Annotated in this window: 50 protein-coding genes and 1 pseudogene (1 of these 51 running past the window's edge); 29 read left to right on the top strand and 22 right to left on the bottom strand. The window is 68.2% G+C overall.

The features are described from left to right. Together ACWEWT_RS24750 and ACWEWT_RS24745 are read right to left on the bottom strand one after the other, a co-directional pair. Nucleotides 1-343, bottom strand: the 5' portion of a protein-coding gene (locus tag ACWEWT_RS24750; RefSeq protein WP_452562358.1) for a transglycosylase family protein. The gene continues 317 nt to the left of window position 1, outside the view; only the first 343 of its 660 coding nucleotides appear in the window; its start codon is at nt 341-343; the stop codon falls past the left edge of the window. Nucleotides 344-722: 379 nt separating this feature from the next. Continuing rightward, nucleotides 723-968 carry a hypothetical protein gene (locus tag ACWEWT_RS24745; protein ID WP_452562356.1) on the bottom strand — a complete coding sequence of 82 codons (246 nt, stop codon included), beginning with the start codon at nt 966-968 and terminating at the stop codon, nt 723-725. Between the two features lie 187 nt (nt 969-1,155). Here ACWEWT_RS24745 and ACWEWT_RS24740 point away from each other — a divergent pair, with 187 nt between their 5' ends. Then, entirely contained in the window at nt 1,156-1,575 is a 420-nt protein-coding gene (locus tag ACWEWT_RS24740; protein ID WP_452562413.1) for a cold-shock protein, read from the top strand. A gap of 58 nt (nt 1,576-1,633) precedes the next feature. On the opposite strand, the gene ACWEWT_RS24735 is transcribed toward ACWEWT_RS24740, so the two are convergent. The 3 genes from ACWEWT_RS24735 to ACWEWT_RS24725 all read right to left on the bottom strand — a co-directional run bounded on the left by ACWEWT_RS24735 (nt 1,634) and on the right by ACWEWT_RS24725 (nt 5,337). Continuing rightward, a complete protein-coding gene (locus ACWEWT_RS24735; protein ID WP_452562354.1) occupies nt 1,634-2,140 on the bottom strand; it encodes a DUF2771 domain-containing protein in 507 nt (168 codons plus the stop codon). Then, nucleotides 2,137-3,870: an MFS transporter gene (locus tag ACWEWT_RS24730; RefSeq protein WP_452562352.1), complete on the bottom strand. Its 1,734-nt coding sequence runs from the start codon at nt 3,868-3,870 to the stop codon at nt 2,137-2,139. Before ACWEWT_RS24730 ends, ACWEWT_RS24735 begins: the two co-directional genes overlap by 4 nt. A 693-nt stretch (nt 3,871-4,563) precedes the next feature. Further along, a complete protein-coding gene (locus ACWEWT_RS24725; RefSeq protein ID WP_452562350.1) occupies nt 4,564-5,337 on the bottom strand; it encodes a glutaminyl-peptide cyclotransferase in 774 nt (257 codons plus the stop codon). Between the two features lie 17 nt (nt 5,338-5,354). On the opposite strand from ACWEWT_RS24725, the gene ACWEWT_RS24720 reads away from it, so the two are divergent. Next, the gene (locus ACWEWT_RS24720; RefSeq protein WP_452562348.1) at nt 5,355-6,647 is read left to right on the top strand and encodes a DUF3027 domain-containing protein; all 1,293 of its coding nucleotides are present in this window, start codon (nt 5,355-5,357) and stop codon (nt 6,645-6,647) included. Nucleotides 6,648-7,003: 356 nt separating this feature from the next. Continuing rightward, nucleotides 7,004-9,892 (top strand): sacsin N-terminal ATP-binding-like domain-containing protein, encoded by a 2,889-nt coding sequence (locus ACWEWT_RS24715; protein WP_452562347.1) that lies wholly within the window; start codon nt 7,004-7,006, stop codon nt 9,890-9,892. On the opposite strand, the gene ACWEWT_RS24710 is transcribed toward ACWEWT_RS24715, so the two are convergent. Together ACWEWT_RS24710 and ACWEWT_RS24705 are read right to left on the bottom strand one after the other, a co-directional pair. Further along, nucleotides 9,889-10,515, bottom strand: a complete 627-nt coding sequence (locus ACWEWT_RS24710; RefSeq protein ID WP_452562345.1) for a TetR/AcrR family transcriptional regulator — start codon at nt 10,513-10,515, stop codon at nt 9,889-9,891. The two genes, ACWEWT_RS24715 and ACWEWT_RS24710, sit on opposite strands and share 4 nt — an antisense overlap. A 137-nt stretch (nt 10,516-10,652) precedes the next feature. Beyond that, complete coding sequence (locus ACWEWT_RS24705; RefSeq protein WP_452562344.1) at nt 10,653-10,892, bottom strand: DUF2530 domain-containing protein; 240 nt, start codon at nt 10,890-10,892, stop codon at nt 10,653-10,655. 48 nt (nt 10,893-10,940) lie between these two features. On the opposite strand from ACWEWT_RS24705, the gene ACWEWT_RS24700 reads away from it, so the two are divergent. Then, entirely contained in the window at nt 10,941-11,390 is a 450-nt protein-coding gene (locus tag ACWEWT_RS24700; protein WP_452562342.1) for a MarR family winged helix-turn-helix transcriptional regulator, read from the top strand. A gap of 31 nt (nt 11,391-11,421) precedes the next feature. On the opposite strand, the gene ACWEWT_RS24695 is transcribed toward ACWEWT_RS24700, so the two are convergent. Beyond that, nucleotides 11,422-11,823, bottom strand: a complete 402-nt coding sequence (locus ACWEWT_RS24695) for a YccF domain-containing protein (protein ID WP_452562340.1) — start codon at nt 11,821-11,823, stop codon at nt 11,422-11,424. Between the two features lie 77 nt (nt 11,824-11,900). On the opposite strand from ACWEWT_RS24695, the gene ACWEWT_RS24690 reads away from it, so the two are divergent. Both ACWEWT_RS24690 and ACWEWT_RS24685 read left to right on the top strand, forming a co-directional pair. Continuing rightward, nucleotides 11,901-12,704, top strand: a complete 804-nt coding sequence (locus ACWEWT_RS24690; RefSeq protein ID WP_452562338.1) for a TrmH family RNA methyltransferase — start codon at nt 11,901-11,903, stop codon at nt 12,702-12,704. After that, the gene (locus ACWEWT_RS24685) at nt 12,701-13,009 is read left to right on the top strand and encodes a DUF2537 domain-containing protein (RefSeq protein WP_452562336.1); all 309 of its coding nucleotides are present in this window, start codon (nt 12,701-12,703) and stop codon (nt 13,007-13,009) included. The genes ACWEWT_RS24690 and ACWEWT_RS24685 overlap by 4 nt, the downstream gene beginning before the upstream one ends. Before the next feature lie 39 nt (nt 13,010-13,048). Here ACWEWT_RS24685 and ACWEWT_RS24680 read toward each other — a convergent pair whose 3' ends face one another. From ACWEWT_RS24680 to serC, 3 genes and pseudogenes are all read right to left on the bottom strand, one after another. Further along, nucleotides 13,049-13,831, bottom strand: a complete 783-nt coding sequence (locus tag ACWEWT_RS24680) for a DUF6928 family protein (RefSeq protein WP_452562334.1) — start codon at nt 13,829-13,831, stop codon at nt 13,049-13,051. A 749-nt stretch (nt 13,832-14,580) separates the two neighbouring features. Then, a pseudogene (sepH, locus tag ACWEWT_RS24675) lies at nt 14,581-15,507 on the bottom strand (septation protein SepH); the annotation flags it as partial. A gap of 223 nt (nt 15,508-15,730) precedes the next feature. Further along, complete coding sequence (serC, locus tag ACWEWT_RS24670; protein WP_452562333.1) at nt 15,731-16,855, bottom strand: phosphoserine transaminase; 1,125 nt, start codon at nt 16,853-16,855, stop codon at nt 15,731-15,733. 63 nt (nt 16,856-16,918) lie between these two features. On the opposite strand from serC, the gene ACWEWT_RS24665 reads away from it, so the two are divergent. After that, a complete protein-coding gene (locus ACWEWT_RS24665) occupies nt 16,919-17,632 on the top strand; it encodes a hypothetical protein (RefSeq protein ID WP_452562331.1) in 714 nt (237 codons plus the stop codon). 345 nt (nt 17,633-17,977) lie between these two features. On the opposite strand, the gene ACWEWT_RS24660 is transcribed toward ACWEWT_RS24665, so the two are convergent. Further along, a complete protein-coding gene (locus ACWEWT_RS24660) occupies nt 17,978-19,123 on the bottom strand; it encodes a citrate synthase 2 (protein ID WP_452562329.1) in 1,146 nt (381 codons plus the stop codon). A gap of 60 nt (nt 19,124-19,183) precedes the next feature. On the opposite strand from ACWEWT_RS24660, the gene pdxH reads away from it, so the two are divergent. The 3 genes from pdxH (at nt 19,184) to ACWEWT_RS24645 (ending at nt 21,961) form a co-directional block, all read left to right on the top strand. Further along, nucleotides 19,184-19,903, top strand: a complete 720-nt coding sequence (gene pdxH, locus ACWEWT_RS24655; protein ID WP_452562328.1) for a pyridoxamine 5'-phosphate oxidase — start codon at nt 19,184-19,186, stop codon at nt 19,901-19,903. Nucleotides 19,904-20,273: 370 nt separating this feature from the next. Continuing rightward, the gene (locus ACWEWT_RS24650) at nt 20,274-21,572 is read left to right on the top strand and encodes a citrate synthase (RefSeq protein WP_452562327.1); all 1,299 of its coding nucleotides are present in this window, start codon (nt 20,274-20,276) and stop codon (nt 21,570-21,572) included. A 29-nt stretch (nt 21,573-21,601) separates the two neighbouring features. Then, the gene (locus ACWEWT_RS24645; RefSeq protein ID WP_058853839.1) at nt 21,602-21,961 is read left to right on the top strand and encodes an FKBP-type peptidyl-prolyl cis-trans isomerase; all 360 of its coding nucleotides are present in this window, start codon (nt 21,602-21,604) and stop codon (nt 21,959-21,961) included. A 123-nt stretch (nt 21,962-22,084) separates the two neighbouring features. Here the strand turns inward: ACWEWT_RS24645 and ACWEWT_RS24640 are convergent, their stop codons facing one another. From ACWEWT_RS24640 to ACWEWT_RS24625, 4 genes are all read right to left on the bottom strand, one after another. Next, nucleotides 22,085-23,482: a sensor histidine kinase gene (locus ACWEWT_RS24640; RefSeq protein WP_452562324.1), complete on the bottom strand. Its 1,398-nt coding sequence runs from the start codon at nt 23,480-23,482 to the stop codon at nt 22,085-22,087. Beyond that, nucleotides 23,479-24,195 carry a response regulator transcription factor gene (locus ACWEWT_RS24635; RefSeq protein ID WP_452562411.1) on the bottom strand — a complete coding sequence of 239 codons (717 nt, stop codon included), beginning with the start codon at nt 24,193-24,195 and terminating at the stop codon, nt 23,479-23,481. The genes ACWEWT_RS24640 and ACWEWT_RS24635 overlap by 4 nt, the downstream gene beginning before the upstream one ends. 474 nt (nt 24,196-24,669) lie before the next feature. Further along, nucleotides 24,670-25,068, bottom strand: a complete 399-nt coding sequence (locus ACWEWT_RS24630; protein WP_452562322.1) for a hemophore-related protein — start codon at nt 25,066-25,068, stop codon at nt 24,670-24,672. Nucleotides 25,069-25,163: 95 nt separating this feature from the next. Next, complete coding sequence (locus ACWEWT_RS24625) at nt 25,164-27,104, bottom strand: AMP-binding protein (RefSeq protein ID WP_452562321.1); 1,941 nt, start codon at nt 27,102-27,104, stop codon at nt 25,164-25,166. A 389-nt stretch (nt 27,105-27,493) separates the two neighbouring features. Between ACWEWT_RS24625 and ACWEWT_RS24620 the strand changes: the two genes are divergently transcribed. From ACWEWT_RS24620 to ACWEWT_RS24600, 5 genes are all read left to right on the top strand, one after another. After that, nucleotides 27,494-31,207: an ATP-binding protein gene (locus tag ACWEWT_RS24620; RefSeq protein ID WP_452562320.1), complete on the top strand. Its 3,714-nt coding sequence runs from the start codon at nt 27,494-27,496 to the stop codon at nt 31,205-31,207. After that, on the top strand, nt 31,204-31,617 hold the full coding sequence (locus ACWEWT_RS24615) for a roadblock/LC7 domain-containing protein (protein WP_030522784.1): 414 nt from the start codon (nt 31,204-31,206) through the stop codon (nt 31,615-31,617). Before ACWEWT_RS24620 ends, ACWEWT_RS24615 begins: the two co-directional genes overlap by 4 nt. A gap of 7 nt (nt 31,618-31,624) precedes the next feature. Beyond that, the gene (locus ACWEWT_RS24610) at nt 31,625-31,999 is read left to right on the top strand and encodes a DUF742 domain-containing protein (protein ID WP_030522783.1); all 375 of its coding nucleotides are present in this window, start codon (nt 31,625-31,627) and stop codon (nt 31,997-31,999) included. Beyond that, a complete protein-coding gene (locus tag ACWEWT_RS24605; protein WP_449904965.1) occupies nt 31,980-32,582 on the top strand; it encodes a GTP-binding protein in 603 nt (200 codons plus the stop codon). Before ACWEWT_RS24610 ends, ACWEWT_RS24605 begins: the two co-directional genes overlap by 20 nt. Before the next feature lie 73 nt (nt 32,583-32,655). Continuing rightward, nucleotides 32,656-34,197 (top strand): carboxyl transferase domain-containing protein, encoded by a 1,542-nt coding sequence (locus tag ACWEWT_RS24600; RefSeq protein WP_452562318.1) that lies wholly within the window; start codon nt 32,656-32,658, stop codon nt 34,195-34,197. Between the two features lie 34 nt (nt 34,198-34,231). Here the strand turns inward: ACWEWT_RS24600 and ACWEWT_RS24595 are convergent, their stop codons facing one another. Then, a complete protein-coding gene (locus tag ACWEWT_RS24595; RefSeq protein ID WP_452562316.1) occupies nt 34,232-34,780 on the bottom strand; it encodes a hypothetical protein in 549 nt (182 codons plus the stop codon). Beyond that, on the bottom strand, nt 34,777-35,055 hold the full coding sequence (locus ACWEWT_RS24590; protein WP_452562314.1) for a helix-turn-helix transcriptional regulator: 279 nt from the start codon (nt 35,053-35,055) through the stop codon (nt 34,777-34,779). Before ACWEWT_RS24590 ends, ACWEWT_RS24595 begins: the two co-directional genes overlap by 4 nt. A 117-nt stretch (nt 35,056-35,172) precedes the next feature. Here ACWEWT_RS24590 and ACWEWT_RS24585 point away from each other — a divergent pair, with 117 nt between their 5' ends. From ACWEWT_RS24585 to ACWEWT_RS24560, 6 genes are all read left to right on the top strand, one after another. After that, complete coding sequence (locus tag ACWEWT_RS24585) at nt 35,173-36,030, top strand: aldo/keto reductase (RefSeq protein WP_452562312.1); 858 nt, start codon at nt 35,173-35,175, stop codon at nt 36,028-36,030. Nucleotides 36,031-36,764: 734 nt separating this feature from the next. After that, a complete protein-coding gene (locus ACWEWT_RS24580) occupies nt 36,765-37,490 on the top strand; it encodes an enoyl-CoA hydratase (RefSeq protein ID WP_452562310.1) in 726 nt (241 codons plus the stop codon). After that, the gene (locus ACWEWT_RS24575) at nt 37,490-38,635 is read left to right on the top strand and encodes an MBL fold metallo-hydrolase (protein ID WP_452562410.1); all 1,146 of its coding nucleotides are present in this window, start codon (nt 37,490-37,492) and stop codon (nt 38,633-38,635) included. Before ACWEWT_RS24580 ends, ACWEWT_RS24575 begins: the two co-directional genes overlap by 1 nt. A 34-nt stretch (nt 38,636-38,669) precedes the next feature. Next, on the top strand, nt 38,670-38,909 hold the full coding sequence (locus tag ACWEWT_RS24570; RefSeq protein WP_452562309.1) for an antitoxin: 240 nt from the start codon (nt 38,670-38,672) through the stop codon (nt 38,907-38,909). 47 nt (nt 38,910-38,956) lie between these two features. Further along, nucleotides 38,957-41,179: an ATP-dependent DNA ligase gene (locus ACWEWT_RS24565; RefSeq protein ID WP_452562308.1), complete on the top strand. Its 2,223-nt coding sequence runs from the start codon at nt 38,957-38,959 to the stop codon at nt 41,177-41,179. 86 nt (nt 41,180-41,265) lie between these two features. Continuing rightward, nucleotides 41,266-41,448: an antitoxin gene (locus tag ACWEWT_RS24560; RefSeq protein WP_058853851.1), complete on the top strand. Its 183-nt coding sequence runs from the start codon at nt 41,266-41,268 to the stop codon at nt 41,446-41,448. A gap of 103 nt (nt 41,449-41,551) precedes the next feature. Here ACWEWT_RS24560 and ACWEWT_RS24555 read toward each other — a convergent pair whose 3' ends face one another. Next, nucleotides 41,552-42,286, bottom strand: coding sequence for a CbiQ family ECF transporter T component (locus tag ACWEWT_RS24555; protein WP_452562306.1), 735 nt, complete (start codon nt 42,284-42,286; stop codon nt 41,552-41,554). Further along, nucleotides 42,283-44,397: an ATP-binding cassette domain-containing protein gene (locus tag ACWEWT_RS24550; RefSeq protein ID WP_452562408.1), complete on the bottom strand. Its 2,115-nt coding sequence runs from the start codon at nt 44,395-44,397 to the stop codon at nt 42,283-42,285. The genes ACWEWT_RS24555 and ACWEWT_RS24550 overlap by 4 nt, the downstream gene beginning before the upstream one ends. A gap of 254 nt (nt 44,398-44,651) precedes the next feature. On the opposite strand from ACWEWT_RS24550, the gene ACWEWT_RS24545 reads away from it, so the two are divergent. Together ACWEWT_RS24545 and ACWEWT_RS24540 are read left to right on the top strand one after the other, a co-directional pair. Continuing rightward, nucleotides 44,652-45,566, top strand: coding sequence for a cation diffusion facilitator family transporter (locus ACWEWT_RS24545; protein ID WP_452562304.1), 915 nt, complete (start codon nt 44,652-44,654; stop codon nt 45,564-45,566). A 41-nt stretch (nt 45,567-45,607) separates the two neighbouring features. Next, nucleotides 45,608-46,660 carry an AraC family transcriptional regulator gene (locus tag ACWEWT_RS24540; protein ID WP_452562303.1) on the top strand — a complete coding sequence of 351 codons (1,053 nt, stop codon included), beginning with the start codon at nt 45,608-45,610 and terminating at the stop codon, nt 46,658-46,660. 6 nt (nt 46,661-46,666) lie between these two features. Here ACWEWT_RS24540 and ACWEWT_RS24535 read toward each other — a convergent pair whose 3' ends face one another. Next, complete coding sequence (locus ACWEWT_RS24535; protein ID WP_452562302.1) at nt 46,667-47,443, bottom strand: metallophosphoesterase; 777 nt, start codon at nt 47,441-47,443, stop codon at nt 46,667-46,669. Between the two features lie 287 nt (nt 47,444-47,730). Next, the gene (locus tag ACWEWT_RS24530; protein WP_452562300.1) at nt 47,731-48,471 is read right to left on the bottom strand and encodes an RluA family pseudouridine synthase; all 741 of its coding nucleotides are present in this window, start codon (nt 48,469-48,471) and stop codon (nt 47,731-47,733) included. A gap of 301 nt (nt 48,472-48,772) precedes the next feature. On the opposite strand from ACWEWT_RS24530, the gene ACWEWT_RS24525 reads away from it, so the two are divergent. The 6 genes from ACWEWT_RS24525 to narJ form a co-directional block, all read left to right on the top strand. Further along, nucleotides 48,773-49,795, top strand: a complete 1,023-nt coding sequence (locus ACWEWT_RS24525) for an MFS transporter (protein ID WP_452562299.1) — start codon at nt 48,773-48,775, stop codon at nt 49,793-49,795. A 68-nt stretch (nt 49,796-49,863) separates the two neighbouring features. Beyond that, complete coding sequence (locus ACWEWT_RS24520; RefSeq protein ID WP_452562297.1) at nt 49,864-50,007, top strand: hypothetical protein; 144 nt, start codon at nt 49,864-49,866, stop codon at nt 50,005-50,007. Between the two features lie 126 nt (nt 50,008-50,133). Then, the gene (locus tag ACWEWT_RS24515; protein WP_452562295.1) at nt 50,134-53,829 is read left to right on the top strand and encodes a nitrate reductase subunit alpha; all 3,696 of its coding nucleotides are present in this window, start codon (nt 50,134-50,136) and stop codon (nt 53,827-53,829) included. A gap of 143 nt (nt 53,830-53,972) precedes the next feature. Continuing rightward, nucleotides 53,973-55,121: an RNA-guided endonuclease InsQ/TnpB family protein gene (locus ACWEWT_RS24510; RefSeq protein ID WP_452562293.1), complete on the top strand. Its 1,149-nt coding sequence runs from the start codon at nt 53,973-53,975 to the stop codon at nt 55,119-55,121. A 102-nt stretch (nt 55,122-55,223) separates the two neighbouring features. Then, nucleotides 55,224-56,903, top strand: a complete 1,680-nt coding sequence (narH, locus tag ACWEWT_RS24505) for a nitrate reductase subunit beta (protein WP_452562407.1) — start codon at nt 55,224-55,226, stop codon at nt 56,901-56,903. Next, nucleotides 56,900-57,671, top strand: a 772-nt coding sequence (gene narJ / locus ACWEWT_RS24500) for a nitrate reductase molybdenum cofactor assembly chaperone (protein WP_452562291.1), incomplete at its 3' end; no start/stop codon positions are given. The genes narH and narJ, both read left to right, overlap by 4 nt.

The raw sequence follows: 57,671 nt of genomic DNA, 5'->3' as shown, positions 1-57,671 counted from the left end.
AGCAGGAAGGCCAGGCGCCCCAGCCCTGCGAGGCGAGTACATTTTCGGCGACCGCGATCTGCTGTTCGCGGCTGGCCTGGTTCGCGGTCGGCGCGTAGTCTCCGCCGCCGTTGGCCTGCCAGGTGCTCTGCGAGAACTGCAGTCCGCCGTGATAGCCGTTACCGGTGTTGATGGCCCAGTTGCCGCCGGCTTCGCACTGTGCGAGTCGATCCCAGTCGGAGTCGGGTGCCGCGCTGGCGGTACCGGCGAGGGCTACACCCGCACCGCTGATCATGGCGCCGGTAACGGCGACCTTGGCCACAGTGCGACCGGTATTCGTGGGCTTGCGATGGCGTCCACTCATTCGGGTTCGTCTTCCTCTCGTACGCACCTGCGAGGTCTTCGCTCGGGTCCAGGCTGAGAGGGTGCCCGTCCCGCCCTCACCCCTCTTGGTTTCCGTTGGGTTCCGGTACCCGCGGGGCGAGGTTCGGTGCGGCGGGCCGGTGGGCCGGTGTGCCCGGCTGGGGTAGACGGTACGACGTTCCCGGCGAAAAATCACTATTTGGTAACCGGCGTGTGCGGATGGGTTGCGGAGCGGTCACGGTGGCCGGGTGCGGACTCTGCGCAGCTAGTAGAGCCGCGCTGTGGACCGGGGGCCGGACACGCGGCACCGTTATCGGGCCGTTATGTGATTATCATCACATAACGCTTGGGTCGCGACACGGCCGGGTATTGGACAGTTGTCACCTGGACCGGCGACCAGAGCGCAGCGCGAAGATCAACGCCGCGACGAAGCCGACCGGAGCCAGCATCGCGCCCAGGTACAACCAGAGCCCGGGCTCGCCGTCGGTGAGGATCGGTGTCAGGAAGATCGCCACGACGGACAACAGCCCGAGAGCGAAAAGCCCCAGCGCGAGCTGGAGTAACCAGTTGCCGGGGGTGCGCCCGGACGGAGGGCCGGAGGGCCGCGGATCGGCGGAATTCGTCACTGTTCGACCGTAAAACTGATGTGCTGGCGCTGTACCCACCGGGGTAGACTCGCAATGATCTCGCGTCCTGCATGCTTGTGGGGCGCGTTTTTCTAGTAGAGACAAGGGCCTGTCACCAGCGGGTTCCAGTAGACGAGTGTGCCCGGGCCCGAGGGCCGGGCGCCGAACAGACGAACGGATGAGCGCAGTGCCGACCGGCAAGGTGAAGTGGTACGACGTGGAAAAGGGCTTCGGCTTCCTTTCCCAGGACGAGGGTGAGGACGTCTATGTCCGCTCGTCCGCGCTGCCCCAGGGCGTCGAAACGCTCAAACCCGGTCAGCGGGTCGAATTCGGGATGGCGGCCGGTCGGCGCGGGCCGCAGGCGCTGAGCCTGAAATTGGTGGAGGCGCCCCCGTCGGTGCGGCAGAACCACGAGCGCGGCGCGCGCAAGGAACCGGTCGCGCGTAAGCACAGCCCCGACGAACTGCACGGCATGGTCGAGGACATGATCACGCTGCTGGAGGCGAAAGTTCAGCCGGATCTGCGCAAAGGTCGCTATCCGGATCGCAAGACCGCCCAGCGCATCTCGGAGGTCGTCCGCGCGGTGGCGCGGGAACTCGACAGCTGATACCTCGTGCGAGAACGTTCGCGGGCCGGCCGGATCATCCGGTCGGCCCGCTTCCGTTTCAGGCCGTCTTGATCGACCACACCGCGTGCGGGATGGGGAATTCGTTACCGGCCTCGTCGATCGCGATGATCATCACCTGCAGCTCCACCCCGACCAGTTCCAGCCCCGGTTCGGGCTCGGACCGGACGGTCAGCGCGCGGGTCTCGGCCGGATGATCCCGGTAGGAACTCGGCCGCTCGATCAGCTCACCGTTTTCGCGGGCGTACAGCGGCAAGAGTTCCCAGGGGCTGGTCACCAGTTCGTCGGGCAGCGAGATCTGCAACGGATTACCGGCCGGTACCTCCAGGAAAACGGTTTCGCCCTGCCGGCAGTCCTGCATCCGCACCGTGCAGTAGCGGAACGGCGGGACCGTGACGGTGGTGCCGTGCGCATACGCGGTGAGTTCCGGGTCCTTCGGTTCGGCGTTGCGCGCCAGCAACCAGACCACGCCGGCGGTGGCGGCCACCAACACCAGGATTCCGGCCAGTGCCAGCGCGAGGGTCGTGCGGACTTTGTTCGTACTCACCGGGCGGCTTCTCCTCGTGGGGGGTCGTAGTGCGGAACTTCCTGTTCGGCGTGCAGCGGCCGGCGGCCACCGAGGCCGGGCAGCAGGCTGAAGCCGCGATAACTCAGCACAGTCTGGACGAGACCGCCGACCAGTACCGCACTGACCACCGCGAAGCCCTTCCAGTAGTCGGTCGGGAGCAGGACTCCGCCCGCGCCGCCGATCACCCAGCTGAGTTGCAGGACGGTTTCGGAGCGGCCGAACCCGGACGCGATCGACTCGGGCGGTAGATCGTCCTGGATGGCGGCATCGAGAGAGACTTTGGCCAGCGCGCTCGCCCCCGCGGCGACCAGCGCGGCCACCGCCGCACCGAACAGGTTGTCCATCAGCACCGCCAGCACGGCCACGGCCGTGCAGCCGATCGTGCAGTTCACCACGATCAGCGAGGGCCGGCCGAGCCGCAGCCGTGCGCCGGTGGCGTTGCCGGCGAAATTACCGACGGCGGCCGCCGCGCCCACCAGCCCCAGCATCGCCGCCTGCTGTACCGGGCGGTGTTCGGTCGCTTTGGCCACGAAGGCGATATAGAAGGTCAGGAATCCGGTGAGTACCCGGATACTGCCGTTGCCCCACAGCCCGGTGACCACCGCGCGCCCCAGTGGCTGACGGCGTTTGCGCGCCGGTATCGCGGATTCGGTGGCTGGGTCGAACACCTCGGTATCCGCATCGCGGGCGTGGTAGCCGAGGGTGGTCGGTACCTCGCCCTCGGTGATCTCCACCCAGCGCGGGATCTTCCAGCTCAGATACGCCCCGCCGACCGCTATTCCGGTGGCCAGGATCAGCGCCCCGGTCGAGCCCGCGATCGCGGCGATCGCGCCGGCGAGCCCGCCGGCGCCGAGGGTGCCGCCGACCAATCCGAAGACCGTGAGCCGCGAGTTGGTACGGACCAGGTCGATATCGGGGGGCAGGACTCTGGGCGTCACCGCGCTCTTGAGCACCGCGAACGATTTGCTGAGCACCATCATGCACAGCGCCAGCGGGTACAGCACCCAGCTGTCGAAACTGAAGATCAGCACCACCGCCAGGACCGCGCGTACGGCGAACGAACTGGCCAGCGCCAACCGCCGGCCGCGCTGCAGCCGGTCCAGGGCCGGGCCGATGAGCGGTGCGATGAGCGCGAAGGGGGCAATGGTGATCAGCAGATACAGAGCGACCTTCGTCTTGCTCTCCGCGGTCGCGCTGGCGAAGAAGAGCGTATTGGCCAGTGCGACCGCGATCGCGGCGTCCAGCGCGAAGTTCGCCATGGTGGCGTAGGTGAGCGCCGTCAGCCCGGATTTATCCGCGCCGTCGGCTTCGGCCGCCCGCCGGAAGGTGGCGATACCTTTCTCGGTGATCTCGCGCCCGCGCATGGCCGCGACCCGGGTGACAGTGAGCTTGCGAGGGACGCGGCGATCCTCGGCGTCGTCCCCCGGACCGGCATCGGCCGGACCGGTATCGGCCGGACCGGTATCGGCGCTCGGATACTCCTTGGTCGGTGCCGGTTCTTCGGATCCCGCGCCGCCCGCCCCGGTCGCGCGCGGGCCGGCGACCGGTTCGGTGCGATCGCGCGTAGCGGCGTCCGGAGCCGGGCGGTCCCAGGGCTCTCGGCGGGCCTCGCTCGGGAGCGGTCGACGAGCGCCCGCGCCGGATCCGCCCGGTTTGCGCAGCGCTCCGGGGCCGGGGGAGGAATCCGCGCCGGGAGTTCGGTGATCCACCGGCTTCCCTGGCCGGGGACGGGGTACGGACCCACCTTCCCGCGGGCCGGATCCGCCGGCGGTCGGAGCGGTGTCGCCGGGTCTCGGGACGGAGCCACCCCGGACAGGACTTCCCGGGACGGGATTTCCCGTCGTGGAACCACCCGGCGCGTAACCACCAGCCGACGGCCCGCGCTCGGTGCCGGTCCACGGCTGTCTGTCGCCGGGGTAGAACGCGGTGCCGTTCGGTTCGGCGGTCCGCCGTTCGGTCGGCGGATCGGTCCGGGCCGTCCCGCGCGACCCGCTCAGGGAGCCCAGTATGCGAGCGAACCGGCCCTCCCGCCCTGCCGAGTGGTTCCGGTCCTCCACCACCGGGGGGATCCGGCGATCACCGCGCGCCGACCGTGACGACCCGCCGTCCGGCCGTGTGCCGCCGGATTCGGTGGGCAGGGGACGGGTCGGCGGTGGGGTGGGCCGGGGATCGGGGTCGGGTTCGTGATGGCGGTGTGGCACGTTCGGCGGGGGATAGCGGTCGAAACCTGGATGCCGCTGTGGTGGCGGAGACTCGCCGGCGGGCCACCGACCGCGATCGGAACCGGAGGGTTCGCGGGAAGTGGGCACATCATCAATTCTGGCCCACGGCGGTGACCCGCAAACGCCGCCCTGCTCACACCGGCCGGAAAGTGAGATCTGTCGCTGTGCCGGCGCGCCGGATCAGGCCGGGACGAAACGGACCTCGAACACCGTCGGCCAATACTTTCCGGTGATCAGGAAACGGTCGGTGCCCGGGATCTGGGCGATACCGTTGAGCACATCGGTCTGCGCGCGTTCGGCGGGCGGCAGCAAGCCGGCGGCGTCGGCGACGGCCAGGACACGCCCGGTCTCGGGATCGATCCGGAGAATCTCGTCGGTCGGCCAGGTGTTGGCATAGACCGAACCGTCCGCCGCGCATTCGAGTTCGTTCAGCCGCGCGTCGGTATGGCTGGTCAGCTCCACCGACCCGGTGGGCGCGAAGGTCACCGGGTCGCGGAAGGTGAGTCCGGCCGATCCGTCGCTCATGATCAGTTGCCCGTTCCGGGTGCACAGGCCCCAGCCCTCACCCGCGTATTCCACCCGGTGCCGCTCGGCCAGCGTCTGCGGGTCACGCGCGAAGGCGACCCCTTCTTTCCAGGTGATCTGCCACAGCGTGTCCCCGGCCAGGGTTATCCCTTCCCCGAAGAAGGGTGGTGGCAGAGTGACACGGGCGAGCTCCCGGCCGGTATCGCGATCGGTGGTGCGGATACCGGAGAACCCCACCATTCCGGTGCTCTCGTACAGCACCTCACCGTCGATCTCCAGGCCCTGGGTGAACGCGCCGAGGTCGTGCCGATGGGTCGCCAGTACCTCGATATCCAGGCGCGGCACCGCGTCGTCGGTGTCCCCGCAAGCGGCCGCCGCGAGCAAGCAGACGAGCGCGGCACCGACCCAGGTACGCCGAGTGTGCTCCATACGGCAAAATGTAGTCCGTGAGCGCAGTATCTGTTTCGGACAGCGAGATGCGGACGATCCTGGCAGGGGCCGTCGAGCTGGCTCGTAGTGCGCTTGTGGACCTGGAGCCGACCGGTGTCGGAGCGCATCTGGGAGTCCGCGCCGAGGACGAATGTTCGGCCACCCACCGCTTCGAGGCCACTCTGCCCGGCTATCACGGGTGGCAGTGGGCAGTGGTGGTGGCCGCCGCACCGGACACCGACCGGGTGACCGTGAGCGAGTCGGCGCTGCTGCCCGGCCCCGACGCGTTGATCGCGCCGGACTTCGTACCGTGGGACCAGCGCATCCGCCCGGGTGACCTGGCACCCGGCGATCTGCTGGCTCCGCCCGCCGGCGATTCGCGGCTCGCCCCCGGCTATACCGCGACCGGCGATCCCGAGGTCGACGAAGTCGCCGGTCAAGTAGGGCTGGGCCGTGAACAGGTCCTCAGCCGAGAGGGCCGGGAGGATGCGGCCGACCGCTGGTACTCCGAGTACGGCCCCGATACCGAGATGGCCAAGGCCGCGCCCGGCTCCTGCGCGAGCTGCGGTTTCTACCTGCCCCTGGCCGGCGCGCTCCGGGCTTGCTTCGGGGTCTGCGCGAACGCGATGGGCGCCGACGGGCATGTGGTGCATATGGCGTACGGCTGCGGTGCTCATTCGGACACCCGATTGCCGACGGGTGCCGGTTCACCGCTCTATCAGGCCTTCGACGATGCCGCGATCGAAGTGGTCGCCGTGGCGCCGAAGCCGGCTGCCGAGGCCGCGAGCGTGACCGAAGAGTCGGCCGGTGCCGACAACCCCGCGGCGGCGGAACCGGCTGGAACCGCTGTCCCACCAGTGGCGGAGCAGGCCGCCGGCGAAGCGGGTATCGGCGACCGAGCGGCCGGACGGGCCGCCACGACCGATGCCGAGCCGACGGCGGTCGAATCCGCCGCCGATTCGAGCTCCGATTCCCCGGCGGACCCGTCCGCCGAAACCGCCGCCCCGGCGCCTGCCGCCGATCCGGCCGTCGAATCCGTCGCCGACCCGGTGGCCGAGGCCGCGCTCGATCCGGCTGCCCGATCGACCGGCACCATCGGTGGACCCACGGATGAGTCCGGCGTCGCCCGATCCGCCGAGCCCTCCACCGCCGATCCGGTCGCCGCAACGGACGACTCCATGGTGGCCGGCTCTGCACCGGTCGATTCGGCAGCGGGCAGCCCCGCCCCCGCCGACAGTTCTCCGCTGGATCCGGCGACCGGGGAAGCGACCGGCCCCGAAACCGCCGATAGGCCGGAGGACCAGCAGTAGGGCGGAGGACCAGCAGTAGCAGGCGCGCGGGCACTCCAGCGTGAAGCCCGATCCGATTCGTGGATCGCCGCACCGGCCGGGTGAGCCCTGTTTCACGACCTTCCGACTGTCACCGTGCCGGAGTGGTGCGAAGTCGCCGGTGCCCGGTCCCACTGAGATCGCCCCAGTCCCGGAGCCCGGTTCCCGCGCACGGCCAAACGACCTCGTGGACTGCCGCCGTGATTCCTCTCCTGGACCCGGCTGCTGCGCGGCGTCGCCGGACACGATCGCCCGGGTCGCCGCGGTTTTCCAGAGATGGTCACGGACCGTGCCGTGCGCGGCGTGACCGGTGCGGCCGGGCACGTACGCTGACTCGGGTGAGCGAGACCGGTGCGGTGGGCGATACGTTCGGACCAGTGGAAACGGACGCCGGCGCCGTGGATCCCTTCGATACGGCGGGGCTGCGCGCCGCGGTGCTGGCCGCCTGGCGTGATTCGCCGACCCGGTTGCGGGAGGACGCGGCCACCGAGGCGGATCTGGTTCGTGCCGGCTACCGCGACCGGCTGCTGACCGAATTGGCGCAGAACGCGGCCGACGCGGCCGTGAAGGCCGGCGTACCGGGCCGGATCACCGTACGGTGTACGGGACGCACGCTGACGGTGGCCAATACCGGCGCCCCGCTGGATATATCCGGGGTACACGCGCTGACCGCCCTGCGCGCGTCGGGAAAATCCGGGAGTGGAGGCGAGACCGGGCGATTCGGTGTCGGTTTCACCGCCGTGCTCACGGTGAGCGAGGAACTCGAATTCCGTTCCACCAGTGGTTCGCTGCTCTTTTCCCGGGAACTCACCCGGGCGGCGCTGACCGCCGCCGGCGTGGCCGCGCCGGCGGCCGGGAACGACTTCGTACCGCCGGTGCTCCGGCTGGCCTGGCCCGTGGCCGCCGCCCCCCGCGCGGGTTCCGCGACCGAGATCGTGCTGTCGCTGCGCGAGGACGTCGATCCCACCGCACTGCTCGAATCCATGCGCGCCGAGGCCGCGGATCTGCTGCTGGAGTTGCCCGCGCTGCGGGAAATCGAGATCGGTGACGATATCGTCCGCGCCGAAACCGGAGATTCGGGGTTCGCGGGAGTGAGTGAACTGCGGATCAGCGGGCCCGGGACCGAACAGGTGTGGTGGCAGTTCCGGACCGCGTGGGCGCGCTGGCTGCTGCCGTTGCGTGACGGCGTTCCGGTGCCCGCCGCCCCCGATGTGCTGCGGGCACCGACCCGTTCGGACGAGGAACTGTCGCTTCCGGCGGTGCTCGTCGCCGATATCGCCATGCAACCGGACCGCCGCCGGGTGCTGCCCGGGAACCGTCTCGCCGACCTGGCGGCCGGTTACGCCGATTTCGCGCGCGCTCTGCCCCGGCAGCAGCGGTTGGTGCTGGTGCCGGCGCCGGCTTTCGCACGCAGCGAGACCGACGGGCTGTTGCGCGAGGCGATCCTGCGTGAACTGCGGACCGGTACCTGGCTCCCGGTGGTCGACGCGCCGTCGGATGCCGGCGGCGACGAGATGCCCCGGACCGGGGACACCGACGGGTCCGGCGGCCGGGTGGCGGTACCCGCGCGGGCGAGTGTGTACCCCGACCTCACACCCGAACTGGCCGGGCTACTGGGCGGAGTGCTCGATCCGCTGGTGGTCCCGGACCTGTCGGGTGCGCGGTACGCCGAAGCACTCGCGGCGCTGGAGGTGCACCGGCTCGGTCCGGCCCGCCTCGCGGAACTCTGTGCCGGACTGGAACGGTCTCCCGCCTGGTGGTTCGCTCTCTACTCCGCGCTGGAGCCGTTCGTCACCGACCCGCTGACGGTGGAGGAGCTCGGCGCGCTGCCGGTGCCCCTGGCCGACGGGCGGCTGGTGACAGGTCCGCGGACGGTGGTGCTGGACGACGAGCTCGCCGCACTGCCCGCCGCCGTACCCGTGCACTGGGCGCGACTGGTGCATCCGGAAGCGGCCCATCCGCTGCTGGCTCGGCTCGGCGCTCGGCAGGCCGGGGTGGCGGATCTGCTGTCCGATCCCGCATTACAGGCGGAACTGTCCGAACACCCCGCCGATCCGGAGACGATCGAGGCGGTGTTGCGATTGGCCGCGGCCGCGGAGACGACCGGACTTCCGGACTGGCTCGGCATGCTCGAACTGGCCGACAGCTCCGGCGGTACACGGCCGGCCGACGAGCTGCTGCTACCGGACGCCCCGTTGATCGAACTGCTGGCCCCCGATTCACCGTTCGGAGTCGTCGCCGGGGATGTGGTCGCCGAATACGGTGCCGGGGCGCTGCGGGCGATCGGGGTCGGCTGGGATTTCGGGGTGGTCGCCGAAACCGACCCCACCGGTCCCGACCACCACCTCGACGACGAGGAGACCTGGTGGGCCGGCCTCTCCGAGGACCCCGCCGAGCTGGTCGCGGTGCGCGATCTCGATCTGGTGGACGACGCGGCCTGGCCGGAGGCGCTCTGGCGTCTGCTGACCACCGAACGCACCCGGCCGCTCCTGGGCGACCCGGACGGATACACGGCGTGGTGGTTGCGCCATTACGCGCGAATCGATGGAATCGCGCTGGGCGGCTACCGCCATCCGGCGGATACCGAATTCGCCGGACTGCTACCGGAACTCCCGATCACCGGGTTGTCCGCTGTCGATCTCGACGCGCTGCGCGGCTGTCTCGCCGATCCCGGCGCCCTGGATAGTGCGCTGGTCGAAACGCTGCTGGAGGCATTGGCCGACAGCGGGAGGTCGCCGGCGGCGGAAGTGGTGTCGCTGGCGCATACCCGGCTGGGTGCGGCCGTACCGCGTCTGGATCTCACCGCACTCGACCCGCCGGACCGGGTGCGGGCACTGTCCGGCGCGGTGATCGACGCCGGTGACGCACTGGTGCTGGACCGGCCCTGGTTCGGTCTCGCGGTGCCGGCGGACCGGCTGGTCGTGGCGGATCCGGGGACCGCCGCCGATCTGGCCGCGCTGCTGGACCTACCGTTGGTATCCGAACAGGTCGAGGCCGAAGTCCTCGACGCGGGACGCGAGACGGACTGGACCGTGGAGCCGCTGGGCGTGGTGCTGCGCCGGCTCTTCGCCTTACCGCCCCAGGACGGACCGCTGATCCTGCACGACGAATTGCGTATCCGGCTGACGGGTGCGGTGAACCGGACGGTGACCGTCCCGTGGTGGCGCGACGGTACCGCGACCCATGTGCTGCGGCCGGACCACCTCGGCCGACCGGCCGGGAGCTAGTCCGCGTGCCCGGCCAGCGCCTGGGCGAGCAGATCCAGTTGCGTGCGAACGCTTTCGCTGTCGTTGTCGACCAGCCAGCGCAGCACGAGGCCGTCGATCACGCTGAGCGTGAACCGCGAGAGCTGGGAGACCGGAACCCGGAACGTACTGCCGGTGGCGTCGCGGGCATGGTCGAGGATATCGGCGACCGTCGAATCGTTGAAGTTGTACTGTTCCCGGGCGATCGCCAGTTTGGCGGGAGTCTGTTCGCCTTCGCGCAGCGCGTAGGTGGTGGTTTCGTAGGTGAGCAACTGCCGTTCCGGAGTGGCTTCGATATTGAGCCACATGAGTTCCAGCCCGGCCCGCAGCAGATCGCGTAATGCGGCGTTACCGCTGCCCGCCTCCTGCCAGACCGATTCGTTCGCGTCCACCGAATCGCGCAACTCCATCGACAGCGCCTTGACCAGCTCGGTCATCAACGCGTCTTTGTTCTCGAAGCAGTAGTGCACCACGCCTAGTGAGACGCCCGCGGCCTGAGCGACGTCGCGGGTGGTCACCCCCGCGACTCCCTTTTTCTCGGCAAGGCCGATCGCGGCCTCGATCAGGTGGGCCCGTCGTTCTTCGACGCTCAATCGGGAGGACACCTGAGCGAGTCTGACCCGCTCGACCCGTTCAGTCAATTCCCCGGACACCGGCTTCCGGTGCCGACCGCCGCGGCGATCTTTCGGCTCCCTGCCTCGTACGATGCGCTTTGTAACACCGGAGCGTCCGGTGCCGATGATCACAGTCCGGTCTGGGCACCTTTGTCGCCGCGCCGCGCGCCGCGCCGCTGGATCGCGAAGATGAGGTAGCCGAGAACCCCGACCGCCAAACCCATCGCGCAGACAGGGCGAGCGGATTCCCAGCGTTGTCCCCCGGCCCAGACCACCACGGTCGCCACGGCGAACAGGGCGCAGCCGAGGGCGAGGACCGGCCGGGGATCGGTCAGCCACGAGGGGAACTGGGGGAGCTGCGGGGCCATTCGATCAGCGTAACCGCTGTACGCACGCCGATCCGACGTGTGTCACGTATGGTTCACTTTGTGACTACCCACTCGGATGTGCGGGCGCTCGCCAGCGACCTCTCGCTGGCGGTGGTGCGTTTGACGCGGCATCTCCGGGGGCGGCGTGCGGAATCGCAGATATCGCTGACCCAGCTTTCGGTTCTGGCCACTCTCGGTAACGAAGGCGCGATGACGCCCGGCTCGCTGGCGGGCAAGGAGCGCGTACAACCTCCGTCGATGACCCGGGTGATCGCCTCGCTCACCGATCTGGGTCTGGTGGAGCGCAATCCGCACCCGACCGACGGCCGGCAGATCATCGTTTCGCTGTCCCCGGCCGGACATGCGCTGCTCGCCGACGAACGCAGTGCCCGCGAAGCCTGGATGAGTGCTCAGCTCGCGGGTCTGGAGACGGGCCAGCTCGCGGATCTGGAACGCGCGGTGGCGATCATGAACCAGATCGTCGCCGACTCGGAATGAGCCGGTAGCGGCGTCGGCTCCGCGGCGAAACTCAGCGCGCCCCGAACGGCTGGTCGCTGTCCACGATTTCGCGGCCCAGCGGGAACAGGGCGAGCGGGATCAATTTGAGATTCGCCCAGGCGAACGGAATACCGATGATCGTGCAGGCCAGCGCGATACTGGTACCGAGGTGGCCCAGCGCCAGCCACCAGCCGGCGACCACGAACCAGATGATGTTGCCCAGCAGCGCACCCGCGCCGGCGCCCGGTTTCTCGACGGTGGTGCGGCCGAACGGCCACAGCATGTAGACGCCGTTGCGCAGTGCGGCGACCCCGAACGGGATCGTGATGATGAGGACGAAGCAGATCAGGGCGGCCACGAAATAACCCAGCGCCATCCAGAACCCCGCGAAGATGAGCCACAGGATATTGAGCAGGAGCTGGATCGGCTTCATATGACGAGCATGCCCTAAAGCGGCACCGCGCGCACCCGCCCCGGCCGGTCGCCCGCGCTGTTGGCAGGATGGGCCTCGTGGCGGTGGTTCTCGAGGTGGACAGTGTCGGCGATCCGCGGATCGACGATTTCCGGGATCTGAAAGCCGCCGACCGCCGTCCCGATCGGCCCGGCGGCAAGGGGCTGGTCATCGCGGAGGGGACCGTGGTCGTCCGGCGGATGCTGGATTCCCCGTTCCGGCCGCACGCGCTGCTCGGCGTGGACAAGCGGTGGCAGGAGCTCGCGCCCGAACTGGCGGCGGTGGATGTGCCGTTCTATCGTGCCTCGGCCGACGTGATGGCCGAGGTGGTCGGTTTCCATCTGAACCGGGGTGTCCTGGCGGTGGCGCACCGGCCGCCCGATCGCGCTTTCGACGACGTCGTCGCGGACGCGACCACGGTGGCGGTACTCGAAGGCGTGAACGACCACGAGAACCTCGGATCGATGTTCCGGAACGCCGCCGGACTGGGCGTGGACGCGATCCTGTTCGGCGATCGCTGCGCCGATCCGCTGTACCGTCGTTCGGTGCGGGTTTCGATGGGACATGCGCTGCGGGTGCCGTTCGCCAGGGTGCCGGACTGGCCGGGCGGCCTCGACCTGCTGCGTCGCCGCGGTTTCCAGGTGGTGGCACTCACCCCGGACCCGGAGGCTCCCACGCTGGCCACTGCGGTCACCGGTGCTCGCGTGGCACTGTTGTTGGGCGCCGAGGGCCCGGGGCTGACCGAGGAAGCCATGACCGCAGCCGATGTGCGGGCCCGGATACCCATGTCGGCGGGTACCGATTCGCTGAACGTCGCGACCGCCGCCGCCATGGCCTTCTACGAGCGGGTACGGGCGTCGTGACCTCGACTCCCGGCGCGCACGATCCCACCCGCAGGCCGTGCCCGCCCGCCGAACCCACGCCGTGGGCGGCGGGCATCACGGTCGCCGCGCTGGTCGCCGCGCTGACCGCCGTCGGTGTGTATGCCTTCGGGGCGGCGCTGGCCCAGGTGCACCCGTTGCTGTCGCTGGCGGTGAACCTGGTCGCGGTCGGCGGTATCGCACCCACCGCCTGGCGCTGGCGGACCCGCCCGGTGACCCGCTGGGTACTGGCCGGAGCGAGTGCGGGCGTGGCACTGGCGTGGATCGGGTTGTTGTTCTCCGTGTGAACCACGGAGCCGTTCTATTGATCGGCCCCCACCGTGGCTCTATTGATCGGCCCCCACCGCGGCCTCGTGCCCGCGCAGCCAGGACAACAGGCCTTTACGTTCGTGGGCGATCCGGCTGTGCGGCGGCTGCGGTTCCGGGGTGTCGGCGTGATCATCCCGGGGACGCAATCGGAAACCACAGACCCGGATGTCCTTGGGATCGACCGGGCGGGCCTCCTCGATATCGGTCGCATCGTCGCTTTCCGGGGCGGCGAGCGGAAAATACCGGAATCCCAGCCACTCGTGATTGGCGGAATCGGCGAAACCGGGCGGGTCGAACGGCAGCACCAGCGGATCGGGTAGTTCACCGGGATGCCACAGCACAGGATGTTCGCCCGCCCAGTGCGGCCGTTCCCAGATATGCGGCAGCCCGTGGTCCTGCAGGATGTTGAGCCGAGTCGAGCTGAACGCCCGGCGTAGTTCGCCGCGTTCCCAGTGCGCGAACGAACCCCAGCCGTATTCCAGATCGAACGACACCAGGTAGGTGTGCTCCTCGGCGAGTGGCCGCACCAGCAGGTCGGGGATGGCGGTCGGCTGCACCCGGGCCGCGTAGGAACTGCACAGCAGCGTGATTCCGGGATAGCTGCCGATATAGACCGCATCGGCTGCCGGGCCGTCGGTATCGCCGAGGGTGACCACCGTGGTCGGCTCCACCTCGAGATCGGGATGCAGTTGCCTGGCCAGCGCGTAGGCCGCGTCCGGATCGGGGTCGGGATCGGTGCGGAGCACCGCCGGCGGGTCGGGGGTATCGACGTACCACACCGAAGAAATCTTGGACAGCATCGGTCCACCTCCGATAGCGCACGAAACCGGGTCGCGAACTCCTCGGCGTAACTGCTGTCGTCGTCCGGGCTGGCCCCGGAATCATCGGACCGCGTCGCCGTATACGCCGAACTTACCCGCGCGAACGGGCGGTTCGGGCGGTTGTGCGGGGTAACACGCCGGACCGCGGCGGGTCAGTGACCCGAACTGCGGACCCCGAGCAGTACGTCCTCCCAGGACGGCATCGGCGCCTTGCCGCGTTTGGTCCGGGCCGCCGATTTCGTGGCCTTGGCGGGAGATTTCTTGGCCGCCGGCTTCGCCGCGGCGGGCTCGGGTTCGGCTGTTTCGGCAACCGGCTGGGGAGCGGACTCCTCGGCCGGGGCGCTCTGTTCGGCCGGCTCCTCGGCTTCCACCGGTGCCGGGGGGCCGGCCGTTTCGGCGGATACCCGGGCGGCCGGTTCGGTCGTAGCCGCCGCGGCGTCGGCGGCCGGTGCAGCATCGGACCGGACGGCCGCGGCCGGCGCGGCCTCCGTGGGCTCGTGCTCGACAGTCGCTGTCTCGACGGGCGCGACCGTGACGGGAGCCGGTTCGGGCGCGGCGGCCGCGGGCTCGGGCGCCGGTTCGGCCGGAACGGGTTCGGGTTCGGGTGCGGCCGGAACGGATTCGGGCGCGCGTTCGACGGGAGCCGGTTCGGGTGTGACCGGCGGCAATTCGGCAGCCGGGACCGGCGCCGGAGGCGCCGCCGGCGCCGGGATATACGTGGCCGCGGGCGCGGGCCGCGGGGCCGCGGGACGAGCGGGTTCGGGGGGGACCGGGTAGGTCTCGGCCGGCGGCCGATAGCTCTCCGTGGGAGGCCGGTAGGTTTCGGTGGGTGCGCTCGCCGCGGGAGCTCCTGCGGGCAGGCCGGTTCCACCCGGCCTATTGGAACCGGGCGTGAGCGGAGCCGCCGTCGCGGGCAGCGGTGTCGTACCACCGGCGGCGACAGCACGCTGCTCGTAGTAGCCGTCCACTGCGGCGGGCCTGGCGGGTTCGCGCCGTGGCTCGGCCACCGGTTCGGCGACCACACCGGGTTCGGGCTCGACCGGCAGGATCGAGGCGAGACCACGGAGCGCGCGGCCGAAATCGGGATCGATCAGATCGGTGGCCGGATCGTCGAGCGGAGAAACACTGCCGCCGTGCGCGTCCGGCTGGTAGCGCCAGTGCGCGGCGATCTCCGAACGCCCGTTCTGCCACTGCAACTGGGCGACCCAGAAGCCCTTCTCGTCCTTCCAGGCATCCCATTCGGCATTGTCGAGCGTATGGCCGCGTGCGGTGAAAGCGGCGGTCACCACATCGATCAGGATCTCCACGGCCGGACCGTCGGGACGGATCGGGTGGGCCTTCTGCGCGAGTTCGGCCGCGCGGGCACGCTCCAGCAGTACCGGATAGGCGAAACGCTCGACCCGGCTCACCGGCATACCGGATTCCTGCATCACCTGCTCCACAGAGGCGCCGGCACGGATTCGAGCCTGGATATCGCGAGGACGCATAGTTGCTTCCATTTCGATCTCGATCTGGCCGAATCGGGCAAGGTCGCCGCGGGCGGCGGCACGAAGTTTGTCGTCGGCGGGAAGCCGGAATTTCTGACCACTTTCGGTGTCGACGCACACGATATGGGCGGAGTCGGGCGTCACCCCGATCACTCGAAGTTCACGCACCGTAACCTCCTTATCGCGTCGCTCGCGATACCGCCCACGTTCTGGAACAGTAGTGCACTTCTGGGATTCGTGTGGCAAGACACGCGGCACCGAAATGTACCCTGCGGGCGCAATCTACCGCTAATCTGCTCTATTCCCTTGCGTATCAAGTCGATTCCCCGAGACACCGGCGGGCCCGTCGCGCGACACGCGCGACGGGCCCGAACTCGCAGGTGATCTCGTCTCAGCCGAGGTTCGCGACCACCCAGTCGATGCAGCGGGTCAGCTGGGATACGTCTTCGGGATCGATCGCGGGGAACATCCCGACGCGCAATTGGTTGCGGCCCAGTTTGCGATAGGGCTCGGTATCGACGATGCCGTTGGCCCGCAGCGTCTTGGCCACCGCGGCGGCGTCCACCGACTCCGCGAAGTCGATGGTGCCCACCACCTGGGACCGGTGCGCCGGATCGGCGACGAACGGGGTGGCGAATTCGCTGGCCTCGGCCCACGAGTACAGACGCGACGAAGAATCGAGGGTCCGCTTCACCGCCCAGTCCAGGCCGCCGTTGCGGTTGAGCCAATCGATCTGGTCTGCGAACAGCAGCAGGGTCGCCAGGGCCGGGGTGTTGTAGGTCTGGTCCTTGACGCTGTTCTCGACGGCGATCGGCAGCGACAGGAAATCCGGGGTCCAGCGACCGGATTCCTTGATCTCGTCCACCCGGGCCAGCGCGGCCGGGCTCATCAGCGCGATCCACAGGCCACCGTCGGCGGCGAAACATTTCTGCGGAGCGAAGTAATAGACGTCGGCGTCGGTGATGTTCACCGGCAGCCCGCCGGCGCCGGAGGTGGCATCGATGGCGATGAGCGCGTTCTCCGAACCGGCCGGCCGCTGTACGGGCACCGAGACTCCGGTCGAGGTCTCGTTGTGCGCCCAGCCGATGAGATCGGCGGCGGGGTCGGCGGCGGGTTCGGGCGCGCTGCCCGGATCGGCGGAGACGACGATCGGATCGCCGAGGAACGGGTTCTTCTTGGTGACGCTGGCGAACTTCGAGCTGAACTCGCCGTAGGTGAGGTGCAGGGAACGCTCACGGACCAGGCCGAACGCGGCGGCGTCCCAGAATGCGGTGGTGCCGCCGTTGCCGAGGACGACCTCGTAGCCCTCGGGGAGGGCGAACAGGTCCCGTAACCCGGACCGTACCCGGGCCACTACATCCTTGACCGGTTTCTGCCGGTGGCTGGTGCCGAATACCGAGGCACCCACCTCCACCAGGGACTGCAGCTGCTCCGGGCGAACCTTGGACGGACCGCAGCCGAAACGACCGTCGGCGGGCTTGAGGTCTTCGGGGATGGTCGGGAACGCACTGGTCATGGCGAACAGCGTAGCCGCGCCGTTGCTGTGCCGCGTACCACACTCCGGCTAACGTGAACCGGTATGAGCATGCGGTCGTCCAGGGGGGCTGCCGGGGGTCGATCCGGTGCCGCCCGTGCCCAGAGCCGGAACGAACTCCCGGGTTCGCCCGGCCCGCTCACCCGATTGCGTGACCTGCTCCCACGCCGTTTCCGCCGACGTGGGGAAGCGCCCACCGGATCCGATCGCCGCGACCTGCTGAGCACCGGAACCGCCGGTTCGGCGACCGTTCTGGCGGCCCGGACCCGCCGGACCGAACCCGGCTACACGTTCCGGGTCCGCGTCCGCCTGCCCGGGCTGCGGCCCTACGAAGCCCAGGTCCGGCAGCGGGTGTCCGGTGCCGAACTGGACCGGATGCGACCGGGCGACCTGGTGTGCTGCCGGGTCGACCCGCAGGACCGCGACCGCATGGTGCTGTATCTCCCCGGCGATACCGACCCCCGCCGCGCCGGTCTGGTCAAAGTCCTCACCGAAGGCCGTCGCGCCGAGGCCACGGTCCTGGCGGTGACCCCCGTGGACGCCGACTACTGCGGCTGCGACGACCCGGTCCTGCGCCTGGACCTCGAACTCCGCGCCTGGGACGAACCCGAACCGTGGCGGGTCCGGGTGGTCCAGTCGGTCCCGTTGGCCGCTATCGGCCTATTGGACCTGGGCGCCAAGCTGCAGGCGGCCTTCTTCGCGGTGGACACCGGAGAATCGGTTGCCATCGATTGGGAAGCCGACCCCGAACGAACCTGATGGGGGGTGGGGGTCGTGGGTGAGGGATTTCTTGTGAAGGTGGGGGATGTTGACCTGCTTGTGAAGGTGCTGTGTTTTTGGCGCGCTGGCGCGCGCGGGGTTGAGGCCCCCTGATGTCTCGCCGTTCAGGCCTCGAGACTCGAGCCTTCGGCTCATGCGCTTTCGAGGCCTGAACGGCGAGACGGGCCTCAACCCTTTGTGGTGTCTCGTAGAACTCGACGCATGCGGTTGCGGGGGCATTGACTGGTTGTGGTGGTGTTCGACGGTCGGCGTGCATGTGAACCGTCGGGGCAGGGGCACGTCGGCCCCTGGGGATGAGCGGTCTTCGGCGGGGTTCGGTCCCGGTTATGCGGTGTGGACTGCGGCCCAGCCGGTGACGGCCTGGGGTTTGCGGGGGCCGGGGCCGGTGTAGATCGCTGCCGGGCGCACCAGTTTGCCCAGTTTCTTCTGTTCCATGATGTGCGCGCACCAGCCGGCCGTGCGGCCGCAGGTGAACATGGCGGGCATCATATGGGCGGGTACCTCGGCGAAATCCAGGATCACCGCGGCCCAGAATTCGACATTGGTCTCGATGGCGCGGTCGGGCCGGCGTTCGCGGAGTTCGGCCAGGGCTGCCTGTTCGAGGGCGGCGGCCACCTCGTAGCGGGGTGCGGCGAGACGGGCAGCGGTATCGCGCAGGACGCGGGCACGGGGGTCCTGGGCCCGGTACACGCGGTGGCCGAAGCCCATCAGTTTTTCCTTGCGGTCCAGGATGCCCTTGACCAGGGCCCGGGCGTCGCCGGTGCGTTCCACTTCTTCGATCATGGGCAGGACCCGGGCGGGCGCGCCGCCGTGCAGGGGCCCGGACATGGCGCCGATGGCTCCGGAGAGGGAAGCGGCGACGTCGGCGCCGGTCGAGGCGATGACGCGGGCGGTGAAGGTGGAGGCGTTCATACCGTGTTCGGCCGCCGATACCCAGTAGGCGTCGATGGCCTCGGTGTGCCGCGGGTCGGGATCGCCCTTCCAGCGGGTCATGAACCGGTCGGTGACGGTGGTGCATTCATCGATGCGGCGTTGCGGTATCGCGGGCTGGTAGATGCCGCGGGCCGATTGCGCCACGTAGGACAGGGCCATCACGGAGGCGCGGGCCAGGTTTTCCCGCGCGGTCGCCTCGTCGATATCCAGCAGCGGCTGATAACCCCAGATGGGGGCGAGCATCGCCAGGCCGGCCTGTACGTCGACGCGGACGTCACCGGTGTGCACCGGGAGCGGGAAGGGCTCGGCCGGGGGGAGACCGTGACCGAACTCGCCGTCGACCAGGAGGGCCCAGACATCGCCGAAGGTGACCCGGTTGCCCACCAGGTCCTCGATGTCCACGCCGCGATAGCGCAGCGCGCCGCCGTCCTTGTCGGGTTCGGCGATCTCGGTGGTGAACGCGACCACCCCCTCGAGACCGCTGACGAAATCGTCCGGCACCTCGCCGGACCCCGATACCGCGGAATTGGTGGTCATACGCGACTCTCCTTTCACCAGAACTCTAGCGCCGAGCTACTCGGGAGTAACGTCTGGCCCATGTCCGATGTGGAGGAGACCGGTGCCGATCTCGGCGCGATGCGCGCCGAATACGGTGGGGTGCATCCGGGTTCGCGTGCCGCCGGTCCGCTGCTGGGTGTGCACGACACGGAACTCGACGAACTGTCGGTGGCCGGGGGCTGGGAGCCGCTGCTGCGGCTGTGGATAGAGCAGGCGACGGTCGCCGAGATCGCCGAGCCCAACGCCATGGTGCTCGGCACCCTCGCGGGGACCGGCGCGACCGCGCGACCGGTGACCCGCACGGTGCTCTGCAAGGGGCTCGCGCCGGACGGCGTCGTCTTCTATACGAACTACGACTCCGCCAAGGGTACTCAGCTGGCGGCGACGCCGTATGCCTCGGCGACCTTCCTCTGGACACAACTGGCCAGGCAGGCGCATGTGCGCGGGCCGGTGGAGCGGGTACCCGCCGAGGTGACGGAGCGGTATTGGCGGTCGCGTCCGCGGGAATCGCAGCTCGGCGCGTGGGCGTCGCGGCAGTCGGAGCCGATCGGTTCCCGTACGGAGCTGGATCGGCAGCTGGCGCGAACCGTGGACCGGTTCGCCGGAGTCGACGAGATCCCGGTACCGCCGCACTGGGGTGGTTATCTGCTGCGTCCCGACGAGGTGGAGTTCTGGCAGGGACAGCGTGGACGGCTGCACAACCGCATCGTCGTCCGTATCGCCGATGCCGGTATGACGGTGCAGCGGCTCCAGCCGTGAGCGCCCGACCAGGCCGGACGGCCCTGTCCAGGCCCGTTACGCCCGATCCGGTGATGTTCGGCACGGTTTCGGATCCGAGGCCGTGGGTACGTACAGTTCGCGGTGGTGAACGGTAATTCCCGCAGGGCTCGCGCGGACGCCGTCCGCCTTCGGCCGGGCTCGCCTCCCACAGTCGATTTCCCCCGGTCACGGCACTACCGGCCGGTAGAGTGACCGCCGAATCTCACGCCCGCGCGGGCACATTGTGAGATCGGTGCGCGGGTACCCTCCCCACCGGTCCCGCCGGAGCAAGGACTAGCGTCTACCGGTAACGCACCGTGTGTCGTCCGCACGCGATGCCGACGGTCATAAGCCTGAGAGGGAACCTTCCGTGCCCGAGAATCACATCAATGACGCCAAACCGGTTCTCACCTACCCCGGTGGCGAATACCCAATGACGATCGCCCAGGCCGCCGAAGGAAACGACGGTATCGATCTCGGCAAGTTGCTGGCGAGCACGGGATATACGACCTATGACCCGGGTTTCGTCAACACCGCGTCGACCAAATCGGCCATCACCTATATCGACGGTGAAGAAGGTATTCTGCGCTACCGCGGTTACCCGATCGAGCAGCTCGCGGACAACTCGACTTTCATCGAGGTCAGCTATCTGCTCATCTACGGCGAACTACCCACCCAGGATCAGCTCGAAGATTTCACCGACAAGATCCGTCGGCACACGCTGCTGCACGAGGACCTGAAGCGCTTCTTCGACGGTTTCCCCCGGAACGCGCATCCGATGCCCGTGCTCTCCTCGGCGGTCAACGCGCTGTCGGCCTACTACCAGGATTCGCTGGACCCCCGCGACCCCGAGCAGGTCGAACTGTCCACCATCCGGCTGCTGGCCAAACTGCCCACCATCGCCGCGTACTCGTACAAGAAGTCGGTGGGCCAGCCGTTCCTCTACCCCGACAACTCGCTGTCGCTGGTGGAGAACTTCCTGCGGATGACCTTCGGTTTCCCGGCCGAGCCCTACCAGGTCGACCCCGAGATCGCCTCCGCCCTGGACATGCTGCTGATCCTGCACGCCGACCACGAGCAGAACTGCTCCACCTCCACGGTCCGGCTGGTCGGCTCCTCGGACGCCAACCTGTTCACCTCGGTATCCGGCGGTATCAACGCACTGTGGGGCCCGCTGCACGGTGGCGCCAACCAGGCGGTGCTGGAGATGCTGGACGGCATTCTCGCCGACGGCGGCGACGTCAAGGAATTCATCCGCAAGGTCAAGGCCAAGGAAGACGGCGTGAAGCTCATGGGCTTCGGGCACCGCGTCTACCGCAACTATGATCCGCGTGCCGCCATCGCCAAGAAACACGCCGACACCATTCTGAGCAAACTGGGCAGCGATCCGCTGTTCGATATCGCTCAGGCGCTGGAAGAGGCCGCGCTCACCGACGAGTACTTCGTCGAACGCAAGCTGTACCCGAATGTCGACTTCTACACCGGCGTCATCTACAAGGCCATGGGCTTCCCGACGCGAATGTTCACGGTACTGTTCGCCATGGGCCGGCTGCCGGGCTGGATCGCGCACTGGCGGGAAATGCACAGTGAAGCGATCAAGATCGGTCGCCCGCGGCAGATCTACACCGGCTACGGTGCCCGTGACTACAACGAAATCGCCAATCGCTGAAACCGATTGAATCGAAGGGGATTCAAGGCATGAGCAAACCGGAGATCGAATTCCAGGCGGGCCCCCCGCCCACCGAACTGGCTATCAAGGACATCACTGTCGGCGAAGGCGCCGAAGCGGTGCCCGGCGGCACGGTCGAAGTGCACTACGTCGGCGTGGAATTCGATACCGGCGAGGAATTCGACTCGTCGTGGAACCGCGGCGAATCGATCACCTTCCCGTTGCGCGGTCTCATCCAGGGCTGGCAGGACGGTATCCCGGGTATGAAGGTCGGCGGCCGTCGCCAGCTGACGATTCCGCCGGAGCTGGCCTACGGCCCCGCGGGTGGCGGACACCATCTGTCCGGCAAGACCCTGGTCTTCGTCATCGACCTGCTGGACGCCAAGTAGTCCCACGCGGGGGATGACCCCTCGGTTTCGTTTCGGCCCCCGGAGCACCGGCTCCGGGGGCCGAAACGTCGGCATGACCGGATAGCCACGCCGTCGAAGTGTGGTACCTCCGGCGTGCGGGTCTCAATCCCGCGGTGCCGGGCCCTGCGGGTCGGCGCGATCCACGGGTCGGTTGGGGAGTACCAGCACCAGACGGACTCCGCCGAGATCGCCGTCGTCGAAATAGGCACGCCCGCCATGGAGCTGGGCCTGCTGAGCGACCAGGGCCAGACCCAGGCCGGAACCACCCTTATCGGCCAGGCTGCCGCGCGCGAAGCGGGCGAAAACGGTCGCGCGTTCCCCGGACGGGAGTCCGCGGCCGTTGTCGTCGACCGAGATGACGATGGTGTCGCCGGGGGCACGATGGGCCGACAGCAGCGCCTCGGTCGCCCCGCCGTGCTTGACCGAATTCTTCAGGGCATTGTCCACCGCCAGCCGCAATCCCGCGGGCAGGCCGCGGGTGACCAGTTCGATATCGGTGTCGATGCGGACCGTCAGGCCGGGGTAGTGCCGCATGGCGTCGTGCGCGGCCTGGTCGCACAGCTCCGCGATATCGGTGTCGATATGGTCCCGTTCGGAAGTCAGATCCCCCGAGGCGAGTCGTTCCAGGGCCGACAGTGTCGTTTCCACTCGGCCCTGGCTGCGTTGCAGATCGCCGAGGATCTCGGTGCGCTGCGATTCGTCGAGGTCCAGGGTCGCCAGCACCTCCAGATCGGTGCGCATCGCGGTGAGCGGTGTGCGCAGTTCGTGCGCGGACACCGCGGCGAAATCCCGGGCGGTCTCCAACGCGGCCGCTGTTTCGGTCTGCGCCTGATCGACCCGGTGCAGCATGGTGTTGACCGCGTCCGCCAGCTGTTCGGCCTCCAGGACACCGGAGCTGTCGACGGGTTCGGGCGTACCGTCGCCGTAGCCGGTGCGGGCACCGACCTGGCGGGTGAGCACCACGATGGGCCGGACCGCGCGCCCGCCGAACAACCAGCCGAGACCGGCCGCTGCCGCGATCGCGAGCAGGCCGCCGAACACCACCCAGCGCTGTTGCTGAGCGGTCATCTCCGCTGCCTCGGCCGCGGGAATCCCCAGCGAAACCGAGCGGCCCGTCGGCTGGTTCTCCGTCGTGGTCAGCACCCGGTAGGGGGTTTCGTCGACGGTGACCGTTTTCTCGCCCGGCTCCAGTTCCGGTAACTCCACGGAGCTGGAGGCGAGGACGCGGCTGTCCTCCCGGACGGTCAGTGCCATATCGCGGTCGGGCCCCAGCAGGTTCACCACCCCGACCGCGACCACTGGCTCGATCAGCACGAGCCGTGAAGCGATCCGCAACTGCTGATCGGTCTGTTGCAGATTGTTGTGCTCGATGGCGGGAATCGCGATCGCGCTCACCACGGCCACGATGAGTACCGCCCCGGCCGCCGCCGCCCCGGCGACGCGGGTGCGCAGCGAATACGATCGCCGGCGGCGCCTGCGCCCGGGACGGCCGCCGGTCATTTCGTTTCCCGCAGCACGAACCCGACGCCGCGGATGGTGTGCAGCAACCGCGGCGTGCCGTCGGTCTCCAGTTTGCGGCGCAGATAGCCGACGAATACGTCCACCACATTGGTATCGGCCGCGAAATCGTAGCCCCAGACCAGTTCCAGCAGCCGTTCCCGGCTCAGCACTACCCCCGCGTTCCGCGCCAGCGTCGACAACAGTTCGAACTCCCGTTTGGTCAGTTCTATCTCCCGGCCGTTCAGCAGCGCCCGGTAGCCGGCCGTATCCACCTGCAACGGCCCCACCGAGATGACATCCGGGCCCCCGGCGGCGGGGGCGGTATCGGTGCGCCGCAGCAGCGCTTTGATCCGCGCCACCAACTCGGCCAGGACGAACGGCTTCACCAGATAGTCGTCGGCGCCGGATTCCAGACCAGCGATACGGTCCCCGACCGAGCTACGCGCGCTCAGCACGCAGATCGGTACATCGTTGCCCATCGCACGCAGCGCCGTCACCACCCCGGCCCCGTCCAGGACCGGCATATTCATATCCAGCACGATCGCGTCCGGCGCCTTATCCGACACCGACCGCAGGGCGGCCGCCCCGTCCCGGGCGATACTCACCCGGAACCCGGACAATCGCAGCCCCCGCTCCACCGAGGCGAGGACATCCTCGTCATCGTCGACCACGAGTACCGCCGGGTTGCTGGTCCGCTCCGTCACACCGTCTATTCTGCCTACCTACCCGGTGGATCTCTTCGACCCCCGCAGATGTGTTGGGCGCCGCGGTTCCCGTGAGCGGTGGGGCTCGGGACACCACAGGGGACTCGGCGAAACAGCGGTTTTGCGATCAGCGACCGGCAACCTGTACGAGGGTCCGGGGTAGGTGGGACACCGACCCGACCGGGTGAGGTCCGGGATCCGGCGCCGCCACCGACCCTCATTTCGCGCGTGCGATCCGCCGATCGGAACCGGGGCCGCCGACACCGTGACCGAGGCTGCTCCCCAACGGAAGCGGCGGCCGCCCGTCATGCGATCGGTCCCACTGACCGCCCCGGGATCTCGAATGCCCCCGCAACCCGCACGAGTCGAGTTCTACGGGACACCTCAAAGGGGGGTAGGCCTGTCGCGCCCCGTGGCCGAAGATGCTCGAAGGCCACCTTCCGCGGACGGCCGACCGCACGTCGCATGAGCCGAAAACACAGCTCAGTAGTTCTGGCAGGTGTCCGCTACGCCCTGCAGGGTTGCCCGGAGCTGCTGTGAGCGCGGGTCGTTTTCGGCCTGCTGCGCTTGTTCGGGGTTCTGTTCGATGTACTGCTGCAGTTCGGCGCGGCGCTGTTCGACCGGCTGGTCGAACTTGCTCTGCAGCTGTGCCTTCATATCCGGGTTGTTGTCCAGCATCGCTGCCAGCTCGGGGGCCTGGTCGTGGAGGGCGGCGTCGACCTGGGCGAAGGAGCAGTCGCTGGTGATCAGCGGTTCGGCGAAATCCGTCGGTCCCGCGGAGGCGACCGCGGGGCTCAGGAACGCGGTGACCGCTGCTGCCGCACCGAGGGCGAGGGTGGTCGCGCCGAGCTTGCCGCGGAACCGTGTCGTGGAGTGTGCCATGGGGTTTTACTGCCTCCTACCGTGTCGTGTCGAGCCGGGGCTCGTGGACTGCTTCAGACCGTATTGCCCGGTCTTGGCCGACCGCTGAGGATTTCTTAAGAGGAGTTTGAGTTTTGCGGGGGACGCACGATTCGGGCGAGTTCGTCCAGGACCGTGGGATCTTCGATGGTGGAGGGTATTTCGTAGTTCTCGCCCGCTGTCATGAGGCGCAGTGTTTTGCGCAGGATCTTGCCCGAGCGGGTTTTGGGCAGGGCCGGAACCACCACCGCGTCGTAGAGTCCGGCGACCGGACCGATCTGTTTCCGGACACGTTCGCTCAATTCGTCGCGCAGACTTTCCGGGTCGACGACGGCGTCGGCTTTGAGAACAACATATGCGATGGGCCGTTGCCCTTTGAGTTCGTCGGGTAGTCCGATCACGGCGCATTCCGCGACAGCTTCGTGCCCCGCGACGGCGGCTTCGATACTGCCCGCGGAAAGCCGGTGCCCGGCCATATTGATCACATCATCGCTGCGGCCGAGTACGAACAGGTAGCCGTCCTCGTCGAAATAGCCCGAATCGCCGGTGAGGAAATGTCCGGGATAGGCGGACAGATAGGACCGCCGGTAGCGCTCTTCGTCGCGCCACAGACCGGTGAGCGCGCCGGGTGGCAGGGGTAGGCCGATGACGATATTGCCCTCGGCTCCGGCGGCCACGGGATTACCGGAGGAGTCCAGTACCCGTAATCGGTAGCCGGGCACCGGTACCGATGCCGAGCCGGGTTTGATCGGCAACTGTTGCAGGCCCAGCGGATTGGCGCATATCGGCCAGCCGGTTTCGGTCTGCCACCAGTGGTCCACCACCGGGCAGTCCTCGCGATCCTCGAGCAGCGTGTCCGCGGCCCAGCGATAGGTGGCCGGATCGAGCCGTTCACCCGCGCAGAACAGTGAACGTAGTGAGCTGAGGTCGTGTTCGCGGGCGAATGCGGCGGCCGGATCGGCGCGGCGGATGGCCCGCAGTGCGGTGGGGGCGGTGAACAGAGTGTGCACGCGGTGTTCGGCGACCACCCGCCAGAAGGCGCCGGCATCCGGTGTACCCACGGGTTTGCCCTCGTAGAGCAGTGTGGTGGCGCCGGCCAGCAGGGGCGCGTAGACGATATAGGAGTGGCCGACGACCCAGCCCACATCGGAGGCGGCCCAGATGACCTGACCGGGCCCCACATCGTAGATATTGCGCATGGACCAGGCCAGGGCCACGGCATGCCCGCCGTTGTCACGGACCACGCCCTTCGGCTTCCCGGTCGTACCCGAGGTGTACAGCACGTACAGCGGGTCGGTGGCCGCGACCGAAACGGGTTCGGCGGGTTCGGCATCGCGGACCGCGGTATCCCAGTCCAGCCACCGTACGGCTCCGTCGGCGGCGGGCATTCCGTCGAGGTCGGGGAAGTCGGTGCGCTGTTTCACCAGGACCGCTCGCGCAGCGGTGGTTTCGGCCAGTTCGAGCGCTTCGCCCACGATGGGTGGGTAGGCGATGGCGCGGTTCGGTTCCAGCCCCCCTGACGCTGTCACGATCAGGACGGGTTCGGCATCGTCTAGGCGGGCGGCCAGTTCGGGGGCGGCGAATCCACCGAAAACGACGGAATGCACCGCTCCGATGCGGGCGCAGGCCAGCATCGCGATCACTGCCTCGGGAATCATCGGCAGATAGATCACGACCCGGTCACCTGCGGTAACGCCCAGGTCGCGCATCGCTCCGGCGAAGCGGGCGACTTCGTCGCGGAGCTCGGCGTAGGTCAAGACCTGTTTCGTGCCGGTCATCGCCGAGTCGTAGATCAGTGCCGGCTGTTCGGCACGGCCGGCCGCGATATGCCGGTCGAGGGCGTTGTAGCAGGTGTTGAGGCGGGCGCCCGGGAACCACCGTGCGGAGCGGCGATCGGTGTCGAGGGCCTGTTCAGGGGGTAGATCCCAATCGATGGCCGAAGCCGCGCGGGTCCAGAACTCGGCCGGATCGACCAGACTGGTCTGATAGACCGGTCGATACTCGTTCCTCGCGTTCACCCGTGCTCCCTAGCCTCGCAGCAATCCTCGCCTCGATAGATCAGCACGATTGTGGCAGACTTCACGCGACCCCCCGTCGGGTGTCGCGACCATGGCTTATGCCTGTAACCGGCTGGTCAATGTGCGTGAACCCGGGCTGAGTACACCAAGAAGTTATTGATCCGTTAGAATCTGATGACACAAATTCGGTCCGTCGTAGACGCAATTTCTCGGCCAGCCGCGACCCACGGGCAGCTCCACCCGTCGAGCCACTATGCGAGTGTGGAGTTCCGCTGATGGTGCATGGCTGGGGCCAGGTTGGAAAGTGAGTGGGAATGCGTGACGCCGCTAGGTCCGGCACGAAGCGCTGGGCGCTGAGTAACTGGGACCTTCGCTGGAAGGTTACGGCCGTGCTGGCCGTGCCATTGGCGGTCGCGGTCGGGCTCGGCGTGTCCAGGATTTCGGCGGAATGGAGCAACGCGAACCGGCTGGGTTCCGCTTCGGAGAACGTCAGCATCGTTCCTTCCGTCCTCGATCTCAGTACGGCCACGTCCGCGACGGCGGGTTCTCAGGTGATCGCCATCGCGCCGGGCCGGTCGATGGTCACCGAGGACAACCTGACCGCCCTGGACAAGGCGATCACCTCGGCCGAATCCGCGCTCGGCGAACTCGACGATCTACCGGTGGCGCGGCAGGCGCTCACGGAGATGATCGATCAGGCCAAGGGAGTCCGGGCCGGCGGTATGGCGCCGTCGAATCTGCCTCCGGATCAGGCCGTGCAGGTCCTCGACAAAGCTCGTAACGCGGGTGTCCGGGCCGTGGAGTCCATTCTCGGCGAGATCGGTGACGCATCGATCGATCCGGCGAAACTCCGGCTCGTCGACGCGCTGAACCTGCGTTCCACCATGGTCGGTGAGATCACCGCGGCGGCGGAACTGCTGCGCAACCAGGAATCCGGCGAACAGGCCTACCGCACCGCGACCAATACCGAACGCGCCCTGCTGAACATTCTGAGTCAGCGTTACAACCCCGAGGATCCCGATATCGCGATCCTGCGCCAGGGCATCGACAACCGTTCCGGAATGCTCGAGACCCCGGAGGCACAGGCCGGTCGGCTGCCGCTGGGTGAGGCCCGGCAGTCGCTGCTGGACAGCACCGCGACCACCGACAAACTGATCGCCGAGGCCACCGCCTCGATCGACGACGGTGTGCGGAAGATGGCCGACAAGGCGCTGTCCGACGCGGTCGTCTACTCGATCGTCGTGCTGCTCACGATTCTGGCGGCGCTGCTGCTCGCGGTCTTCGTGGCCCGGTCGATGATCGTGCCGCTGCACCGGCTGCGCCTGGCCGCCCTGCGCGTGGCCGAAAGCGATCTGCCCGACGAGGTCGCCCAGCTCCGTACCGGCGCCTCGCCGGAGGAAGTACCGCTCGAACCGATGCCCATCCGGTCCGAGGAGGAGATCGGCCAGCTGGCTCGCGCGATCGACGATATCCACGGGCAGGCGCTGCGGCTGGCCAGTGATCAGGCGCAGATGCGTTCCCAGGTCAACGATATGTTCGAGACTCTGGCCCGGCGCAGCAAATCCCTTGTCGACCACCAGCTCAGCCTCATCGAGGCGATGGAGTACGACGAGAAGGATCCGCGTCTGCTGGAGAACCTCTTCCGGCTGGACCACCTCGCCGCGCGTATGCGCCGTAACGGCGACAACCTGCTGATCCTCGCCGGTACCAAACAGCGCCGCGCCAAATCCGCGCCCGTCGAGATCGCCGACGTGCTGCGCGCCGCGATCTCCGAGGTCGAGGACTACGAGCGCGTCAAGCTCGGTGCCACCCCGCGCGGTGCGCTGATCGAACCGGCCGCCTCCGATATGGCGCACCTGTTCGCCGAGCTCCTGGACAACGCGCTGCGCGCTTCGCCGCCGGAGACGGATGTGAAGTTCACCTTCGCGCAGGCACACGATCAGGGTCTGCTCATCGAGGTCGCCGACCGCGGTATCGGTATGCCGCCGAGCGAGATGGCCGAGATCAACCGCCGTCTGGAGAACACCGCCGAACCCGGTCCGGATACCGCGCGCCATATGGGTCTGTTCGTCGTGGGCCGGCTCGCGGAACGGCACGGTCTCAATGTGCGGCTGCGTCCGACCTTCGATACCGCCCGTGATCCGGGCGTCACCGTCACCGTGCATGTGCCGATGAGCCTGATCGTCGCGGGGGAGACCCAGATCCTCCCGCTGGCGACCGGTTCCGGCCCGCAGGCGGTCGTCGCGAACGACGCCGGCAAGAAGAAGCCCGAGGAATCCCCGGACGAGGCCGCCGCGGCCGCATTGCGCAACGCCGCGGGCGGACCCTCCATGCAGACCCGCGGTATCAGCCGCACCGCCGCCGGCAACATGATGGTCACCGTCGATCCCGGGATGAGCGGTCCGCTGCCCGCGGTCGAGCGACCCAAACCGCCGGAGCGCCCGGCCACCCCCGCCCCGCTGGGCGCCGGCGGGCTGCCGCAGCGGCAGCCGGGTAACGCCATGGCCGGTGGTTCCCGTGAAGGGGAGCAGGGCACCACCAGCCTCCGGGAGGCCAGCGCGGGCAGTACCGCGCAGCGCGGCAAACTGGCCGCGGCCAGCCTGCCCAAACGCAATCTGGGGTCGGGCGGTGCCACACCGACTCTGCCGCCGCGTGCGTCGAGCGAAAGTGCCACACCGACACTCCCGCCGCGTACCCCGGGCGGACCGGCCGCGGGCGGCCCGCCGCCGCGCGAGCCCAAGATCGGTCCGGGTGGGCTGCCGCAGCGTCAGCCGGGTACCGCCGGTGCGCCGCAGCCGGGCCCGGGCGGATTGCCGCAGCGCCAGCCCGGTGCCAACGGTGCGCCCGGCAGCCGCCGGGAGGCCGCACCGGCCCGCTCGGAAGAAGAGCGCCCGACCGAAACCGCATCCGAAACGGCCGCGCCGCCGCGCGGCGCCGGATCGCTGCCCACCCGGCAGCCCGGTCAGCAGCGGCCGAACGGTCTGCCGCAACGGGATCCGGGTGCCAACGGCGCGCCGGCCCGCGACAACGGGACTTCCGGTCTGCCGCAGCGTGGTCCGGCCGCGGGTGGTCCGGCCCGGCGTGAACCGGAACCGCGTCCCGCCACCGAATCTCCGTCCGGTGGGCTGCCCACCCGACGGGACCCCGGTGCCACCGGTCTGCCGCAGCGGGACACCTCCGGTGAACTGCCGGCCCAGCGGGGCCCGGCGACCGGTGGCGGATTGCCGCGGCGCGACACCTCCGGCGAACTGCCCACCCAGCGTCCGGCCGCGCCCGGTGGGTTGCCGTCGCGGCGGGAAGCGCCGGGTAACGGTCTGCCGCAGCGTCCGGCCGCCGGTAACGGTCTGCCGCAGCGCCCGGCGCCCGGTGGTGGTCTGCCGCAGCGTCCGGCTGCCGGTAACGGTCTGCCGCAACGTCCGGCGCCCGGTGGTGGTCTGCCGCAGCGCGGCGCCCCGGCCGAGAACGGCCGCCCGGGTCCGGAGGGTTCGAACGGCCTGCCGCGGCGGGACACCACGGCGCCGAACCGGCAACCGCAGACCGGTGGTGAGCCGGGTGCGCTGCCACGGCGGGAGCCCGGCGGCTACACCGCCGAACGGTTCGACAACCCGCCCGGTGTGGCGCTGCCACGCGAGCCGGAACCCGCCGAAGGCTCCGCGGCGGCACGCGAACCCGGTCGACACAGCTACAAATCCAACCCGGCGAAAACCGCGTCGTTCTTCCAGACCCGGCTGCAGCCGGCCGAGGAGACCGACAGCGTGCTGGGTGGGACGCCCATCTTCGCGGAGATGATGTCGGCATGGCTTTCGGATTCCGATACCGATCGCTCCCAGGCCGTCGCGTCCTTCGACTCACCCGGCGACGAGGGCTGGACAGCGGCCCGGCGAGCCAGCGAAGTCGAGCCCGAGCCTCGCACCGCGGCGGGTCTGCCACAGCGTAATCCGGGTAACCGATTGGTACCCGGCGCCGTCAACGGGGCCCAGGAGCGTACGCCGAGTCGCAATCCCGACACGATCCGGTCTAGTTTGAGTCGGCACCAGCAAGGTGTTCGGGATGGCCGTGCAATGAGAGCAATGAACCTAACCGGAGACAAAGGAGACCGATGAACCCCGAACTAGGTGGTACGAACCGTCAGTTGGATTGGCTGGTTTCGAACTTCGCAGGCGAGGTTCCTGGCGTAGCCCATGCCGTCCTGGTCTCGGCCGACGGCCTGCTGATGGCGGCGAGTGCCCAACTACCGGTCGATCGGGCCGAGCAGCTCTCGGCGGTCACGGCCGGACTGGCGAGTCTCTCGGTGGGTGTGTCCAACCTGTTCGAAGGCGGCACGGTACTGCAGTCCGTCGTCGAAATGGAGCACGGCTACCTGCTGCTGATGGCAGTGGGCGACGGGTCATATCTCGCGGTGCTGACCAATACGTCCTGTGATATCGGACAGGTCGGCTACGAGATGGCTTTGTTGGTCGAACGCGTGGGCCAGACAGTTCAGGCCACTCCGCGCGTCACGATGGGTTCCTGATGGTGGGATGGACATAGAGGATCACCGCGTGGGAGGCTCCGAGCCCAGTCTCGTGCGTCCGTACTCGCTGACCGCCGGTCGTACCCGACCGAAGGTGGAGTTGGCGCTCGAGGCTCTCGTTGCGTCCCATCCCATATCGCTCGAACGCCAGTACGAACTGAGCAATATCGAAAACTCGATAGTCGAGTTGTGCAGGGAGTCGCCGTCGGTCGCCGAACTAGCGGCTCGACTGGGTATACCGATCGGGGTGGCGCGTGTACTTGTAGCGGACCTGATCGAAGCCGGGCATGTCCGCGTTTCGGCGACTTTGAAAGACGATTCCAGCGACGATGAACGTCGCGAGCTGATCGAAAGGGTTCTCAGTGGACTCCGGCGTATATGATTCGACGGCACAGGTCGATACCCGCCAGACCAAGCCGACTTCGGCGAAGATCGTGGTCGCAGGTGGGTTCGGCGTGGGCAAAACGACGCTGGTGGGGGCAGTTTCGGAAATCGTCCCGTTGAGAACCGAGGCTCTGGTGACAAACGCCAGTGCCGGGATCGACAGTCTCGCGGGTATCGAGAGCAAATCCACCACCACGGTGGCCATGGACTTCGGCCGGATCAGTCTGGCCGATGATCTGGTGCTGTACCTGTTCGGCACCCCGGGCCAGTACCGCTTCTGGTTCATGTGGGACGACCTCATCCGCGGTGCGATCGGCGCGGTCGTGCTGATCGACACCCGTCGGCTCGAGGACAGCTTCGCGGCGGTCGACTACTTCGAGGCGCGCAACCTACCGTTCCTCGTGGCGCTCAACCAGTTCGACGACGCTCCGATGTACCCGATCGAGGATATCCGGCAGGCGCTGGCCGTTCCGGCCGATGTGCCGATCATGCCGATCGATGCGCGACGCCGGGAACCGGCCAAGGAAGCATTGGTGCGGCTGACCGAGTACGCGCTGCAGAAGGTCACCCGGGGCTACTGATCCGGCTGCCCGTCATACTGGTCGGCGTGCCGGTGTGGACAGACGCGGTGCCGGGCGTGCCGGGGCGGCTCGGATGACACCGCCGCGAATCGGCTCCCGGCAACTGCTCGAGGCGCTGCTGGATCCGGGCTCCTTCGTGAGCTGGGATGCTCCGCCGCTGGAGGTGGCGCGGACCGGTACCTACCGGTCCGCGCTCACCCGCGCGAGCGCTGCGGCGGGTACCGACGAATCGGTGCTCACCGGCGAGGGCCTGTTGCGGGGACGGCCGATCGCGGTCATCGCGTGCGAGTTCGGATTCCTGGCCGGATCGGTGGGGGTGGCCGCGGCCGAGCGAATCGTCACCGCGGTGGAGCGTGCCACCGAGCTGGGGCTGCCGCTGGTCGCCTCACCTACGTCGGGCGGCACCAGGATGCAGGAGGGCACCCTCGCCTTCGTCCAGATGGTGAAGATCGCCGGGGCGGTGACAGCGCACAAATCGGCCGGCCATCCCTATGTGGTGTATCTGCGGAATCCGACCATGGGCGGCGTATTCGCCTCGTGGGGATCGCTCGGGCATATCACCTTCGCCGAGCCGGGCGCGCTCATCGGGTTCCTCGGGCCCCGGGTGTACGAGGCGCTCTACGGTCATCCGTTTCCCGAAGGGGTGCAGACGGCGGAGAACCTGTACCACAACGGGGTGATCGACGGGGTCGTCGAAATCAGTGTGTTCCGGCGGATCGCGCACCGCGCGCTCAGTGTCTTCAGCGGGACCCCGCGGCCGCACGATACGGCGAAAACCGCTGCCGCCCTGGAGGTCCGCCCCGGAGGTCCCGCCGCCGGGGCTTGGGAGTCGGTACTGGCTTCGCGGCGGCCGGATCGACCGGGCCTGCGCGACCTGTTGCGCCGGACCACGCAGCGGGTACCACTGAGCGGTACCGGCCAGGGGGAGACGGATCGGACGGTCGTCCTGGCCCTCGCCCGCTTCCACGGCCGACCGTGTGTGGTCTTCGGGCACGATCGCGCCCACCAGGATCCCGAGCACACCATGGGTCCGGCCGCGCTCCGGGAAGCACGTCGCAGTATGCAGCTCGCCGCCGAACTCCGGTTACCGCTGGTGCTGGTGATCGATACGATCGGTGCCGCACTGTCCAAGGAGGCCGAGGAACGCGGTCTGGCTCCCGAGATCGCCCGGTGCCTGGCCGATCTGGTGACACTGCGGACCCCGACGATCTCGGTCCTGCTCGGCCAGGGGACGGGCGGCGGTGCGCTCGCGCTGCTGCCCGCCGACCGGGTGCTCGCGGCCGCCCACGGATGGCTCGCGCCGCTGCCGCCGGAAGGTGCCAGTGCCATCGTCCATCGGGATACCGGGCACGCCCCGGAACTCGCCGCGGCGCAACGTATCAGGTCGGTGGATCTGCTGGCCGACGGGATCGTCGACCGGATCGTGCCCGAATATCCCGATGCCGCGGACGAACCGGTCGATTTCACCCGCCGTATGGTCGCGGCGATCGCCGGAGAACTCGCGGCACTGAGTACGCAGCCTCCGGCCGACCTGCGGGTGCTCAGGCAGCGCCGCTATCGCAGGCTGGGAGTGCCGGCCGCGGGCGGTGTGGATCCGCGACCCGGCGCCGGGTGAGGTTCGACGCCTTTCGCGGGCCGGCCCCCGGTGCTCAGGACTCCGGCTCGGGATCCCGCCTGCGCCAGGCCAGGATCATGGCAGGTGCGCAACCACCGGCCAGCAGGGTCGCGAGGAGCATCACACCGCCCGCGTAAGCGGTGCGGAAGGCATCGGCTTGCGGGAACAGCGCACCGCTCCAGACGAGATACATCACCGGGAACACCGACAGGCTCTGAGTCACTGTCAGGCCCAGGGACCGGGCGGTCTCGCGCTGGGCGAATTCCAGTTCGTCCAGAGTATCGGCCGGTGCGTTGTCCTGGGCATCGGCGACGATGCGCACCATGACCCAGGACGGTAGGAAGAGCAGTACGCCGAACCCGCCCAGCAACGCGGCCCATTCGAGCCCGAAGGCGCACAGCAGCCCGGCCACGAGGACCAGCGTGAGTGCGACGATCACCGTGATCACCAGGGCACGCCGGCGTCGCGTCGTGCGCCAGCGCGGCAGCATCCCGGCGATCTGTTTCTCCCGGATCAGCCAGCGCCGGACGCGGTAGGCCTCGTAGCGTTCGAGCAGGGTTTTCGGTTCGGTGGCAGCAGTCACGACGGCTGTCCTTTCTCGCGGGAATACACCTCGGCCGATAGCGGTGTGAACTCGGTTCTGGAGAACACCGCCTCCACCGGCAGCCGGAACACCTCGCAGATACGCAGGGCCAGATCCAGGCTCGGATAGTGGTTACCGCGTTCGAGCGCGCCGATGGTCTGGGGGTTGACGTTCACCGCTTCGGCCAGGGCGGCCCGAGACATCCGGTGTTCGGCCCGCAGTACGGCTATTCGGTTGAATATCGGCAGGGTTTCGCCGCGTCTTACTGGGCTCACACAATGAAGTGTTGTAAAAACACAACATTTTGTCAAATGATTGCGTCTTCGGAAGCCGGCCGGACACGGACCGCGCGTTCGTTGACCTGCCGCCGAAGCGCTTCTACCGTCGAGGCGGTGACCACTAGACGTGAGACGGGCGTAGTGCCTCCGATCGTGTTGAACGACGGGAGCCTGATCCCGCAACTGGGCTTCGGGGTGTTCCAGGTACCGGAGGACCAGGTGTTCGACACTGTCACCGCCGCGCTGGACGCGGGTTACCGCAGTATCGACACCGCGGCGATCTATGGAAACGAGGAAGGCACCGGACGTGCCATCCGGCACTTCGGACTACCCCGCGACGAGGTCTTCGTCACGACGAAACTATGGAACTCCGACCAGGGCTACGACTCCACCCTGCGCGCGTTCGACGCGAGTCTGCAGCGGCTGGGACTGGACTACCTGGACCTCTACCTCATCCACTGGCCGGTGCCGTCCGCCGATCGCTTCGTGGACACCTTCCGCGCGTTCCAGCGGCTGAAGGCGGACGGGCGGGTCCGTTCCATCGGTGTCTCCAACTTCCGGATTCCCGATCTGGACCGGCTCATCGCCGAAACCGGGGAAACCCCCTCGGTCAACCAGATCGAGTTACATCCCGGACTGGCCCAGCTCGAATTACGCGACTACCACGCGGAACACGCCATCGCCACCGAGGCATGGAGTCCACTGGGACAGGGCGCGCTGCTCGGCGATCCGGTGATCACCCGGATCGCCACCGAGGTGGACCGCAGCCCGGCGCAGGTGATCATCCGCTGGCATCTGCAACTCGGCAATGTGGTGATCCCGAAATCCGTCACACCCGCCCGGATCGTGGAGAACTTCGACATCCTCGGGTTCGAACTGTCGGCCGAGCAGATGCAGGCGATCTCGGACCTGGACACCGGAACACGCACCGGTGCCGACCCGAACACCTTCGCGGTGGGCCTGGAGAACTGAGCTGTGTTATCGGCGGCGCCTTCGGCGCCGCGGGGTGGGGCCCTATCAACCCCGGGTCTTCACTCCTTCGCTCAGTCGCTGCGCTCCTTCGCTACGTCGCTCCAGAACCGGGGCGGGCCCCACCGCTGAAGGTAGACCCATCCGGAGTGGGTGGAAGGTTGTGGAGTGTGGCGCCTCTACGGGCTGGGTGGGCGCACGGCATTTGTAGGTGCTCATCGGCTGCCGGTCTGTAGGCGGTCGGCTGCGTACTGGAACCGGTATGGGCTCCACCTGCGGATGGCCGGCCGTCCGGAGTAGACGCAAGTTGTGTGTGGGGTGTGCCTCGACTGGGCGGGTGGGTTCACGGCATTTGTAGGTGCTCATCGGCTGCCGGTCTGTAGGCGGTCGGCTGCGTACTGGAACCGGTATGGGCTCCACCTGCGGATGGCCGGCCGTCCGGTGCAGACGCAAGCTGTGTTGTGCGGTGCGCCTCGACGGGCCGGGTGGGTTCACGGCGTTCGTAGGTGTTCACTGGTTGCCGGTCTGTGGGCGGTCGACAGCGCGTACTCCGGAACCGGGCCCGTCCGCGGATACCGATCGCCCGGGGGGTGGTGTCCGCGAACGGGACGGTCTCCCGACGCCGAGATCGGGCCCTCGAGCCTTCCGGGGCCGGTCATGCTCCTGTGGCAGAGTGGGCAGTAACGCATTGTTATCGGCCGTTTGTATCGGTATTCGTTCAGCGGGGAAGGACAAACATGCTCGGGGTCAGCCGTGACGGCGATGTCGTCACTATCGAATTACAGCGCGAAGAGCGGCGTAACGCGCTGAACCTGGATCTGGTCATCCAGCTCCGGGAAGCGCTGTCCAATGCCCGCCGTGACTCCCGGGTCGTCGTGATAACGGGTCGCGGCCCGGTGTTCAGCGCGGGGGCGGATCTGGACGGTGTGTATTCCACCGAATTCCTCGACGCCCTGCTCGATATGCTGCACGAGGTCGAGGCCATGCCGGTCCCCGTGATCGCCGCGTTGAACGGTCCCGCGCTCGGCGCGGGTGTGCAGCTCGCGATGGCGGCCGATCTGCGGGTCATGGCCCAGGACTCCTACCTCGCCATACCGGCCGCGAAACTCGGTATCTCCGTAGACCGCTGGACCACCCGCCGGCTGGTCTCGCTGATCGGTGGCGGTCCGGCCCGGACCGTACTGCTCGGTGCCGAGCCGATCTCGGCATCCGACGCCTACACCTTCGGTTTCGCCAATCGGCTCGGCACCGCGGCCGATGCCCAGGGCTGGGCGAAGTCCATTGCCGAACTGGCGCCGCTGTCGCTACGCCATCTGAAACTGGAACTCAACGACGACGGCACCCGGGAACCGGCCAACAACGAACAGCAGGCCGCATTGGCGGCGGCATGGTCCAGCGCGGATGCCGAAGAGGGCAGGAACGCCCGGCAGGAGAAGCGTCCGGCCAAGTTCGTGGGCGAATGATGAGGCCACGTGCTGTCGCCGCGGCCGCGGCCGGTCTGGCCGGAATGACCGTATTCGGCTGGGTGGCGCGGGCCCTGGACGGGTTACCGGCCGCGCTCGGAGCTTCGGTCTCCGCGATCGCGCCCACCGCCACCGGGGCTCGCAGCTACCGCGACCGCCAGTTCCACAACACCGAACCGGCGTCGCCGATCATCGTGCGTGACAATCCGACCGGTCTGCTGTCGATGGTGGCCGGTATGCGGGCGGGCCGCCCGAAGAGCGCGGTACCGCTGGCCGAACCCGAACAGCCGGACGCGGCCGCCGACCTCGCGGTCACCTGGTACGGGCATGCCAGCGCGCTGATCGAGGTCGACGGGTACCGGGTGCTCGCCGACCCGGTGTGGAGCGAGCGGGTCTCGCCGTCCCGGCTGGTCGGCCCGTCCCGGATCCATCCGGTGCCGGTCGCCCTGGACGCGCTGCCGCGGGTGGACGCCGTGATCATCTCGCACGACCACTACGACCATCTCGACTCCGCCACCATCACCACCCTGGTGCGCACCCAGCAGGCGGTTTTCGTGGTGCCTATCGGGGTCGGCGCGCATCTGCGGCACTGGGGCGTACCGGAGGACCGGATCGTCGAACTGGATTGGGGCTGCGCGTATTCGCTGTCCACCCCCGGTGACGACCGTCCCGAACTCACCGTCGTCTGTGCCGAGGCCCGGCACTTCTCGGGCCGCGGCCTCGTCCGCAACACCACCCTCTGGGCCGGCTGGGCGCTCGTGGGCCCGGAACACCGGGCGTATTTCGGTGGCGATACCGGCTTCACCAAGGCGTTCGCGGCGACCGGAGCGCAGTGGGGTCCGTTCGATCTGACCCTGCTGCCGATCGGCGCCTACGACTCGCACTGGGCCGATATCCACATGAACCCGGAGGAAGCGGTGCGCGCCCACGCCGACCTCTGCCTCGGCGAGCCGGAGCACGGTGTGCTGGTACCGATCCACTGGGCGACGTTCAACCTCGCACCCCATCCCTGGGCCGAACCGGTCCGCCGCCTGGTGGACGCGGCCGCGGCGGCGGATACCGAGATCGCGGTGCCGCTGCCCGGTCAGCGGCTCGATATTCGTGACCTCCCGCCGGGGCGCCGGTGGTGGGAAGATATGGAGTGAACACTTCCGCACGGTGACAGGGAAGGAATCGGCTATGAGCTTGATGGACAACCTGAAGAATCTGGTCGGCAAGGGGCAGGAAACAGCCGCCAAGAACTCGGACAAGATCAACCAGGCCGTGGACAAGGCCGGGGATTTCCTCGACGAGAAGACCAAGGGCAAGTATTCGGACAAGATCCAGAAGGGTAAGGAGGCCGCCCGCAAGGTGGTCCCGCCGGAGCAGCCGGGCGGTCCCGGGCAGCCCGGCGGACCGGGACCGGATCCGCGTCCGTGATCCGAATACCAGCGAACGGGGTTGTTGGCCCCCGGACGTGATCCGGGGTGCCCCGGAGTTTCGGAGGTGAACCCGGGCAGCCGGATATCGAAGTCCGGCTGAGCAACCCGGACAAAGTGCTGTATCCGGACACCGGCACCACCAAAGGTGCGGTGATCGAGTACTACGCCGAGATAGCCCCGGCCATGCTGCCGCATCTGGCCGGTCGTCCGGTCACCCGTAAACGCTGGCCGGACGGGGTGGCCGCATCGTCGTTCTTCGAGAAGAATCTCCCCGCCGGCACCCCGTCCTGGGTGCCGCGCCGCACGCAGCGGCATTCCGGCCGCGAGGTGACCTACCCCGTCATCTCCTCTCAAGCGGGACTGGTCTGGCTGGGTCAGCAGGCGGCGCTGGAGATCCATGTGCCGCAGTGGCGCTTCGACGGCGACGAGCCTGGTCCGGCGACGCGGCTGGTGTTCGATCTCGATCCCGGCCCGGGTGCCGGTCTGGCCGAATGCGCGCGGGTCGCGCTCGGGATCCGGGATATGGTCGGCCAGATCGGTATGCGCGCCTACCCGCTGACCAGCGGTAGCAAAGGTATCCATCTCTATGTTCCGCTGGATCGGACGTTGAGTCCGGGCGGGGCCTCGACGGTGGCCAAACAGGTGGCCGAGAACCTGGAGAAACTGCTACCCGACCTGGTGACGGCCACCATGGCGAAGAAGGTCCGCGCCGGCAAGGTGTTCCTGGACTGGAGCCAGAACAATCCGGCGAAGACGACGATCGCACCGTATTCGCTGCGTGGCCGGGCCGAACCGAACGCGGCGGCGCCGCGCAGCTGGGACGAGATCGCGGACGGCGCGAATCTGCGGCAGCTGCGATTCGAGGAGGTGCTGCGCCGATACCGGTCCGACGGTGATCTGCTCGCGGGTCTCGATCCGCCGCTCGACGACGCCCTGACGAAGTACCGGTCCATGCGGGATCCGGCGCGGACCCCCGAACCGGTGCCCGCCGCGCCACCGCGCTCCGGCGCCGGCGACCGGTTCGTCGTGCACGAGCACCACGCGCGCCGGCTGCACTGGGATGTCCGGCTGGAACGCGACGGCGTCCTGGTCTCGTGGGCGGTACCCAAGGGGCCACCGGAGGATTCCCGGCAGAACCGGCTCGCTGTGCATACCGAGGACCATCCGCTGGAGTATCTGGATTTCCACGGCACGATCCCGGCCGGTGAGTACGGCGGCGGCGAGATGTCGATCTGGGATACCGGCACCTACCGGGCCGAGAAATGGCGGGACGACGAGGTGATCGTGGTCCTGCGCGGTAACCGGCTCGACGGCCGGTACGCGCTGATCCGTACCGAGGGCGATCAGTGGCTCATGCATCTGATGAAGGATCGGCCCGCTCCCGCGGGCGATCTGCCGCGTGGACTGAAACCCATGCTGGCGACGACCGGCGAGGTGGCCGGACTACCGGAATCGGAATGGGTCTTCGAACGCAAATGGGACGGCTTCCGGCTCATTGTGGAGATCGACTCCGGGACAATGCGGTTGCGCAGCCGTGCGGGCAACGATGTCACCACCCACTATCCCCAGCTCGCCGAACTGGCCGCCGAGCTGGCAACCCATCAGGTGGTGCTGGACGGAGAGATCATCGTCCGTGATCCCGGCGGCGCGGTGAATATCGCGCTGCTGAAGGCGAACCCGCGGCGCGCGGAATTCGTGGCGTTCGATCTGCTCTACCTCGACGGCACCTCGCTGTTGCGCAAACGCTACAGCGACCGTCGCCGGGTCCTGGCGGCGCTGGCCGCCACCGCGCCCGCGCTGTGGGTACCGCCACCCTACGCGGGCAGCGGGGCGGACGCGGTGCGACAGAGCGAACAGGACGGCGTGGAAGGGGTGGTCGCCAAACGGCTGGATTCGGTGTACCTGCCCGGGACCCGCGGCCACGCCTGGGTGAAACAGCGCAACTGGCGGACTCAGCGGGTGGTGGTCGGCGGGATGCGGCGCAGCCGGGCCCGGCCGTTCGCATCGCTGCTGGTGGGCATCCCGGCCGCAGACGGCCTGGTGTACGCGGGCCGGGTGGGCACGGGTTTCGGCGATGCGAGTATGCGCGAGCTGGCGACCCGGCTGCACCGCCTGGAACGGAAGACCAGCCCGTTCACCGACGATATGTCCGCCGACGAACGCCGCGACGCGATCTGGGTGACGCCGAGGGTCGAAGGCACTGTGCGGTATATGGATTGGACCGAGACCGGCCGGCTCTGGCATCCGGCTTGGCTGGGCGAACTGTGAGCGCCGTCGCTGTCCGGGATGCGCCCCGTGTCCCGAATTCGCTGGGTACTGTGATGCTCGAGCGAGTTCGGGACAAGGAGTAGACGGTGGATTTCAAGGGCTTGGCGAACAAGGCACTGGGTTTGGCACGCAAGAACGCCGACAAGGTGGACCCGCTGATCGAGAAGGTCGGCGACGCGGTCGACAAGAAGACCGGCGGTAAGTACGCGGGGCAGGTGGACAAGGCCCAGGAAGCGGCGCGGAAAGCGGTGCGCGACCAGAAGAAGTGATCGCGGGCGAACCGCCGGGGCCGGCGGCATCACATCACTACGGGGGACCGCACGATATCGCACGTTGTGTGCGGTCGCCCCAGTAGGCTCGGCGCCGCGCGGGTCAGATCAGTAGTTCGGCGGTGAGCGCTCCGGCGCAGACCGCTACCACCACTGCCAGGGCCAGGGCGTCGGTGCGGCCGGGAGTGGCCGGGCGGGCGGTCAGCTGCCCCGTCCCGCCCCGTGCCGTGATGGCTTCGCCCAACTCCCCGGCGCGCCGGGTGGATACCGCCATGGCGGCGGTGAGGATATCGATCACCGGATCGGTGGTGCGGTGCAGCAGATCGGGTTTGGGACGTAGCCGGCGGGCGGCGCGCAGAATACGGATCTCCTCCAGCAGCAGCGGTAGCCCGCGCAGGGTGAGGGCGACCACCACTGCCAGTTCGTCCACCGGAACGCGCAGTCTGCGCAACGGGCGACCGAGAGTGGCGAGCGCGGGTGCGATTTCGCTCATGGGGGTGGTCCAGGCGATGAGCATGGACGCCGCCACCAGGATCAGCCCGAACACCACCACCTGCGCGTAGCGCAGTACGGCGGCACCACCGACGGGCACATTGATCAGCGCGCCCAATCCGATCAGCAGCCAGAACAGGAACGGCAGCCGCGGCAGCACGCCGAGCGGTAGCCGTGCCACGAGACCGATCGCGATCAGGAACACGATCATGATGCCGAGGATCGGCCAGCTCGGCAGGACCATCAGCAGCAAACTGATCAGGAACGCGGCGATCATCTTGGTACCGGCCCACAGATTGTGGACCGGGCTGGTCACCGGGACCCGGCGCAGCAGCACCGTGCTCATCGCGTACCTCCGTGGTCGATACCGTGGGCGTCGCCGCCGCGTAACCGCCAGGCGGGGCCCGGGGCCGGGTGGTGCGCCGGACCGGGTGGGACGGGTGGAATGGGCGCGGTATCGGCCTCCGTCCCGGGGGCGGTGACCGGTGCGGCCTCGGTTTCCGGGATCCGGCCCGCACGCAGGTGGACGGTGCGGTCGCAGATGGCGGCCACATCCTCGACATCGTGTGAGATGACGATCAGCGTGAGTCCCGAATCACGGAGGCGGGCCAGCAGTTCGACGATATCGGCGCGGCCCTCCGGGTCCAGCCCGGCCAGCGGTTCGTCCAGGACGACCACCTGCGGATGAGCGGCGACGATGGCCGCCAGCACCACCCGCTTCGCCTGGCCACCACTGAGTTCTTCGATGGACCGGGTGGTCAGGGCGCGGTCCAGTCCGACGGCGTCGAGCGCCTTGCCCACGGTGCCCGATCCGGTGCCCTCGCCGCCCCAGTCGGCGACTTCCTCGCCGACGGTGTGCCGCTGCAACTGCAGTCGCGAATGCTGGAAGGCCAGTTCCACCCGGCCGATCTGTTTGCTGACCGCTCTGCCCGCGAGCTCGCACCGCCCGGTGCTGGGTGCGATGAGTCCGGCCATGATCCAGGCCAGCGTCGATTTCCCGGATCCGTTCCCGCCGACGACCAGCAGGGCCTCGCCGCGTCGCACCGACAGATCGACCCCGTGTAGTGCGGGAGCCTCCCACGGTGTGCCGCGGTTGTAGGTGTGCCGGACCCCGCGCAGTTCGAGCAGTGTGTCGCCCATGGGACGGCGGCGGTGCGCCCGGACCGGTTTCGGCCAGGCGGGCAGCCGGCCGACCATCCGGCCCGCGGCCAGATGTACGACGCGGTCGGCGGCGGCGGCGTCGGCTTCGTGATGGGTCACCAGCACCACCGCCATGGTGTGCCGTTTCGGGAGTTCGGCGAGCAGAGTCACCAGTTCGCGGCGACCGTCGGGGTCGATCATCGAGGTCGCTTCGTCGGCGATGAGCAGGGCCGGCCGACGGGCGAGGGCCGCCGCGACCGCCAGGCGCTGCTGCTGGCCGCCGGACAGGGTCGCCGTTTCCCGGCCACCCATCCCGTCCAGGCCGACCTCGTGCAGTAGCGCGTCGATATCGACTTCGGCCGCCAGCGGGGCCGGTAGACCCCAGACGACATCGTCGGCGACCAGGACGCCGAGTGTCTGGCTCTCCGGTCGCTGGAGGACCAGTGCGGTACCGCCGAGATGGCCCAGTCCGGCGGAACCGGGCCGGTCGACCGTGCCGCTGCTGGGCGGTAGTCCGGCCAGCAGCCGGGTGAGGGTCGATTTGCCCGAACCGTTGTGCCCGACCACCGCGACGAATTCACCGACCGCGACTCGCAGATCGATATCGGTCAGCGCGTCCGCGGGGGCGCCCGGGTACCGGTATCCGGCCGCGCGCAGGGTCACCGGTAGCGGTGCGATCGGGCGGTGGTCGGCGGGCGCGTCGAGCCGGTCGGTGCCGGGCAGCCAGGTGAGCCGGTCCAGGACCGAACCGAGGACGAACCAGGAGACCAGGGCGGTGACCACGGTCCCGACCATGACGGTGCTGCCGATATAGACCCACCACCACTGCAGCACGGTATCGGTGAGCTGCAGTACGCCGCGGCCCAGCGGGGCCAGGTGCTGCTGGCGGGAGGTGAGTTCGTTCAGGCCGGTGGCGGTGTTGCGGACGGTGTCGAAGAGCAGATTGCGGGTCGCGGAGAACGCCAGCAGGAACCCGATCGAGAACGCGCCCCAGGCGACGCCCGCGAGAATCGACCACCCGGTGACCGCGACGAGGCCGCCGTGGCGGCGTTTGACCGTGCCGACGATGCCGCCGATGGTGGCGGTGGCGACCATCGCCATGGCGGCGGTGAGCCCGGCCGCAACGAAGGTGACCAGGGCTGCCGATACCGAGGCGGTGAGCACGGTGCGGAAGCGGTAGCGGTGGGCGAGCAGACCCATGGGTACCGCCGCGACGAGTTGGAGCGCGGCGGCGAAGGGGACGACGGTCCCGATGGTCACCAGTCCGACGGTGACACCGCCCAGTACCGCGCCGGTGGCGAGTTCGATCGGTCGCAATGCGGTGTCGGACCCGGTGGGCGCCGGATGGTGCCCGGACTCCCGCGACGCGGTGTCGCGCGTGTTCCCGCCCGGTGGCGGGCCGTACTCGGGCGCGCCGAGCGCGGTTCCGCCGGGTTCGCCGGCGCCTCGGTCCGGTTCGCCGGGGCGGGTGGCTGCGGAGGGGTCACTCACGAACTCAAGTCTGCCAGCCGGGACGGTGGGCGCGAATCGAAGGTATTGCAAGCATGCGCATTGACGCATATGTTTGTCGGGTGGGACATGATCATACGCATCACGTATCACCGGAGAGTGCTTCCGGGAAGTATGTCGGCCGACTGGCGCTGGCGCTGGCCATCGGCGTGGGATTCATGCTGGTCGAAGTGGTGGTCGCGCTGGTCACCGGCTCGCTGGCGCTGCTGTCGGATGCCGCTCATATGCTCACCGATGTCGTGGGTATCGCCATGGCGCTGTCGGCGATCATGCTCGCCCGCAACACCCGTCCGAGCTATACCCGCACCTTCGGCTACTACCGCGCCGAGGTGATCGCCGCGCTCGCCAACGCGGTACTGCTGTTCGCGGTCGCCGGATACGTACTGATCGAGGCCGTGCGCCGGTTCGGGGAGCCGCCGGAGGTGCCCGGCGGTCCGGTACTGGCCGCGGGCGCGGTCGGCCTGGTGGCCAATATCGTGGCCTTCCTGCTGCTGCGCCGCGGCGCCGCGGAGAGCCTCAATGTGCGCGGGGCCTATCTCGAGGTACTGGCCGATATGGTCGGATCGTTCGGCGTGCTGGTATCCGCCGTGATCACGCTGACCACCGGCTGGCTCTACGCCGATATGATCGTCGGCGTCGCGATCGGCCTCTGGGTCCTGCCCCGGACCTATCTGCTGGCCCGGCGGTCGCTGCGCATCCTGTTCCAGCACAGCCCCGAAGAACTCGACGTCGAGAAGGTGGCCGACGAACTGGCCGCCGTCCCCGGCGTCTGCGATGTCCACGATCTGCACGTCTGGACGCTGACTTCGGGGATGGAGGTCGCCTCGGCCCATATCACCACCACGGGCTCCGATTCGGGGGACGAGATCCTGCGCGCGGCCCAGCGGCTGCTGGCCGACCGTTTCCATATCCAGCACGCGACCCTCCAGATCGAGACCACCGATACCGCCCGCCGCTGTGCGGAGCTGTCCTGGTGACCCCGTCATGAACAATCGAGATATCCGGCCATAATGGCGGCATGGTGCAGCGTCCGTCGATCCGGGACTGGGACTTCCCACGGGGAGTCGCCAGTGTCGCGCTCATGGCCGGATACGGCGCCGAGCACGGTGTCCCCACGACGGCGCTGCTACGCGGTACCGATCTCACCGAAGCCCGGCTGCACGACCCGGATGCCCAGATCGACGCGCACACCGAACTCGCGGTGGTGCGCAATCTGGTCCGTGAACTGGACCGCCCCGGAATGGGGATCGAACTGGGCCGGCGCTACCGCATCACCACCTTCGGGATCTTCGGATTCGCCTGCGTCAGCAGCCCCACCCTGGCCGAGGCCATCGATTTCGCGCTGCGCTATCTCGAACTGAGCTTCACCTTCTGCCTGCCGGTGACCCAGTGGGAGCACGGGGAATTCATCGGCCGCATCCACGACGAATCGGTACCCGCCGACGTCCGCCAGTTCCTGGTGGAACGCGACGTGACCGCTATGCACCAGGTGATGAGCGATCTGCTCGGCCGCCATCTGGCCCTGCTGCGGGCCGAATTCCGGTTCCCCGAACCGTCCTACGCCGATCTCATCGCCGAGGTGACCGTGGCCCCGCCCCGCTTCGGGCAGCCGCACAATCTGGTGGCGATCGATCCGGCGATCCTGGATCAGCCGCTGCCGCAGGCCAACGAGCACACCCTGGCCATCTGCCTGGCCCAGTGCCGGGACCTGGTGCACCGGCGGCGGGCACGGACCGGAATCGCCGCGGAGGTGCGGGCCCGGCTGGTACCGCGCGGCGGGCTGGACGGTCTCGCCGCGCCACCCGGTATCGATACCGTCGCCGCCGATCTGAACATGAGTACCCGCACCCTGCGCCGCCATCTCGACGCGGCCGGTACCAGCTACCGCGCGCTGCTCGACGAGGTACGCCAGGCCCTGGCGGAGGAGATGCTGACCACGACACCACTGTCGGTGAGCGATGTGGCGATCCGGCTCGGCTACGCGGAGGCCTCGACCTTCATCTACGCCTTCCGGCGCTGGACAGGCGGTACGCCCGCGGCCTATCGCCGCGCCCGCGCCGGCCGGTACTGACACCGATCAGAACGGAGTACCGATCCAGCCGCCCATCGGGACCGTGCGGAAATGCGTGATCAGCCGGTGGTCGTCGTCGACCACGTGCAACGCGACCGCCGGATCCGGTGCGTAGTCCATCACCCGCTCGGGCGGCGCGAGCTCCCATTCCCCGCCCAGCACCGACGCGGTACTCGGGCCCATGAGCAGTGGGCGTCCGGCGAATGTGGCGACCGCCGCGGTATGCGCGTGCCCGGCCAGAGTTCCGATGATCCGCTCGTCCCCGGCGATCACGGCGGCCAGTCGCTCGGGGCCGGCCAGGGCGATGGAATCCACGATCGGGCTGTGCAGGAAAACCGGTGGATGGTGCAGCGCCAGCAGCACGGCGTCGTCGGCGGAGGTCTCGGCAAGGGTGCTGTGCAACCAGTCGTAGGTCTCGTCGGTCAGCCGTCCGCCCGACTGACCGGGGACGCTGGAATCCAGCAGGATCAATGTCAGGCCACCGATCCGGTGGACGTGATTGACGGGGTCGTCCAGCGGTGCGGTGCCCAGCATCACTTCACGGAACGCGGCGCGTTCGTCGTGATTGCCCGGAATCGTGAGAACCGGCAGATCGGCCTGGAGTGCCGACCGTGCCTCGGCGTACTCGTCCGGTTTCCCGGAATCGGTGATATCGCCGGTCACCACGATCACATCGGGTCGGCGGCGCAGATCCGCGAGGTAGGCCATGACCCGTTGCGCGCGTTCGGCGTTACGGGTGCCGAGATCGAAATGTGTATCGCTGACCTGAGCCACCAGGATCATCGGACCTCCTGCGTCCAATTGCGCGCCACTGCGCGCGGGGCGTGGTCCCGATCTCCGCCGTCCGCCCGCACCCCCGCGGCAGATACGCTTCGGAAGCCGGACGGCGGGACGACCGCGCCCCTTTCAGGGTCTCGTAAGACTCGACACCGCGTGGGGTCCCGATCCGGTGTTGGGTCTGTGCACCAGCTTAGGGGAGGTGACCGGTGTGCAGAGCGTGGATATGAGCGAGGACACCGGACGACGGCGACGACGCGAGATGTGGCCGTGACCTCCCCGGTTGCGGGTGATCACCCGGGCAGCGCGGGCGGCGGGCCCGGCAGTGGCGACCAGAAGTCCGCGTCGGGCGGGGCCTCCAGGTCCAGCCTGCCGCCGGGACGCCGTTCGGCGGCCAGGCCCAGGCGCCACGAATGCAGATGGGCGCGCGGGAACGTGCCGGAGCGTTCGAACAGCGGGTCGCCCACGATCGGGTGGCCGATCCAGGCCAGATGTACCCGCAGTTGATGGCGGCGGCCGGTGATCGGGCGCAGTACGACGACGGTGTGGTCCCGGTGGCGGGCCAGCACGGTGAATTCGGTGGTCGAGGGATAGTTCTTGGTGTTCAGCAGATCGGATTCGGCGACGGACCAGCGGTCGCCGTCGCGCCGGATGGTTTCCCGGGGAGCGGCGACCCGGACGCGGTTCTTGCGGCCGACACTGAGCGGGAGTTCGATGGTTCCGGATCCGGGGAGTTCCGGGGAGCCGGTGGCGACGATCGCGAGATAGACCTTCTCGGCGGTCTGCTTGTTGAACTGGCGGGTCAGCGGGCCGTGCGCGGCCAGGTCCCGGGCGAACAGGATGAGCCCGGAGGTCACCTTGTCGATCCGGTGCACCGGGTACAGCTTCTCGCCGTACGTTTCGGCGGCCGCCACGATGTCGATATCGTGGCGTTCCCCGGTGACCGAGATCCCGGCCGGTTTGTTCAGGGCCAGAATCGCCTCGTCCTCGAGGAGCAGGCTGCGGGCGCGCAGCTCGGGCCAGTCGATATCCACCGGTCGAGCGTAGGCCCAGCACCGTCCGCCGCCTGCCCGGGTGTGGACGGGTACGGCCGGAGCGAATGCGCGGTACCGGTGATATCACGAAACTCCCGAGATCCCGGGTGGGCCGCGAGTCGGGGCCGGTAGAGGCACAATGGCGGACGTACGGCCGTGAACCAGTGATATCGCACTACGGCGGTTCGGGAAGGGTTCGCCTTTCCGGCCGCGTTCGACGACCGAATCGCCCATCGAGCGTCGTGGACCAGGTGTCCACCGGGCGCGCGAGCCAGCCGGACCGATCTCCCAGGAGTGATTGGTGGCCTCTTCGACTCCGCTGAACCCCGGCCGAGCCACGGCCGATGACAATGTCGTGGCCGGCGGGCGCACCCTGATGCTGATCCTGGCCACGGTGGGATTCGCCCTCAATTTCTGGGCCTGGGCTCTGCTCAGTCCGCTGGCGCCGCGGTTCCGCGACGATCTCGGACTGAATTCCTTCCAGGAATCGCTGGTGGTCGCCGTTCCGGTGGTCGTGGGTTCGCTGGGGCGGATACCGATCGGCGCGCTGGCCGACCGGTACGGCGGGCGACTGATGTTCCCGGTGGTCTCGCTGATCACCGTGGTTCCGGTGCTGTTCCTGGGGCTGGTCGGGCATTCGGCGCTGGCGGCGCTGCTGATCGGTGGGTTCTTCCTCGGGGTCGGCGGCACGGTGTTCGCGGTCGGGGTGCCGTTCGTGAGCGCGTGGTTCCCGCCGGAGAAGCAGGGGCTGGCGATCGGTGTGTACGGCATGGGTATGGGCGGTACCGCGATCAGCGCCCTGACCACGGTGCGCCTGGTGGACGCGGGCAATACCGCCACACCTTTTCTGCTGTGCGCGCTGGCACTGGTGATCTACGCGGTCGCCGCCTGGTACCTGCTGCGGGATGCCCCCGGCCGCACACCACCCACCGAATCGATCACGGCCCGGCTGAACCAGACAGTGCGATTGCCGGCGACCTGGGCTGCTTCGGCGCTGTACGCGGTCTCCTTCGGTGGTTTCGTGGCGTTCTCCGTATATCTGCCCTCCTATCTGCGCACCGCCTACGACCTCTCGCAGACCGACGCGGCCAACCGGATGGCCGGATTCGTGCTGCTCGCGGTGGTCATGCGACCGGTCGGCGGCTGGCTGGCGGATCGGTTCGACGCGCCGACCGTCCTCGCGACCACGCTGTGTGTCGTCGTGATCGCGGCCTCCGTCCAGGCCACGACCCCGATCTCGCACCGCTCGGCACTCTCGCGTTTCTTGCGCTGGCCGCCGCGCTGGGCGCCGGCAGTGGTGCCACCTTCGCGCTGGTCGCCCTGATCGCGCCGGCGGGCAAGGTCGGGGCGGTCACCGGGTTCGTCGGGGCGGCCGGTGGGCTGGGCGGATTCGTGCCGCCGCTGGTGATGGGAGCCATCTACGAGACCACCGACGACTACGGGCCGGGGCTGCTGGCGCTCGCGGTGGTCGCTCTGGTCGCGCTGCTGTTCACGCTGATAGTCGTCCGGCAGCAGGTGGAACACAATCAGACCTGATCCGGTACTGCGACCTCTCCGCCTTCGCCTGATGTATCCGATTCGAGGGAGGCTCCATCCGATGCCATATCTCCGCCTTCGCTCCGGCCGCCGCCGGCCGCACGTATCCGCATCGAAGGACGGGTTATGAGGCACGGACGCCGCGGCTCCAGGGAAGTGGGGCTCGATGACGGGCTGGCCGACGCGCTGGTGGGTACCCGGCGGTTCTTCACCCGGGCGGAGGTCTCCGCGGATCGGCGTTCGATGTTCGAGGTCGGTGGGCGGCAGGCGGACGAGTTCTACCGGGATCGCTGGAGTCACGACAAGGTGGTGCGGTCCACGCACGGGGTGAACTGCACCGGGTCGTGCTCCTGGAAGATCTATGTGAAGGACGGGATCATCACCTGGGAGACCCAGCAGACCGACTATCCGTCGGTGGGTCCGGACAAACCCGAGTACGAGCCGCGCGGATGTCCCCGGGGCGCGGCGTTCTCCTGGTACACCTATTCGCCCACCCGGGTGCGTTATCCGTATATCCGGGGCGTGCTGCTGGAGATGTACCGGGCGGCGAAGGTGGCGACCGGCGATCCGGTGACCGCGTGGGAGACCATCGTCGAGGACCCCGAATCGGCGCGACGCTACAAATCCGCGCGCGGTAAGGGCGGTCTGGTGCGGGCCACCTGGGAAGAGGCGACCGAGATGATCGCGGCCGCCCATATCCACACCATCGCCCGGTACGGGCCGGACCGGATCGCGGGATTCTCGCCGATTCCGGCGATGTCGATGGTGTCGCACGCGTCGGGCGCCCGGTTCGTCTCGCTGGTGGGCGGGACGATGCTGTCCTTCTACGACTGGTACGCGGATCTGCCGGTGGCTTCCCCGCAGGTGTTCGGCGATCAGACCGATGTCCCGGAATCGGGGGACTGGTGGGACGCCGGCTATCTGATCATGTGGGGGTCGAATCTGCCGGTGACCCGCACCCCGGACGCGCACTGGATGACCGAGGCGCGCTATCGCGGGCAGAAGGTCGTCGCGGTCTCCCCGGATTACGCCGACAATGTGAAGTTCGCCGACGAATGGCTGGCCCCGCATCCCGGTACCGACGGCGCCCTGGCCATGGCCATGGGGCATGTGGTGCTGCGTGAGTTCTTCGTCGAACGCGAGGTGCCCTATTTCACGAGCTATGTTCGCCAGTTCACCGATCTGCCCTTCCTGGTGCGGGTGGAGGAGACCGAGAACGGCTATCGCGCGGGCAAATTCCTGACCGCGGCCGACCTCGACCAATACGCCGGGGTGGAGAACGCGGCGTTCAAAACCGTGGTGCTCGCCGCCGACGGCCGTCCGGTCGTCCCGAACGGTTCGGTCGGCCATCGCTACGGCGAAAGCGGGAAGGGGAACTGGAATCTCGATCTCGAAGGTGTGGTGCCGCAGCTGACCGTGTTCGGCCGCACCGCGGTACCGGTGCGGCTGCCCCGGTTCGACGCCGTGGGCGGGGACGACACCACGATGCTGCGCGGTGTGCCGGTACGCCGGGTGAACGGTCATCTGGTCACCACGGTGTTCGACCTGATGCTGGCGCAGTTCGGCGTGCACCGGCAGGGGTTGCCGGGGCAGTGGCCGATCGATTACGACGATCCCGCCCAGCCCTACACGCCGGCCTGGCAGGAATCGATCACGGGTGTTCCGGCCTCGGTGGCCCTGCGGATCGCACGTGAGTTCGCGGCCAATGCCGAGGAGAGCCACGGCCGCTCGATGATCATCATGGGCGCCGGTACCAACCACTGGTTCCACTCCGACACGATCTATCGCGCGTTCCTCACGCTGACCACGCTCACCGGCTGCCAGGGCGTGAACGGCGGTGGGTGGGCGCATTACGTGGGACAGGAGAAATGCCGTCCGGTCACCGGATGGGCGCAGCTGGCCTCGGCGCTGGACTGGTCGCGACCGCCGCGGCAGATGATCCAGACCGCGTTCTGGTACCTGCATTCCGACCAGTTCCGCTACGACTGGTTCGGCGCGGACAAACTCTCGGCCACGCCCGGTACCGGGCAGTTGGCGGGTATGAGTACCGCCGATGTGATCGCGCAGTCCGCGCGGCTGGGCTGGATGCCGTCGTATCCCACCTTCGACCGCAACCCGCTGGAACTGGTCGACGCCGCCGAAGCGGAGGGCGGGTCGCTGGCCGGGTACGTGGTGTCCGAACTGCGTTCCGGCCGGATGCGCTTCGCCTGCGAGGACCCGGACGCACCCGAGAACTTCCCCCGGGTGCTGAGTGTGTGGCGGGCCAATCTGCTGGGTTCCTCGGCGAAGGGCAACGAGTACTTCCTCGAACATCTGCTGGGCACCGAATCCTCGTTGCGCGCCAAACAGACTCCGGCCGGGGCCCGCACGCGTGATGTGGTGTGGCGGCCCGACGCCCCGCGCGGAAAACTCGACCTGCTGCTGACGCTGGATTTCCGGATGACCAGCACCACGCTGTTCTCCGATATCGTGCTGCCCGCCGCGACCTGGTACGAGAAGCACGATCTGAACACCACCGATATGCACCCGTTCGTGCATTCGTTCAATCCGGCCATCGCACCGCCGTGGCAGACCCGCACCGATTGGGACGCCTTCCGGGCGATCGCGGAGAAGTTCAGCGAACTGGCCGGTCCGCGACTCGGGGTGCGCAAGGATGTGGTGGCGGTGCCGCTGTTGCACGACACCCCGGACGAACTCGCCACACCACACGGCCGGGTCGCGGACTGGAAGACCGGCGATATCGAACCGGTGCCCGGGGTGACCTTGCCGAAACTGGTGGTGGTGGAACGCGATTACGGTGCGATCGCGGCGAAGATGGGGGCGTTGGGCCCGCTGGCGGAGAAACTCGGCGGCACCACGAAGGGTGTCACCTTCGACTACGGCCCCGAGGTCGAATATCTACGGCACAAGAACGGGGTGATCCGCGGTGGCCCGGCCGACGGCCGGCCGTCGTTGCAACGCGGTATCCAGGCATGTGAGGCGATCCTGGCCCTGTCCGGCACCACCAACGGCCGCCTGGCGACGGAGGGGTTCCGGACCCTCGAACAGCGCACCGGGGTCCGGCTCGCCGATCTGGCCGCCGAACACGAGGGCAAACAGATCACCTTCGCCGATACCCAGGCCGCCCCGGTTCCGGTGATCACCTCGCCGGAATGGTCGGGGTCGGAAACGGGCGGCCGCCGGTATTCGCCGTTCACGATCAATGTCGAACGTCGTAAACCCTGGCATACGCTCACCGGCCGTCAGCATTTCTATCTCGACCACGATTGGATGACCGAACTCGGCGAGGGGCTGCCGGTGTACCGGCCGCCGCTGAACATGGCCGCGCTGTTCGGCGAACCGGTACTGGGCTCGACGGGGGAGCTGGGTGTCACCGTCCGCTATCTCACCCCGCACAGCAAATGGTCCATCCACTCCGAATACCAGGACAACCTGTTCATGCTGAGCCTGTCGCGCGGCGGGCCCAATATCTGGATATCGCCCCGGGACGCGGCCACGATCGGTGTCGCCGACAACGAATGGGTGGAGGCGGTCAATCGCAACGGTGTGGTGGTGGCGCGGGCCGTGGTCTCGCACCGGATGCCGGTCGGCACGGTGTACATGTACCACGCGCAGGACCGGCTCATCGATGTGCCGATCAGCGAAACGTCCGGGCATCGCGGCGGTATCCACAATTCGCTGACCCGGTTACTGGTCAAGCCCAGCCATCTCATCGGCGGCTACGCCCAGCTCAGTTTCGCGTTCAACTATCTCGGACCCACCGGTAACCAACGCGACGAGGTCACCGTGATCCGTCGTCGCAGCCAGGAGGTGAGCTATTAAAATGTCCGCTGGTGTGTCGACGTTCACGGAGGTAGCGAAACTGGTCGCGGGAGGCCCGCCAAGGGCTGAGTGTGCTCTGAACCGGCCCACGCCGTTCGCGCACCGAGAAATCGGTGGCCGGACCTTTGCGGTAATATCGAGATATGCAGTTGCGGTACAACTTCCGCGTCTATCCGACGCCGAGTCAGCGAATAGCGTTGGCCCGCGCTTTCGGGTGCGCGCGGGTAGTGTACAACGACGCACTAGCGGCACGGGAAAAGGCGCGATCGAACGGACTGCCGCCTATCAAGGATGCGGAACTGTCAAAAGCGTTGACAGAGGCCAAAAAAGCTCCCGAGCGTGCATGGTTGTCGGAAGTGTCTTCGGTGGTGTTGCAGCAGGCGCTGGCCGATCTGAACACCGCGTACCGGAATTTCTTCGCTTCGATAAGCGGGAAACGGAAAGGCGCGCGAGTCGGTGTGCCGCGTTTTCGGTCCCGCAAGGACAACCGGCAGGCCATCCGGTTCACCAAGAACTCTCGGTTTGCGGTTACGACGGGCGGGAAGTTGCGCCTGCCGAAGATCGGCGATATCAAAGTGGCGTGGTCGCGCAAGCTGCCCACCGATCCGTCGTCGGTCACGGTCATCTGCGACGCGGCGGGCCGGTACTTCGCCTCTTTCGTGGCCCAGGTCGACGCCGAACCGCTGCCCGAGGTGGATGGCGAAGTGGGTATCGACCTCGGGTTGTCGACATTCGCGGTCATGTCGAACGGCAAAACGATCGCTTCCCCGCGGTTCCTGCGGCAGGCCGAGCGGCGGTTGAAGAAAGCCCAACAGGCCCTATCTCGCAAGGAGAAAGGCTCCAAGAACCGGGCCAAGGCTCGGGTCAGGGTCGCCAAGGCTCACGCCCGGGTGGCCGACACCAGGCGAGATTGGGCGCACAAGCATGCCATGGCGATTATCCGCGACAACCAAGCGGTGTTTGTCGAGGACTTGTGCGTGAAGGGTCTGGCCCGCACCCGCATGGCGAAATCGGTGCACGATGCCGGGTGGGGCATGTTCACCCGCATGCTGGAAGAGAAAGCCACCCGGTATGGGCGGACCTTCGGCAGGGTGGATCGTTGGTTCCCTTCGACTCGATTGTGCTCTGTTTGCGGGACGTTGGAGGGGAAGAAACCATTGCATGTCCGAACCTGGGCTTGCACATGTGGCACAACACACGACCGTGATCTGAACGCGGCAATCAATATCCTCGCGGCGGGACGCGCCGAGAGGTTAAACGCCTGCGGAGGGGCTGTCGGTCTTTCCGCCTAGCGGGAAGCGAGCCCCTGTGAAACAGGAACCCACCGGAGCGGCGCACGAGCACCGCAGGAGGAATCTTCGCCCTTCGGTTTCAGGGCGGGGAGGACGTCAATGATGCGGGTGATGGCACAGATGGCGATGGTGATGAATCTCGACAAATGCATCGGCTGTCATACCTGTTCGGTCACCTGTAAGCAGGCGTGGACGAACCGGTCGGGCGTGGAGTACGTGTGGTTCAACAATGTGGAGACCCGGCCCGGGCAGGGGTATCCGCGCACCTACGAGGATCAGGATCGCTGGCGCGGCGGCTGGGATCTGAACCGGCGCGGCCGGTTGCAGCTCGCGGGCGGCGGCCGGTTGCGCAAATTGTTCACGATCTTCAGCAATCCGATTCTGCCCGAGCTGAGCGACTACTACGAACCCTGGACCTACGACTACGAGAACCTCACCACCGCACCCGCTCAGCGCCATACGCCGGTGGCCCGCCCGAAATCGCTGATCACCGGCGAGGATACGAAAATCGAATGGTCGGCGAACTGGGACGACGATCTCGGTGGCGCGCCCGAATACGGAGATCGCGACCCCCTGCTGCGCAAACTGGCCGAGAAGGTACGTTTCGAATTCGAGCAGACCTTCATGTTCTATCTGCCGCGGATCTGCGAGCACTGCCTGAATCCGTCCTGCGCCGCGTCGTGCCCCTCCGGGGCGATCTACAAACGCAGTGAGGACGGGATCGTCCTGGTGGACCAGGACCGGTGCCGGGGCTGGCGGATGTGTGTCTCCGGCTGTCCGTACAAGAAGGTCTATTTCAACCACCGCACCGGGAAAGCCGAGAAATGTACGTTCTGCTTCCCGCGGGTCGAGGTCGGGTTACCGACGGTCTGCGCCGAAACCTGTGTGGGCCGGCTGCGCTATATCGGCCTGGTCCTCTACGACGCCGACAAGGTGCTGGAGGCCGCGGCCACCCCGGACGAACACGGTCTCTACGAAGCCCAGCGGGAGGTTTTCCTGGACCCCGCCGACCCCGAGGTGCGCCGGGAGGCCGAACGCGCGGGTATTCCCTGGGACTGGGTGGAAGCGGCCGACCGCTCGCCGATCTATGCGCTGATCAACACCTACAAGGTCGCGCTGCCGCTGCATCCGGAATACCGCACCATGCCGATGGTCTGGTACATCCCGCCGCTGTCGCCGGTGGTCGATATCGTCCGCGATACCGGTCACGATGCCGAAGACCACGGCAATCTCTTCGCCGCGATCGAGGCGTTGCGTATACCGGTCGATTATCTCGCCCAATTGTTCACCGCGGGAGATCCCGGGCCGGTGAACGCCGTACTGCGCCGGTTGGCCGCCATGCGCAGCTATATGCGCGATATCAATCTCGGCCGTGCACCCCAGGAACGTATCGCGGCGGCGGCCGGGATGACCGGTGAACAGATCTACGATATGTTCCGGCTGCTCGCCCTGGCCAAATACGACGAGCGCTATGTGATTCCGCCCGCGCATACCGAATCCGCGCACGGGCTGGAAGAGCTCGCCACCGAATGCAGTCTGGATTACGAGGGCGGTCCGGGGATGACCGGTTCCGGGCCGTTCGGCGAGAATTCGGGCGGCGTATCGCCCATCGCCGTGGAGAACTTCCGGATGCTGCGCAACCGGCAGACCGCGGATACCGGGACCGGTGTCGGTGGGCGCGGCCGGGTGAACCTGCTCAACTGGGACGGGAAAGTGCCCGACGGGTTGTTCCCACCTGCCGAGGACGCTCCCGCAGCCGACGACACGGGCGAGCCGCGATGAAGACGACGAAGGGGCTGGACCCGGCCACCCGCGCCGCCGCCTGGCAGGTGCAGTCGCTGCTGCTCGGCTACCCCGACGAATCCCTGCGGCGCACCATGGACCTGCTGGGCACCGTGGCGGTGACGCTGCCCCCGCCGGTCGGTGCTCCGCTCACCCGGTTCCTCGGCCATGTGCGCACCCGCTCGGTCTTCGAACTCGCCGCCGAGTACGTGGAGACCTTCGATCACCGCAAGCGGTTCAGCCCTTATCTCACCTATTTCGCCTACGGTGACACCCGGAAACGCGGTGTCGCGCTGCTGCGTTTCAAACAGGCGTACCGGGAAGCCGGGCTGCAGCTCTCCGACGAAGAACTGCCCGACCATCTGTCCGTGGTGCTGGAGTTCGCCGCGTCCGGTAACGCCGAAACCGGGTTACGCCTGCTCACCGAGCATCGGGCGGGCCTGGAAGTGATGCGCCGGGGTCTGCGCGCCGGCGGATCACCCTGGGCCGATGTCCTCGAATCGGTCACCGCGACCCTGCCCGCCCTGGTAGGCACCGAAGAGGACGCCGTCGCCCGGCTCATCGCCGAAGGCCCACCGGAGGAGGCCGTGGGCCTCGCCCCGTTCACCCCACCTCAGTATCTTCCCGATCCGGTCGTGCCCCGGTCCGCGGACAAGGTCGGGGCCCGCCCCGGTTCTGGAGCGACAGAGCGAAGGAGCGCAGCGACTGAGCGGCGGAGTGAAGAACCGGGGTTAATAGGGCCCCGACCCGCGCCGCCGGAGGCGGCGC

It is taken from the genome of Nocardia sp. NPDC003963 (genome assembly GCF_053605105.1).
The sequence above is the reverse complement of the archived record's forward strand: the minus strand, read 5'-3'. Positions and strand labels throughout refer to the sequence as shown.

Coding starts and splice junctions, on each gene's coding strand:
- ACWEWT_RS24725 (WP_452562350.1), bottom strand. CDS start 5,337: ATGGAGCACACTCGGCGTACCTGGGTCGGTGCCGCGCTCGTCTGCTTG.
- ACWEWT_RS24705 (WP_452562344.1), bottom strand. CDS start 10,892: ATGGCCCCGCAGCTCCCCCAGTTCCCCTCGTGGCTGACCGATCCCCGG.
- ACWEWT_RS24700 (WP_452562342.1), top strand. CDS start 10,941: ATGGTTCACTTTGTGACTACCCACTCGGATGTGCGGGCGCTCGCCAGC.
- ACWEWT_RS24695 (WP_452562340.1), bottom strand. CDS start 11,823: ATGAAGCCGATCCAGCTCCTGCTCAATATCCTGTGGCTCATCTTCGCG.
- ACWEWT_RS24680 (WP_452562334.1), bottom strand. CDS start 13,831: ATGCTGTCCAAGATTTCTTCGGTGTGGTACGTCGATACCCCCGACCCG.
- serC (WP_452562333.1), bottom strand. CDS start 16,855: ATGACCAGTGCGTTCCCGACCATCCCCGAAGACCTCAAGCCCGCCGAC.
- ACWEWT_RS24665 (WP_452562331.1), top strand. CDS start 16,919: ATGAGCATGCGGTCGTCCAGGGGGGCTGCCGGGGGTCGATCCGGTGCC.
- ACWEWT_RS24660 (WP_452562329.1), bottom strand. CDS start 19,123: ATGACCACCAATTCCGCGGTATCGGGGTCCGGCGAGGTGCCGGACGAT.
- pdxH (WP_452562328.1), top strand. CDS start 19,184: ATGTCCGATGTGGAGGAGACCGGTGCCGATCTCGGCGCGATGCGCGCC.
- ACWEWT_RS24645 (WP_058853839.1), top strand. CDS start 21,602: ATGAGCAAACCGGAGATCGAATTCCAGGCGGGCCCCCCGCCCACCGAA.
- ACWEWT_RS24640 (WP_452562324.1), bottom strand. CDS start 23,482: ATGACCGGCGGCCGTCCCGGGCGCAGGCGCCGCCGGCGATCGTATTCG.
- ACWEWT_RS24630 (WP_452562322.1), bottom strand. CDS start 25,068: ATGGCACACTCCACGACACGGTTCCGCGGCAAGCTCGGCGCGACCACC.
- ACWEWT_RS24615 (WP_030522784.1), top strand. CDS start 31,204: ATGAACCCCGAACTAGGTGGTACGAACCGTCAGTTGGATTGGCTGGTT.
- ACWEWT_RS24610 (WP_030522783.1), top strand. CDS start 31,625: ATGGACATAGAGGATCACCGCGTGGGAGGCTCCGAGCCCAGTCTCGTG.
- ACWEWT_RS24600 (WP_452562318.1), top strand. CDS start 32,656: ATGACACCGCCGCGAATCGGCTCCCGGCAACTGCTCGAGGCGCTGCTG.
- ACWEWT_RS24580 (WP_452562310.1), top strand. CDS start 36,765: ATGCTCGGGGTCAGCCGTGACGGCGATGTCGTCACTATCGAATTACAG.
- ACWEWT_RS24575 (WP_452562410.1), top strand. CDS start 37,490: ATGAGGCCACGTGCTGTCGCCGCGGCCGCGGCCGGTCTGGCCGGAATG.
- ACWEWT_RS24570 (WP_452562309.1), top strand. CDS start 38,670: ATGAGCTTGATGGACAACCTGAAGAATCTGGTCGGCAAGGGGCAGGAA.
- ACWEWT_RS24555 (WP_452562306.1), bottom strand. CDS start 42,286: ATGAGCACGGTGCTGCTGCGCCGGGTCCCGGTGACCAGCCCGGTCCAC.
- ACWEWT_RS24540 (WP_452562303.1), top strand. CDS start 45,608: ATGGTGCAGCGTCCGTCGATCCGGGACTGGGACTTCCCACGGGGAGTC.
- ACWEWT_RS24535 (WP_452562302.1), bottom strand. CDS start 47,443: ATGATCCTGGTGGCTCAGGTCAGCGATACACATTTCGATCTCGGCACC.
- ACWEWT_RS24515 (WP_452562295.1), top strand. CDS start 50,134: ATGAGGCACGGACGCCGCGGCTCCAGGGAAGTGGGGCTCGATGACGGG.
- ACWEWT_RS24510 (WP_452562293.1), top strand. CDS start 53,973: ATGCAGTTGCGGTACAACTTCCGCGTCTATCCGACGCCGAGTCAGCGA.
- narH (WP_452562407.1), top strand. CDS start 55,224: ATGCGGGTGATGGCACAGATGGCGATGGTGATGAATCTCGACAAATGC.